We start from the raw sequence: 57,671 nt of genomic DNA, 5'->3' as shown, positions 1-57,671 counted from the left end.
GGTGACCGACGCCGTCCACGCCAAGGGCGCAAAGATCTTTGTGCAACTGTGGCATGTCGGCCGCGTGTCCCACGTTGATCTGCAAGAAAACGGCGCCGCCCCCGTGGCCCCTTCCGCGCTGCGTGCGGCCACCAAGGTGTTCGTCAACAACCGCTTTGAAGACGCCAGCGAGCCCCGCGCACTGGACATCAGCGAGCTGCCGGGGATCGTCGCCGATTTCCGCCAGGCCGCGGCAAACGCTATCGCTGCCGGGTTCGACGGTGTGGAAATTCACGGCGCGAACGGCTATTTGCTGGATCAGTTCCTCAAGGACAGCGCCAACGTGCGCACCGATGCTTACGGCGGCTCGATTGAAAATCGTGCGCGTCTGTTGCTCGAAGTCACCGCTGCCGTGGTCAATGAAATCGGCGCGGATCGCACCGGGGTGCGCTTGTCGCCGGTGTCGCCGGCCAACGGCGTCTCCAGCAGCAATCCGCAGGCGCAATTCAATTACGTCGTCGATCAACTCGACGCCCTCGGCGTCGTTTACCTGCACATGGTCGAAGGCGCGACCGGTGGCCCACGTGACGTGGCGCCATTGGATTTCACCGCCCTGCGCCAGCGCTTCAAAAACACCTACATCGCCAACAACGGCTATGACCTGGAGCTGGCAACCTCACGGCTCGCCGAAGACCAGGCCGATCTGATCGCGTTCGGTCGCCCGTTCATCGGCAACCCGGATCTGGTGGAGCGTCTCAAGACCGGCGCCGCCTTGTCCGCATTCAATCCCGCCACCCTCTACGGCGGCGGCGCGGCAGGCTACATCGACTACCCGACGCTGGTTGATTCGAGCGCCAGCGCAAGCTGAGCAAGCAGAAACCGAGCTGTCCGTTTTCACCCATTTTGAAAGAGAGATGACCCCATGAACACTCGCCCTACCGTTCTCATCACTGGCGCCTCCACTGGCATCGGAGCCATCTACGCCGAGCGCTTCGCGCAACGTGGCCATGATCTGGTCCTGGTTGCCCGCGACCGGGCACGCCTGGACGCACTTGCAGCCCGACTGCGCGGCGAACACGGGGTCGCCGTCGAGGTGATGAAAGCGGATTTGACCCAACTCAGCGATCTGACAACCGTTGAAAGCCGCCTGCGCGACGACGCCCGTATCGGCATCCTGGTCAATAACGCCGGCGCGGCGCTGTCCGGCAACTTCATCGAGCAAAGCACCGACAGCGTAGCGCAACTGGTTGCCCTCAACACCACGGCACTGGTGCGGCTGGCCAGTGCCATTGCCCCGCGCCTGGCCAAAGCCGGTGACGGCGCGATCATCAACATCGGTTCGGTGGTGGGCCTGGCGCCGGAGTTCGGCATGACGGTCTATGGTGCAACCAAGGCTTTCGTGCTGTTCCTGTCTCAGGGCCTGAGCCTGGAACTGTCGCCCCGGGGCGTGTACGTGCAGGCCGTGCTGCCGGCCGCCACCCGCACGGAAATCTGGGACCGCTCCGGCGTCGACATCAATACCCTGGACGAAATCATGGAAGTGGGCGATCTGGTGGATGCCGCACTGGTCGGTTTCGATCGGCGCGAACCGGTGACCATCCCGCCACTGCAACAGGCTGAACCCTGGGATGACCTGCAGAGCGCACGTCAGGGCCTGCTGGGGCACATCCGTCAATCCGAGGTTGCCCAGCGTTACCAGACCCAAGAGTGATCTTCAGGTAGCGAGCATTCGCGGCGGATTCGCGGCAGGCACTGCGACGAATCCGGTCCGCTGTTCGGAGTAGCAATGAATCCAACGCAGACAACCTTCCCCCCGGCTTTGCAGACGTCGTTCATCAACGCGGCGAACCAGTCGATCATGGTCAGGGGCATTCCCTTCGCCTATCGCGATACCGGTCCCGCGGGCGGCGTGCCCCTGGTGCTGTTTAACCACTGGGGCGCGGTGCTGGACAACTTCGACCCGGCAATCATCGATGGGCTGGCACAGACCCGGCGAGTCATCACCACCGACTATCGCGGCATCGGCGGCTCGGGTGGAACCGCCCCGCTGACGGTCGGCGAAATGGCAGAAGACGCCATTGGGCTGATACAGGCCCTGGGGTTCAAGAGCGTCGATGTGCTGGGCTTTTCACTCGGCGGCTTCGTCGCTCAGGACATCGCCCTGCAAGCCCCCCAATTGGTGCACCGCTTGATTCTCACCGGCACCGGACCGGCCGGCGGCATCGGTATCGACAAGGTCGGCTCGGTGACCTGGCCCTTGATGCTCAAAGGCTTGCTGACCTTGCGCGATCCCAAGTACTACCTGTTCTTTACCTCGACGCCCCATGGTCGTCGAGCCGCCTCGGAATATCTGCAACGCCTGAAAGCTCGCAGCAAGCATCGCGACAAGGGCCCAACGCCCGGCGCCCTCCTGCGCCAGCTGCAAGCCATCACCGCGTGGGGCAGACAGGCGCCGCAGGATCTCGGGCGCTTGCGCGCGCCGACGCTGATCGTCAATGGCGACAACGACATCATGGTTCCCAGCGCCAACTCCCATGCCCTGGCCAAGCGTGTCCCCAACGCACAGCTAGTGATGTATGAGGACGCCGGGCACGGCGGCATTTTCCAGTACCACGCGGACTTCGTGGCCAAGGTCCGGGCGTTCCTTGACGACAGAGCCCCATGACAGCAACCCCACCCAAGCACCGCCCACACCTATTCCAACCGACAAGAGCCGCACCACGATGAAAGCCTTTCTAATTGATCGCTATGGCAAGAACAGTGGGCGCATGGGCGAAGCGCCCACGCCCACGCTGGGTGCCCACGACGTGTTGATCGAGGTCCACGCCAGCAGCGTCAACGTGCTGGACTCGAAGATCCGCACAGGCGAATTCAAGCTGATCCTGCCCTATGCATTGCCGCTGGTACTGGGCAATGACCTGGCGGGCGTCGTGGTTGAAGTTGGCCCCCAAGTGCAACGCTTCAAACCGGGAGACGAAGTCTACGCGCGCCCGCCTGAAACACGGATCGGGACGTTCGCCCAGTGGATCGCCGTGAACGAAAACGCAATCGCCCTGAAACCTGCCAACACCAGCATGACCGAGGCCGCGTCGATCCCCTTGGTCGCACTCACCGCCTGGCAAGTGCTGGTGGAAACCGCCCGACTGAAAAAGGGCCAGAAAGTGCTGATCCACGCAGGCGCAGGCGGTGTCGGCACCCTTGCCATCCAGCTGGCCAAACACCTCGGCGCCTTCGTCGCGGCCACCACCAGCACGGCGAATGTCGAATGGGTCAAAGCCCTGGGCGCCGATCAGGTGATCGACTACAAGCAGCAGAACTTCGAAAGCCTCTTGCATGGCTACGACCTGGTGTTGAACAGCCTGGGCAGCGACGTACTGGAAAAGTCCCTCAAGGTCCTCAAGCCCGGCGGACAGCTGATTTCCATCTCCGGGCCACCCACGGTGCAATTCGCCCAGGAGCAAGGGCTGGCCTGGCCGTTGCAGCAGGTCATGCGCCTCTTGAGCTTCGGTATCCGGCGCAAGGCGCGCCAGCGGGACGTCCGCTACGCCTTTGTGTTCATGCGGGCCGATGGCGCCCAGCTGCAACAGATCACCGCGCTGATCGAGGCCGGAATCATCAAGCCTGTGGTTGACCGCAGCTTCAGTTTCGAATCGACGGCAGAGGCCTTGCAGTACGTCGAGCAGGGACGAACCAAGGGCAAGGTGGTGGTCAGGATCAAATGACCCCATCGCCTACCGATGACCCGACTGAATCGACGACAACCCCTGAACCCGACGAGGCAACGCCAGCGCAGGCGCCGGACAAACCTGCACCGCAAGTGCCGGCGGATGCTGTTGCGCCGCCACAGATCCTTTGGCACCGCTTGATGCTGGAGCCGTAGGTCCGTCGGCTTTTCTGGCGACAACCCAGGCCGGCTAAACCTCGGCCGACGCCCCCTCATCGGCTTCGCGCAGAATCCGTTCAAGCGCCGGCCGCGTCCACTTTTCCCAAGGCAACTCATCCTGCCCATCCCCCGGGTGACGATACTCTCCCGCATCAAACGCGAGGTAGATGGAATAGGCCGGCTCGGGCATGTCAGCGTTCAAGGACACATCAACAATGTCACTGAACAAGGTATTCATGACCGCATCACCGTAATGAAAGTCGCGCTGCCCCTCGATAAAGAGCCGGGCCACCGCCTTGGCGACTTGATTGAAAAGAGCACACCGGTCTATCTGCATCCCGTCATACAGACGATTCAGGTCATGGCAGGAGTCGCTTTGAATCGCTTCCAGCACCTTGTGAAGCTCGGCTTCACTCAACATCCTCTGCATCCACTGGCCCACCGTTTGTCCGGGAGGCGCAGATTAACATCCGCCAAACGCCCTGTTCATCGGATCAAGGCCACCGAGGAAAACCGGCAAGCCGTGGTTTCAACGGTTGTCGAGGCTGTTCGCGGTCGCACCCATTTGTGGCTGCGCTACGTGGAATGAGCCCCCCGGGTGTTGTCGACAACAGAGTGGTGCTGGAACACGGGGGGTACAAGGGCCTCTCTCAGCAGCGCCATTGCCCCAGCCTCACCTGGGTGCTGAAAGCCGCGGCAAAGACACCTACACCGCACGAACCACGGTGTAAGTGAGGGTGGCGGAAAACAGCGCCAGAACGACGGCGGTGCCCCGGGAAAACAGCGGTCCAGAAACCCGCCCCAGGTATTGGGCTCGAATGCCCGCCCCCAGCGAGACCCAGAGCAAGGCTATTGGCGCCAGTGCCAGGAAGAAAGCGCTCAATGACGGCAGGAAATCCCCCAGGCTGGCGAATGAGCTGGCCGGGAAGATCACACTGGCGAAGATCAGCCCCTTGGGGTTGAGCAAGGTCGCAATCAACAGGTGCCGTGGCCAGCTCTCAAAGCGCTCGGTGTGCTGGGCTCCGGTGGTAGAGGTCTTCCAGGTCTTCAAGGCCAGCGCCGCTATGTACAAGGCGCACAGCAGCTTGATCAGGTGGATCAGCCACGGGTAGTCGTGGGACAGCAGCACAAGCCCCCAGCCCCAGGTGCAGATCGAAACGGTGTAGCCGAGCATTTCGATCAACACCAGTGGCAGCGAGCGCAACACGCCGAACTTGAAGCCCGAGGCCAGCAGCAAGGTGTTTGAGGGCCCCGGCACTACCAGTATCAGGGACGAAAAAAGCGCGATCTTGTAGAGGTCATCCATTTGCATGGCTTCCTATTCCGTTAGGAAAGTGGGTCTGGGGGGAGTGCTGCCAGAGGCAGCGTTTCAGGGGCTCAGGTGGAATGCCCACCCATGGATTTGTAAATGCTGATCAGGTGAGTACGCAGTTGACTGTCGCTATTGACCAGGTCGCGCTGCGCCTCCAGCACGGTGCGCTGCGCTTCCAGTTCCTCCAGGTAGCTGGCCTCCCCGGCCGCGTACCGGACGCGGGTCCACTCATAGGTGCGGGCCTTGCTGTCATAGCTGTCCTTGAGGTGCGCGGCACGCTGGTATTCGTTGTGGTAGCGGCTCATCGCATCGTCCACTTCCTGCCAGGCTGCCAGTACGGTCTGGTGAAATGCCACGGCCGCCTCTTGCTGTTCGAGTGTGCGCAGGACCACGGTCTTGCTGCGCCGCCCACGGTCGAACAGCGGCAGGTCCAGGCGCGGCCCTACCGACCAGGTGCGGCTGCTCCAGTCGGCAAACTGGCCGCTCTTGTAGGATTCGAAGCCGAAGTCGGCCCCCAGCATCACGCTCGGGTACAGTTCGGCCTCGGCCACTCCGATGCCCGCCGTCGCCCGGTGCAAGCGGGCCTGGGCCGCGCGGATGTCCGGACGCTCCCGGGCCAGGTCGCCAGGCAGGCCCAACTGCAGGTTGGGCAGCGGGCGGCTCAAGGCATTATCAGGCCGCTCCGCGAGCAAGGTTTCCAGGGCTCCGGGATGCTCCCCCAGCAACAGCGCAATACGGTTGCCCGCCTGGGTGTGCAGCGCCTTCCAACCCGGTATCTGTGCATGCAGCGAGGCCAGCCGTGCCTCTTGGCGTTCCACCGCGAACCCATCTTCCTCGCCCTCCCGGGCCTGGACGGCAACCACTTGCAGGTGCGCGGCCAGGATCTGTGCCTCCTGCTCCAGAAGACGGGTCTGGCGCTGTGCGGTACGCACTTCGAAGTAGTTTCGCGCCAGCTCGCTGGAGACACTGAGCAACACGTCGTCCAGGGTCGCGGCCGCACCATCGACCTCGGCCTGGGCGGCTTCACCCAGGCGTGACACCCGCCCCCAGAGATCCAGCTCCCATGAAACGTCGAACCCGGCCTGGTACAGGCTATAAGGGTCGGTAAGCACCTTTTCCAGGGCATCACTGTCGCTGCCCAAGGCTTCAAGCATTCGATTGTTCGGCGCATACCGGCTTTGCCGGTTTCGCGAAGCCGCCGCGGAAAAGGACACTTCGGGCGTTTCCAGGGAAGCGACTATCTGGCGTTGCAACCGCACCTGGGCAAACCGCAGCAAGGCCGTGTGCAGGTCCGGGCTGCCTTCGCGCACCTGGGCCTGCAGCTGGTCCAGCACCGGGTCGCCAAACACCTGCCACCAGCTGTCGTCTGCGGTTTGCGAGGTGGTCGCCGGGGCTTTGCCCGGCACCGAAGACGCTGGCGGACCACTGTGCCAATCCGTCCAGCGTTCCGGGCTGGGAACTGCCGGGGCCTTAAAATCGGGCCCGACGGTGCAGGCGGTGATGGCCAGCAGCATGGCCAGCGTCAGCCCATTACGCAGGTATCCAGAGTGAGTAGTTTTCATGACGTTCCTTATCACACCAATCGATTGCGAAACAGCCACGCAGCCAGCGGCAGGGTCACCAGCGCAACGGCAAACATGGGCACCAGGTTCCAGGACACATCCGCCAGCGTTGCCCCCTCCAGGTAGATCCTCCTGACCAGGTCGATGGCAAAGCGCAGCGGATCGAGATAGGTCAGCAGTTGCAGGGCCTCGGGCATGCTGTGCACCGGGGTGATCAGGCCGGAGAGCAGGATCAGCGGCATCATCAGCACGAAGGTGTACACCATGGCCTGCTGCATGTTGGCCGACAGCGCCGAGATCGACAGCCCGATGCCCACGCAGGCGCTGGTGAAGACGAACAGCCCCAGGTACAGGTCCAGCACGGAGCCGATCATGGGGATCTTGAACCAGAACAGGCCGATGAGGAGGATCAGGCTGGACTGCAAAAGACCGATCAGTACCGACGGCAGGGCCTTGCCCAGCAGGATCACGAAAGGCGTCAGCGGAGTCACCAGCAGTTGGTCGAAGGTGCCCTGCTCGCGCTCCCTGGCTACCGACAACGCCGCCAGCATCAGGGTCTGGATCATGCTCAGCGCGGCGATCAGGCCCGGCACTATGTTCCAGCGGGTTTGCAGGTTGGGGTTGAACCAGGCACGGGTCTCCAGGCGTACCGGCGCGTTGTCCACCGCCAGGAACTGCTGGTTGAAGTCAGCCACCAGGTTGGCGATATGCCCGGCCGCCATTCCCGCGGTCGTCGAGTTGCGCCCATCCAGGATCAACTGCAAGCCGGCGTTTTCATGCCGGCTCAGGCGCTCGTCGAAGTCTGCGGCGATATGCAGCACCAGCAAGGCACTGCCCCGGTCGATTACCGGGGCGATCTCATCGACGCTGGTCAGGGTCGACACTCGGGCAAATACCCCGGAGGCATCGAAGCGTGCCAAAAGCTCTGTCGAAGCGCGCCCCTGGCTCTGATCCAGCACGGCATAAGGCACGTAGTTCAGGTCGTAGGTGGCGCCGTAGCCGAACAGCAATGACTGGACGATCGCAGGGGCAATCAGGATCACCCGGTTGGCCGGGTCCTTGACGATGGCCAGGAACTCCTTCTGAAACAGGAACAGCAACTCGCGTAGGAAATTCATCAGCTTGTCCATGGCTTCAATCCAGCTTCTTGCGGGTGCACAGGCGTGCAGCGTTCAACAGGAACACGGCGTAGGCCGCGAGGATTGCGAGGTTCTTGGCGATCAATGGCCAGTTGTTGCCAGCCAGGAACAGGGTCTTGACCAGTTCCATGAAGTAAGTCGCCGGCAGGATCGAGCCCACCACGCGGATGAACGTCGGCACATTGCGCAGATCGAAGAGGAACCCCGAGAGCATCAGCGCCGGCAGGAAGCTGAAGATGATCGCGATCTGGCTGGCCAGGAACTGGTTGCGTGTCTTCGCCGAAATCAGCAGGCCAATGCCCAGGGTGACCAGCAGGTAGAGCATGGAGCTCAACAGCAGGAGCACCAGCGAACCCTGGATCGGTACCTCGAACAGCAACCGCGCCGAAACCAGGCACATCACCAGGCCCAGCAGGCCCACCAGGAAATAGGGAATGATCTTGGCCAGGAGTATTTCGATCGACCTGACTGGGGTGACGAACAGTGATTCGAGCGTGCCCCGCTCCCACTCCCGGGCCAGTACCAGAGAGGTCAGGAAGGCACCCACCAGGGTCATGATCAGGGCGATGAGCCCGGGCACCAGGTACCAGGTACTGCTGTTGGCGGCGTTGAACCACATGCGTTCGACGACCAGCACCCGACCGGCCGACTGGGGCTGCCGGGAGCGGTCGAACTGCTGCTGTTGCCAGACATTCAGCGCGCCCCTGACATAGCGTCCAAGGGTCGCCGCGCTGTTGGCATCGGCGCCATGCAGGAGCAATTGCAAGCGCGCATCCTGCTGTTCGAGGCGCCTGGAAAAATCCGCCGGCACGCGCACGATGCCGTCGACCCGACGCTTGTCCATCAGCGCTCGGGCCTCGGCCATGCTGGTCACCTGGACCACCGAGAAGTAGTCCGAACTCGCAAGCTTCGCCACCACGCTGCGGGCGCTGGGGGAGCTGTCTTCCAGGACCACGGCCAGCGGCGTGTTGCGAATGTCCAGGGACAGGCCGTAGCCAAATATCAGGATCAGTACGATGGGCAGGACAATGCCTATCGCCAGGTTGCTCTTGTCACGCATCAATTGGCGCAACTCCTTTCGGGTGAGCGCAATGAGCCTGCGCCTGAACCCTGAGGCGGATCGATTGGAGTCAGTCATGGTCATTCCTCACTGCACCGGGGCGCTGGCCTGGGCCCGAGCACGCTCGACCACGGCAATGAAGGCGCTGTTCATGTCGGCAAGCGACTCGCTGCCCTGGTGGCGTACCTGTTCCGGAGTGCCCAGGGCCAGCAGCCGTCCGGCATCCTGGATGACGATACGGTCGCAGTACTCGGCCTCTTCCATGAAGTGGGTGGTGATCACGATCGTCGTGCCGTTTTGCGCCAGGGCGGTGATACGGCGCCAGAACGCCCGGCGGGCCAAGGGGTCGATACCGCTGGTGGGTTCGTCGAGAAACAGGATCTGCGGCTCGTGCAGCAGCGCGACCGCCATGGCCAGGCGCTGCTTGTAGCCACCGGGCAGCTCGCCGCTGCGCAGGTGCTTGTGTTCGCCGAGGTCGAACTGTTCGAGCATCAACGCCACCCGCGCTTTCAGCTTCGCGCCGTGCAGGCCATAGGCGCCGCCGAAGAAGCGCAGGTTCTCCAGGGCCGACAGGTTCGCGTACAGGGCGAACTTCTGCGAGACGTAGCCGATCTTGCGCCGCGCCGCCGCCCGTGCGGTGCGCAGGTTGACGCCAGCCACCTCAAGGTGCCCGCTGGAGGCGGGAAGCAAACCGCAAAGCATGCGAAACGTGGTGGTCTTGCCGGCTCCGTTGGGGCCCAGCAAGCCGAATATCTCGCCCTTCAACACCTCGAACGAGGTGCTGGCAACCGCGGTGAAGTCCCCGAACTTGCGCACCAGGTCGCGGACCTCGATGACCACCGCACGCCCAGAGGCAGCGTCGCCCTGGCCGTCGCTGGCGGGCGCCTGCGCCGGCTCGTCCAGGCTTGCAACGCTGCCAACCTGTTGCCGGAGCAACACCATGAAGCCATCTTCGAGGCGGGCCTCCAGCGCCTGGGGAGAGGCCTGGCCAGCCAGGGATGGAATGGCCTGCAGAGGCACCTGGGCGCTGCGGATAAAGCGAACCATGCCGCCTTCGGGCACGGCATCGATGATGTGTTCATTGTCGTCAAGCAAGCGCGCCTGCAACAGCCTGGCCGGGGTGCCGGCCTCGGGGCCGACGCCATAGCACAGGCCCTGCGCCAGATGGCACAACTGCGCCGGTGGCCCCTGGGCGATCAGCCGCCCCTGGTACAGCACAAAGACCTGGGCGCAACGCTGGGCCTCGTCCATGTAGGCAGTGCTGATCAGCACCGTGAGGTTTTCCTGCTCGATCAGTTGTTCGATGATGCTCCACAGTTCCCGCCGCGACAGCGGATCCACCCCCACGGTGGGCTCGTCCAGCAGCAACAGCTGCGGTGAGCGGACCAGGGTACAGGCCAGCCCCAGTTTCTGTTTCATGCCGCCGGAAAGCTGTCCGGCCAGCCGGTCGCGAAAACGCGTCAGGTCCATCATCTGCAGCAACCGGGAAAAGCGCTCCTCGCGCTGCTGGGCGCGCACGCCATGCAGGTCGGCGTAGAGTTCGAGGTTTTCCTGGATCGTCAGGTCTTCGTACAGGCCGAACTTCTGCGGCATGTAGCTGATGAGGTCCTGCACCTGCTGCGGATCTGCGGCGACGTCCAGCCCCAGCACCTTCAACAGCCCTTCGTCGGCCTTGAGCAAGCCGGCAATCATCCGCAACAGGGTGGTTTTTCCGGCCCCGTCCGGCCCCACCAGGGCACTCAACTTGCCACTGGGCACCTCCAGAGAAACCTGCTCCAGAGCCAACTGTTCTCGCGTTCCACTGCGAAAGCGCTTGACCAGTTCAACAGCCTGAACCGTTACCGCTGGCGCACTCATGGCGTGGCCCCGGCCACCGGTGCCTGGTCAAGGTAGACGGTCGCCGGCATACCGAGCCGCAGGCGATCGTCAGGGTCCTTGACCAGCACCCGGATCTCGTAGACCAGGCTGGTGCGCAGGTCTTCCGTTTCCACCGACTTGGGGGTGAATTCGGCAACCGAGGAGATGTAGCCGACTTTGCCGTCGATGGCCTGGTCAGGAAAGCTGTCGGTGTAGACCCGCGCCATCTGGTCCGCACGTATGTGGCCCAACTGGCGTTCGTTGACATAGGCCCGTACCCACTTGGGGTCGGTCAGGGCCAGGGCAAACACCGGGCGCTGGGGCGAGGCCATATCCCCCGGCTCCAGCAGGCGCGTGCGGATCCGGGCCTGGGTCGGCGCCTTGAGCTGAGCGCGCGCCAGGTAATGTTCCAGCAGGTCCAGGTCGGCCCTGGAGGCTTGCAGGTCGGCCGTGGCCTGGGCGATGTCTTCATTGCGTGGGCCGATCTTGGCCAGGGTCCAGGATTCGCGCTGCTCCTGCGACTGGGCCTTGGCCACTTGCAAGCGGGCGGCTGCCTGGTCCAGGCGTTGCTGGCTGACGCCCTTGCCCTGGGTGTCGTCGGCGATCCTGCGCAGGCGCTGCATGTGCAGTTGAGCCAGCTGCATTTGCGCCTGGGCGGCATCAAAACGTGCCTTGGACTGCTCGACCTCTTGAGGCCGTGTGCCATTTTTCAAGCGCAGCAGCGCCTGTTCCTGGGCGCCGATCCTGGCCTTGGAGCGATTTATTTCCAGGCGCAGTGTGCGTGTGTCGAGTTCCGCCAGGACCTGGCCTGGCTGCACCAGGTCGCCCTCTTCGGCATACAGCGCGGCGATTCGCTCACTGCCGTCGAACGCCAGGGACACCTGGCGAATGTCGACGTTGCCATGGAGCTTGAGGTGGTCGTTCTGCTTCTCGGGGCGAAGGAGAAACCAGGAAACACCCGCTGTGGCCACCAGCAGTACGGCAACCCCTACAATCAACTGCTTCTTCATCCATGAGTCCTTTGTTTGCCAAGGCCTAATTAAAATTCAATTTGAATTTAAATTAGAAAATAACAGATACTGGCCATGAAGCAACCCCCCGCTCAGACCACGAGGAACATCATGAACACGCGACGCAGAACCAGCAGAAGCGACGGCGAACACACTAAAATCCGCATTCTCGATGTGGCTGCCCGCCTGTTTGCCCAGCATGGCTATGCCAACACCGCGAGCAAGCTCATCTGTGAAGAAGCCGGCACCGACCTCGCCGCCATCAACTACCACTTCGGTAGCCGGGAAGCCCTGTACAAGGCGGTGCTGATCGAGGGACACAAGCAACTGGTGAGCTTCGAAGCCCTGTCGCAGTTGGCGCAAAGCGAAGAGCCGGCGCTGATCAAGCTCGATAGCTTCATCGATGCCATCGTCACCCGGGTGCTCGATGAGCAGAGCTGGCAAAGCAAAGTCTGTGCACGGGAAATACTGGCGCCCACTGTCCATTTCACCAGCCTTGTGCAAGAAGAAGTGATGCCCAAATTCCGTCTGCTGGAAGCGCTCATCAGCGAGATCACCGGATTTCCGATCGGTGACCCGGCGCTGGCGCGTTGCACCATCAGCATCATCGCGCCCTGCCTGATGCTGGCGGTGATAGATCGCCAGCAGCCCAGCCCGCTGCAAGCCGTCCTGCAACACGACGCCAACGCCCTGAAAGCCCACTTCAAGCTGTTCGCCAGGTCCGGCCTCGCGGCCATTGCCCAATAGTCGGCTCACACCGCCAGACTGCCAGGCTGATTGTGCAGGGCGCTGCCCAGCACTGTTTTGACCCGCGACATGACCTGGGCGTCGAGAAAGAAATGGCCACCGGCAAACACGAACTGCTCGAAGCCGCCCAGGGTGTAGCGCCGCCACTGCTGCATCTGCGCAGGCGGCGCAATCAGGTCCTGGGCGCCACTCAGGCAGATCATGCGGGTGTCCAGCGGCTGCGGCTGGGCACCGGCGTAGGAGTAGACCATCTGTATGTCGGCCTGAATGATGGGCAGGTACATCTGCATCAGGTCCTCCTCGGCCAGCACCACCGCCGGCACGCCCCCCATGGCCTGCAGCGCGGCGATGGCCTGCTCTGCCGGCAGCTGGTGCAGCGGTGCTACCCGTTGCCGCACATGGGGCGCAACCATGCCCGAGAGCATCAGCTGCTGCGGCATCGGCAACCGCCGCTCCTGCAGCACACCGGCGACCGCAAAGGCCAGCAAGGCGCCCATACTGTGGCCGAAGAAACAGCAGGGGATGTCATCGCCAAACTGCTCCAGGCAGTCGGCCACGTCATTGGCCGCCGCCTGCATGTCGCTGTAGCAGGCCTCCTGGCTGCGACCCTCGCGGCCCGGCAACTGCAAGGCATACAGGTCGACCTGGTCGTACAGGGGCAGGAACCAGCGATGAAAGACCGAGGCCCCGCTCCCGGCATAGGGAAAGGTGAACAGGCGCATCTTGCCCCGAGGCCGGCTGGCATAGGGAAACCAGGCGTCCTTGGCCACGCGTGATGGAGTTCCCATGGGTCAGCCCTCCACCTGCCTGGCCAGGGCGAAGCGATCGACCTTGCCATTGGCGTTGCGTGGCAGTGCGTCCAGGCACAGCACCTTGTCGATGATCATGTAGCGAGGCAGGCGCTGGGCGCAGTGGCGCTTGAGGTCGATCAGCGAAAGAGCGTCCCGGGTGTGAGCGACCAGCACGCCCCACAACTGCGCGTTCATCCCCTCCCCGACCACCAGCACGGCGGCCTCGCTGACCTGGGGATGGGCCAGCAGCGCGGCTTCGACTTCCCCGCGCTCGATCCGGTTGCCACGCACCTTGAGCATGTCGTCACGACGCCCCAGGTATTCGTAGTTGCCGTCAGGCCGCTGCCTGACCATATCGCCGGTCTTGTAGGGCCCCTCCTGAGCCGGCTTGGCGAAATAGCCCAGCATGACCGTAGGCCCCTGCACCACCAGCTCACCTTCTTCACCCACTGCGCAGCGGCTGCCATCAGGCTTTTGCGCCCACACCTGGTTGCCGGAGGCGGCCGTGCCGATGGGCACCGGGAGCACGCGCTCGGGATCGATGGCGCCGACCTCGAATGCGGTGCACACATTGGTTTCCGTGGGGCCGAAGAGATTGGCCAGACGCACATCGGCATAGGCCGCGCGCAGGTCACGCAGGTGCTTGATCGGAAAAGGCTCGCCGGCGAACAACAGTACCCGCAGGGTGTCCTGGATATCGCTGAGCAAGTCGCCGTCTTGCATCATCATCATGAGTACCGAGGGCACCGAGTACCAGATGCTGATTTCGTGCTGGCGGATGAAGTCGGTCAGCAGCCGCGGCGAGAACGCGATCGACTCGGGAACCAGGCACACCGTCGCGCCCACATTGAGCGCGCAGTAGATGTCCAGGACCGACAGGTCGAAATGCAGGGGGGCATGGTTGGCGAAACGCTCGCCAGGCTGGAAGCAATAGCGCTCGCACGCCCAGTCGACGAAGGCCAGGGCATTGCCGTGGCTGAGCGCAACCCCTTTGGGCACGCCGGTGGACCCGGAGGTGTAGAGGATGTAGGCCAGATCGTCCGGCTGGATGCGCAGCGTAGGCACTACGCTGGAGCCGGTATCGATGTTGCGCCAGTAGCCGGCGCTGGCCGGGTCGTCCAGGACCACGCTGCGCACCTGGGCAAGCGCGGAGCCGGCGAGTTCTTCCAGGCGTGCCGCGGTGCAGAGGACCAGCACGGCCTGGGAATCCCCGGCGATCTTTTCCAGGCGCGACACCGGGCTCAGTGGGTCCACCGGCACATACACCACCCCCAGCCGCAGGGCCGCCTGCATGACCGCCACCAGGTCCACCGACTTGTGCGCCCAGAGCAGGATCCGCTGCCCCTGGCCGACCCCCAGGGCACAGAGCATTGCCACGAATTCCCGGGTCCTGAGCTCCAGCGCCTCGTAGCTCAAGGCATCCTGCTCATCCACCACCGCCGTCTGCCGCGGGTAGCGGGCAAGGCTGTGCATCATCCGTTCATGGAGCAGCTTCATAGCTTCAGCTCCCGGGCAATGATCTCGTGCTGCATGTCGCTGGTGCCGGAAAAGATCGTAGTGCCGATGGAATCGCGCAGCATCGCCTCGATCCCGAAAGACTCCAGGCAGCCCCGGCCGCCGAAAATCCTCACCGCATCGATGCTAGATGCCAGCGCCCCTTCACTGATGGCCAGTTTCGACAGGGCAATGTTGAGCTGCCCCGGATCGCCCTGGTCCATGCCCCAGCACGCCCGGAACAGCAGCAACCGCGCCGACTCCAGGCGCAGCTTCATTTGCGCGATACGGTGCGAAACCGCCTGGTTGTCGCCAATCGGCTTGCCAAACTGGCGCCGGGTGCGCGCATGCTCGATGGTCTGTTCCAGTTGCCGCTCCATCATCCCCAGGAACGCTGCGAACAGGCAGGCACGCTCCCAGCCCATGGAGCTCTGGAACACCTGCCGGCCCTGCCCCTCCTCACCCAGGCGGTTGACCTCAGGAACCCTGCAATCGTCAAAGAACACTTCACCCGCGGGGCAGCTTCTCAGGCATACCTTGTCCAGGGGCTCACTGACCCTGAGCCCCGCACTGCTGCGGTGGACGATAAAACCGCTGACCCCCAGGGCACCGTACTCGGGCTGGGTGGTGGCATAAGTCACGAAGATGTCGGCAATCGGCGCATTGCCGGCAAAGCTCTTGTGGCCGTCAAGGCGATAACTGCCATCGGCCTGGGGCCAGGCACGGCTCTTCAAATTGCTGGAGTCGGAGCCGGCCTCGGGTTCGGTGATCGCGTTGGAGCCGATGAATTCACCGCTGGCGAGTTTGGGCAACACATCGCGTTTGGTTTCCGCTGTTGCGAACTCGACGATCGGCATCGCACAGGCAAACTGGTGGGCCGCCGCCGCGAACACCAGGCCCATGTCTGTGCAACCCAGGCCAAAGGCGTGCATGGCAATGGCCGTCGACAGTGCACCCAGGCCCTGGCCACCGTATTCCCGGGGAATCGACAGCCCCAGCAATCCGGCCTCGCCGCAGATCGCCCATTGCCGGGCGGTGAAATACCGCGAGTGTTCATTGCCACAGGCCGCCAGTTGCTCGGCACACACCTGGGCGATCATGGCCGCATGTTTTTTCTGGGTATCGTCGTAGTTGAAGTCCATTTCAACTCTCCTTGCGCAGGGAAGGTTTTCTGAAGGATCGATAGAAAATCAGCCGTCCGACCTCTGAGGGCACTTGCATCAGGCCCCACCAGAGCGCCTTGAGCTTTCTCAAGGTGGTCAGTTGATAGACACGAGCGTGAGGATTAGCAAAATCAAAAATAGGCGGAACAAAACTGGCGTTGGCAAGCTCCGCAAAGATGCTGCTCGCCGCGTGCGCAGCAGAGACCTTGGCGCTTTTGACGTCATCACAAAGGCCCAGCGTAGTGTTGAGAATATCCTTGTACCCCTGATACAGAGGCATCCAGAAACCGTCCTCTGCGAGCTGGTCGATTTCATCGAACACCCGCGGGTCCAGGTCCTTGGCAAAGGCATCGTTGATCTTGCGCGCGGTGATGGTGGCGGCAATCGACTGCAGCAGCCAGACACGGGCGAAGGCATTCCACAACTCGGGGTCGCGAAACGACACATAGGCCGCCGAGGCGATCCGGTCACTCAAGCTGATGATGCTGTCCTGGGTCAGGACAAAATCATTCAGGGCCGGGCTGCGGTAGTCACCGCTGTGCGCCGCCTTGATCAGCCGGTGCGCCAGGGCCAGAACCAGTTCCGCAGCATTGGACAGCTTGCGCGAGAACAACAGATCGTTGCTCGCGGCGCCCTCGTCGAACATCAGGCAGCGGCGTTCGAGCGCCGTGCGATAGACCTGCCGGGGCGGCTGGCGCAGCGCCCACTCGCGAACCCGCCGGGCGCCGGACAGGTGCCGCCCCAGGCCGGGGTACAGCTCGATCAGGCCGGCCAGGACCTGGTCGCCGTCCATGCTCGGGCAGAGGTCCTCACGCAGTGAAACCAGCACGCTGACCAAAGGGTTGCGCGAGTGCTGATGGTTGTTGAACGGGATGACCCCCACCCAGCCCCCATCGAACACATGATGCAGAGTGCCGCCATGCCACTGGCCGGGAAAATCGCCCTGCACGCACTCATCGAACGGCACCACCCCGAGCATATGAGTGGAGAATTCCAGGGTCCGGGTCTTCTGCGTCGAAGCCTGGCTGACCAGGCCCGCCTGCCGCGCCAGCACCTGGCCGCCCTGGCTGCCATCAACCATGAAATCGGCAGTGACCCAGCGCCCCAGTGCCGTAGCTACCTTGACCCCGCTGTCCTCGACCAGCACCTCTGGGCTGTTGTCGATCTCCACCAGCTGCGCGCCATAACCGATGGCCGCCGCCAGCAGATAGGCATCGATATCGGGCCTGAACAGATGGTTCTCGCCATGCTCGGAGGGCACGTTGAATTGCAGCGCCTGGCCCAGGTCCACCGCCCGGCTGCGCTGGTGATAGATGAACCCGAGGTTCTTCTTGACCCCGGAAGACGGCATCACCTTCTGCTGGATATCCCGGGTGCGGGCGATATTCTTTATTTCCGGCACGCCATAGCGGTCGGCAATCAGCTCGAAAATCATCGAGGTATAGGGAATCGTCGCCTCACCGGTAAGGTCGGGGGGCATCTGCCGGTTGCGCAACAAACCGACCCGGACCTTGTTCCGGGCCAGGCAGGCGGCGAGCATGATCACGCTGATGCTGTTGCCCGCCAAGAGAATGTCGTAATGCTCTGGCGCCTTGCCAGACTGCACATCGTTCATAACCACCTCAATCACAGATCATGGGTCTGGGTTGCACTGCCCGCGGCCCGTCAGGCCTCGGCCACGCAGCCCTGTTCCTTTATCGAACGGGCCAGGAAGTCCGGCCACATCAGGCCCGGACACTCAAGAAACTCGCGGGCCTTGATCTCCAGCTTCAGATCGCGCCGGCAGCGGGCGACCATGTCCATCACCAGCAGCGAGTCCAGGCCGTAGTCCATCAGGCTGCCGCCATCCTCGAGCTTGGCCCGCACCTGTTCGGTCTTGACCCCGAGCAACTGCGCGTACTGCTCCCACACGTAGTCATCCAGCAATGCCAGGGCAGCAGCTTCGTCGGCGCCCGCCAGTTGCTGCAGGATCTCCACGTTGCTGCTGTCGCCGGCCCTGGCGGTCGGAGCCTGGCTGCGGATGTACTGCAGCAGCGGTTGCGGGCCGCGGGATTCGAGCAGTGGCTTGAAGCGATTCCAGTCCACCCCTGACACCACCATCTGGGGCAGCTCGCTGGCCAGAATCCGCGACAGCAGGCCGACGTTCTGTACCGGGGCGATCTGTTTCAAGCCAACGCTGGTGAGGAAATTCAGCACCTGCTCGTCGAACAGGTGACTGCCGCCGGCCCACAGCCCCCAGTCGATCACCAGGGCACTCAGGCCCATGGCCCGACGCTGCCACGCCAGGCTGTCGAGGAACTGATTGGCGGCTGCGTAGCTGGCGACATGCTGCGAACCCCAGACACTGGCGATGCTCGAACACAGGACAAAGAAGTCCAGGTCCAGCCCCAGGGACAGTTCGTGCAACAACCAGGTGCCCTCGACCTTGGGCCGCATCACCTGGTCGAAACTGTCACGGTCGACGTCCTTGAGATCCTGCGGAATTGAAATTCCGGCGGCATGGAAGATGCCCTTCAGGCTCGCGCCCGACGCCTCCAGACCGCAGAACAGCCGCTGCATGTCCTGGGGCGAGGTGATGTCGGCCTGGACGTAACTCACCCGCGATGCCGCAGCGCCGAAGCGCTCCAGGCCCGTGGCGACATCCTCCAGTGGCCGCCGGCCGGTGATCAGCACAGCGCCAGCGCCTTTATCCAGAAGCCACTGGGCCATGGCCAGGCCAATTCCACCCATGCCGCCGGTAATCAGGTAACTGCCCTGCGGGCAAGGTGCATAGGCCTGTGCTGGCAACTGCGCAGTGCTGAAATGGTTCAGGCGCTGGACATAACGCTTGCCCGGGCGCAGGCAGATCTTGTCCTCGCCATCGGGGTCACTGACTTCTTCGGCCAGCGCCCTTGCCCAGTGAGGATCGTCGGGGGCCAGGTCGATCAGCCCGCGCCAGTGTTCGGGGTGCTCCAGGGCGAGCGTCTTGCCCAGCCCCCACAACGGCCCGGTCGCCACTTGCAGGGGCTGGTCGCGATCCAGGCCAACGGCGTTTGCCCCTTGGGTCACCAGCCACAACCGGCCACCGCGCGGGCCCAGTTCGATGAGCGCCTGGACCATCTCCAGCAACGGGTGGAACAGCGTCGCCTGCAGGCTCGACAGGCTCTGCAGCGTGGTCGAGCCGGCATCCTCGATGTCTTTGCCATCGAGCACGATGATATCGGCGGCCAAGGCCTCGCCTTCATCGGTCAATGCCTGGCTCGGGTCCTGGGCCAGCACCCTCCGCGCGCTATCGAGCAACTGCTGCGGGCACAGGACCCGGGCACGATGCCCGCCACGCTGCAGGTGTTCGACCAGGGGAGCGGCGGTCTCCGGCGAGCGGCTGACCAGGGTGAACAAGCGGCCCTGCTGCGGCACTTCGGCGCGCTGGCGAGGGCGTTCGAGCCAATCCAGGCTGTAGAGCACGTCGGGCTGGTAAAGCATGCCACGCAGCGCCTCCTCACTCGGGGCGGCAGCCAGGGTCAGCCCTTCCAGGCTGCCTACACACTGGCCGTGCGCATCGTACAAGGCGCAGTCGAATTGCTGCGGATGTGCCTGGCTCGTGGCAATCACCAGGCTTTGTGCCCGGGGCGAAGCGGACCGGCTGGCGACCCAGCGGCGGATGCCGCTTATCGAGCCCGGCGCATCGCCCGGCACCGCCTGCCCCAGGTACTCGAGGACCTGCCCAAGGTGATTGCCGTGCGGATCGGGTTCTGCCGGCAACTGCATGTGGTAGACAAAGCCTGCGTCCTGGGTGGCGGCATGGCCCGGGTCCGGCAGGCCGCCCCGGACAGCCGCCGGCAGGCCTTCCAGGGTCAGCGACAGGACCGGCTGCCAATCGGCACCGGCAACCTTGGCCGCTGCGCTCAGGGCCGAACAGTTGACCTCCCAGGCCGCCCCGGACAGCGGCTTGAGTTCGGTGAACAGATGCAACTGGTCATCGACATGGAACGCCAGGGCCGGGGTGATGCTGGCGAGGCTCACCCCATAGGTGTCCAGCTGCAAGTGGCCGGCCAGCTCATCGCTCAGGGCTGCCAGCAACCGGTCAGGACGCAGCAGCGCCAGGTCATCGCGGATCTCGCCGCCCACGGCCTGCAGGAGCCCGCTATCGAGCGTCGACTCGAATGCCGGAGTGGGTGCATTGACCGAATGCCCCAGCAGCCGGCCGACCGCTCCCGCAGTGACCTGTTGCAGGGGCGAGCCGCTGGCGTTGTCGAACCAGTAGCGCTGGCGCTGAAACGCATACCCGGGCAAGGCCTGGCGCAAGGCCCCGTCATGCTCGTGCAGCCGGGCCCAGTCGAGGTTATGGCCGCCCACGTAGAGCTGCGCGGCGGCCAGGCGCAGGTCCCTGGACGGATCGCCGGCCCGGCGCAGGCTGGCCAGGACCAGGCTGTCGTCCGCCAGGGGGTGACGGCCGATCAGCGGCGTCAACACAGCATCGGAGGCCACTTCAAGGAAGGTTTTCACCCCCAGCTCTGCGATCAGGGTGTTGACCCCTTCGCTGAACCTCACGGCCTGGCGGGTGTGCGTACACCAGTAATCGGGCGAGCTCAGGCTGGAGAGCGTATGCACCCGGCCAGTGACACTGCTGATGACCGGCAAGCGCGGCTCGCTGAAGGTGATCTGCGCCACCGTCTGGCGGAACGCTTCAAGCATCGGCTCGGTGGCTGCGGTATGGAAGGCATGGGAAACCGCAAGCTTCTTGACCTTGCAACCGCTGGCGAGCGCCGCTTCGGCCAGCGCCTGGACCTCGGCTTGCGGCCCGGCCACCACCACGTCCTGCGGGCTGTTGACTGCCGCCAGTTCGATCGCGCTGCCGGGCCGGTCCTTGAGCAGCTCCAGCAGTTGCGCCTCGCTCATGCCCAGTGCGTACATCGCGCCGCCGGCCGTCATCAGTTGCTGGGCCAGGCGCCCACGCGCCTCCACCATCCGCAGCGCGTCAGCCAGGGATACCGCCCCGGCCACACAGATTGCACCGATCTCGCCGAAACTGTGTCCGAACAGCGCATCGGCAGCGACCCCCCAATGCATCCACAACCGCGCCAGGGCATATTCGACCGCGAATATCGCCGGCTGGGCATAGCGGGTCTGTTGCAGGTAGCTGTCACTGGCCGCACCCGCGTCCAGCACCAGGGTCAGCAGGTCCACGTCCATCAGCGGCTGCAACAGGGCGCGGCATTCATCGATCTGCGCCTTGAAGAATGGTTCGCTGTCATACAGTGCCTGGGCCATTGCCCGGTACTGGCAGCCCTGCCCCGGAAAGAGCATCACCAGCGGCGCCGCCGCTCCCTGGCAGCGCCCTTCGAATACATGGCCCACCACCTTGCGTGACGCATAGGCTGCCAGTTGCTCGCGCAGCCCCTCACGGCTATCGGCCACGGCCGCGAAACGATGGCCAAAGTGTGCCCGCCCGACGTTCGCCGTGTAGCACAGGTCCTTGAGTTCGAGCTGGCTGTTGTCGGCGATAAAACGTTCATAGCGTCCGGCAATCTGGCGCCGGGGCGTCTCGCCCTTGGCCGACAGAGTGATCAGCTGCCAGGGGTTGTCGCGTCCCTGGGCACGTTCGCGCAGCGGCGCGTCGCCCACTAGCACATGGGCGTTGGTGCCGGTGACACCAAACGAACTGACACCGGCGTGCCGCGCCTTGCCCTGGCGTGGCCAGGGCGTGGATTCGGTGACCACCTTCAGGGCCAGGCGATCCCATTCGATCCGCGGGTTGGGCGTGTTGAAGTGCACCTGGGGCACCAGGGCCTCTTGTTGCAGGCACAGCAGGACCTTGGCCAGCCCGGTCACCCCGGCGACCGGTTCGAGATGCCCCATGTTGGCCTTGATCGAGCCCACCAGCAGCGGTGCATCCACGGGCCGCTGCTTGCCCAGTACCGCATGCAGGGCGTGCAGTTCGATCGGGTCGCCCAGCGCGGTGCCGGTGCCATGGGCCTCGACATAGTCGACCTCGCTGCCCTGGAGCCCGGCCTGGCCGAGCGCCAGCCTGATCACCTCTTCCTGGGCGTGGATGTTGGGCACGGTGATGCCGCTGCTGGCGCCGTCGTTGTTGACCGCACTACCCTCGATCACGGCCAGCACCGGGTCCTGGTCGCGTACCGCATCGCTCAGCCGCTTGAGCGCAAGGATCACGCAGCCTTCGGCGCGCCCGTAGCCATCGGCCGCCGCGTCGAAGGTCTTGCAGCGGCCATCGGGGGCCACGGCCCGCAGCTTGCTGACCAGGATGAAACCGTAGGGCGACAGGATCAGGTTGACCCCACCGGCCAGCGCCAGCTCGCTCTCGCGGCTGCGCAGGCTGTTGCAGGCCTGGTGCAGGGCCACCAGGGATGAGGAGCAGGAGGTGTCGAGCACCACCGCCGGGCCCCTGGAGCCCAGGGTGTAGGCAATGCGCCCGGCCACGAAGCTGGTTTCGCCATAGAACTGGTAGGCGTTGACGTCCTCGACCGCGCCCAACTGCTGGCGCAGGCGCACGTAATCATTGGTACTGACCCCCATGAACACGCCGAGCTTCTTGCCATGCAGGCTGTCGGGGGCGATCGCGGCGTTCTCCAGGGCCTCCCAGGCAACCTCCAGGGCCAGGCGCTGCTGGGGGTCCATGCCTTCGGCTTCCTTGGGCGAAATGCCGAAGAAGCCCGGGTCGAACTGATCCACCCCCTCGATGAAGCCACCGCGCATGACGTAGGCCTTGCCGGGTGCCTGGGGATCAGGATGGTAATAGTCGGTGCCGTACAGACGGTCGCTGGGCATGTCGCCCACCGCATCGGTGGCGTTTTTCAGCAGGCTCCACAGCCGCTTCGGTGTGTCGGCACTGCCCGGTAGCCGGCACCCCAGGCCCACTATGGCGATCGGTTCGACAGGCGCCGAGCTCTTGCCGGCCACCTTTTCCTTGAGCGCACGGATGGTGGTGATTGCCTGAGCAAGACTCTCTTGCAGCTGTTCCTTGCTTACATCGCGGACATCGTTATCCATAAAGGCCTCGATCAGTGATTCTCTGGCAGTTGTCATCCAGCCCCAGGGCTAGTAATTGGCGATATCGCGCAGCTCGTCTTCGAGAGCACCAATCAGCTCGGCCCGTGACAGTTCATGCAGGTCCTGATGCCGCGACGCTGGCGACACAGGTTCGGGCGCCGCCACCGGCTCCCGGGTTTCAGGCGCCAGGAGCTGGCCCATGAGGTAGTCCGTGACCTGTTCGATGGAGGTGTATTCGAAGCCGAAGGTCGAAGGCAGGTCGATGCTCAACGCCCGGCCCAGCCGTGAGCGCAGGTCCAGCGACATGACCGAGGACATGCCCATGTCGAAGAAGCCCTTCCTGACATCGAGCTCCAGGCCATCGGCAACGCCGAACACCTGCCCCACTACCTCGCAGACCAGCGCCTGCATGGCCCGGCGCTGCTGCAGCGGTGGCAGGCCAATCAGCTCGGCCAGACGCTGATCCGCTGCGCTATCCGCTGCACCCAGGTGTTCGAGCAAGGGCCAGGGCAGCACGCTCAGGTACAGCCCTTTGAGTTGTTGCCAGTCGACATTGAGCAGCCCGCACTGGCCCTGGCCACCCAGCACGCGGGCTATGGCCTGCACTATCTGCGAGCGCTGCAAAGGCTGCAGGCCGCTGCCTTGCATGGCCGTGCGGGCTGCGGCGTCCTGCTCAAGCTCCTGTTCGCTCTGCGTCAGGTGCAGCAGCTGGCAGTTCAACCCCTGGCGCCGGCGCTGTGCATGCACCCACAAGGCATATGCATCGGCAATCGCCGAGCGGGCGAAGCCGGCCCCGCCAAGCAGGGAAGACACGCTGCCCAGGATCAGGAAGAACGCTTCAGGGTCATCGATCAGCTGGTGAACCTGCTGCAAGACCTCAAGCGGCCGAACGCCTTCCTGCATTCGCACGACAAACTCTGGCTCCTTGAGCGCAACCGTGCGCCAGTCAAGATCGAGGTGGATAAAGCCGGCGATGCGGTCTTGCGCTCGCAGCGTCGCGAAGGTGTCAGCCAGGTTTTCCCGGCTCAGGTCCGAGAGGCTGCTGATCGCCATCGCTTCGGGCATCCGCTCAGGCATGTGCAGTTGCCCGGGGGCCTCGCAGAGCAGCAGCACACGCTGCACACCCCGCTGCCCGAGCGCCGTCAGCACAGTCTCCAGGTCAGATCCCGGGACGGCATGCAGCACAACGGTTCCGTTCAGCGCCGGCGGCTCCAGGCGCTGTAGCGGGTCGGCTTGATCCTCCACCAGGTATTGCACCTCGACCCGGGCGCCGCTGATCGCAAAGTGATCATGGCCAGGTTGGCCGTGCAACAGCCGGCAGAGGCTGGCGTAGCTTCTTCTGTCGCTGCCCTGCAAAGTCACCAGACCGCCCCACCAGGCAGGCTGCTCCAGGGCGAAGATATGTGCGGCGCCCTGCCAGGTGGCCTGGACAGCGGCCATGGCCGGCGACGCAGCATCACTGGCATGAAGGGCGAACCAGACCGGCTTTGCCGGTGTTCCGACGCTGGCAATCGCACCGGCGAAGGCCTGTACCAGCGCCGCAGAGGCCACCAGGGATATACCGAGGCCGTCGGCCTCCTGAGCCTCAACGCCGGCAACGATCACCCCCAGGCAGGACGGATCGGCCACTGCCCCGCGCAACGCCGAGGACAGCTTGCGGGCCAGAGGTTGTTGCCCGGCGTGCAGCTCGATGACTTCGACCGGACGCTGTTCAGCCGCAAACGCCGCAGCCAGTGGCTGGACCTCGGCAGTGCTCCAGGCCAGCACCATCCAGTAGCCCTCGCGTTGCCGAGCGCCCTCGCCCGGCATCGGATAGTCCTGCCATTGGCGAGCGATCATCGGCAGGTCGAGGGGTGCAGTCTGGAGGTCGGGCAAGTACCACGAACCAGGATGGCCAAACTGCGGACCTTCGAACAGCGCCAGCTGGCAACCCCGGGCATCCACTACCTGCAGGCTGTCGGGTTTGTCGGCGTCATGGCCGGCCAGCACAATCCATACCTGCGCCGGCAGGTCTGCCCATACCTGGAGCCCGGAGAACCCGACCAGCGCGGCGGCGTGGGCGCCTTCAAACAGCTCGACCACACTGGCCAGCAACTGGGTCTGGCGCTCGGCCGCCGTCAGGGAGTGGGCAAAGCGGTACAAGGCCCGCTGCCCGCCCGTGGCCGCACACCCGGACCATGGGCACAGGCCAACGTCCGGCGCCGGCGGTGAAGGCTCATCGAGCATCGACACCCCGCACAGGGTTTCCTCCTGCAACTGCGCTGCACAGTCAACCAGGGTTCCGCTCATGCAGACCTGGCGGCGCTCGTCGCCGGCCCCTTGCAAGGCCAGTTCGAAGCAGGCGTCAGGCGCCTGGGTGAGGTGGATGCTCAGGTGCGAAGTGAGGTGCTGTTCGCCGCGCAGACGCAGCTGGGCAATCTGCAAGTCGCGGATCTGCTGCACGCCCCGTGGTGTTTCCCGCACCGCCTGGAGCACGGCATCCAGCAACAGGTGAGTCTTGACCCTGTACCCCTGTTCGCCCAGCGGGTCGTAATGCCCGGCCTGGGGAGCGAGAGCCCCCGACCAGTACCAGAGCTGCGCGGCCGGCCGTACCAGCCCCTGCAGGCAAGGATGGCCCGAGGCTGCCCGGGCGGGCTGCACCGCCGTAGCCGGCTGGCCAGCATCGATCCAGTAGTCGTTGAGCTGCCAGGGATAGGTGGGCAACCCGATGGCCTGACAGCCGTCCGGCAAGCGCTCGGGGCCCGGCGGCTGGGCGCAGCGGCCAAAGGCCTCGGCCAGGGTCGCCCAGGGTTCGCCGGCCGCGGGTTTGCGGTCATTGGCGATGGGGCTGCCGGCCAGCCAGGCCTGTAGTGCCTGAGCCAGCTCGCGGCAATCCTGGCCGTGGACGACCAGGCGTTCCTTGAACGCCGTGCGCCGCACCAGCGCGTTGTAGCAGATGGTCTGTGGGCAGTGCTCGGTAGCGCCCAGGAAGGACACATAGCGCTGGGCCAGCTCCGCCAATGCCGCCGGGGTGGCCGCGGACAGGCACAAGGCCACTGGTGCTGTGGCGGGTGGCAAAGGCGCTGTCGCGGGCGCCGTATAGCCCTTGAGCAGCACATGCACGTTGGTCCCGGTGAAACCAAAGGCACTGACCCCGGCCACCCGCGACTCCGGCCGGCCCGGCCAGTCCATGGCCTGATGCGCCAGCTTGAGGTTCATGGCCGCCCAGTCGACACGGGTGTTGGCCCGCTGCAGATGGGCTTGCGGGGCAATCCGGCCGTGCTCCACCACCAGGCAGGCCTTGATCAGCGAAGCGATGCCCGCTGCCGCCTCGAGGTGCCCGATATTGGCCTTGACCGAGGCCACCGTCAGCGGCGGACTGTCGGGGCTGGCCTGGCGATAGGCGTTGTGCAGGGCGTTGAGCTCGATGGGGTCACCCAGCACCGTGCCGGTGCCATGGGCCTCGACGTAGCTGACTTGCCCCGGATGCACGCCGGCGTTGGCCAGTGCTTCGCTGATCAGCGCCTCTTGCGCCGGACCATTGGGCACTGTCAGCCCGGCACAGGCACCGTCGTGATTGACCGCCGAACCGAGAATCGTCGCGACAATCGGGTCACGCTCCCGCTCGGCCTGGGCCTGGCGCTTGAGAATGACCACGCCGCAGCCCTCCCCTCGACCGTAACCGTCGGCACTGTCGTCGAAGGCCTTGCTGATGCCGTCCGGGGCCAATGCGCCGGCCTGCCCCATGGATTGAAAGATCGACGCCGAGGCGATGACATTCACCCCACCCACAATCGCGATGTCGCACTCCGCGGCACGCAAGCTGTTGCACGCCAGATGGATGGCCGTGAGCGATGACGAGCATGCGGTGTCCACCGTCAGGCTCGGCCCACGCACGCCGAGAAAATGCGAGAGGCGCCCGCAGATCGCCGAAAACGAACTGCCAGTGCCGTAGTGGGCATCCACGCCTTGCGCGCTACCCAGGACCCGGGTTTCGTAGTCGTGGGAGTTGGCCCCGACAAACACCCCGACCCTCTGTTCCAGCAGCTTCTCCTGAGGGATACCGGCCCGTTCCAGAGCCTCCCAGGCCACCATCAGCAACAGCCGTTGCTGGGGGTCCATGCTCCGGGCTTCCTTGGGGGAAATGCGGAAGAACGCTTCGTCGAACCCTTCGGGGCGCTGGATAAGGCTGGCAAACCGCGGGAAGGTTTCCTCCGGCTTGGCGCCGGCGAGCCGGGACGGCGGTACCGGCCCCACGGTGTCCGTCTGTTCCAGCATCAGCTTCCAGAGTGCCTCGGGGCTGTCGGCCTGGGGAAACCGGCACGCCATGGCCACCACGGCGACGCTCCCTGCGGCGTCGGGCGCCCCGGCATCGACCGTTACCGGGGTGCTGGCCGGCTCCCGGGACAGCAGCCCTTCCAGGTACTGGCCCAGCCGGTTGATGGTGGGATAGTCGAAGCCCACGGTCGCCGACAGCTTGAGGGCGAACTGGCGCTCCAGCATGCGCTTGAACTCAACCAGGGAAATCGAGCTCAGGCCCAGTTCGAAGAAGCCTCGATCCGGGTCCGGGTCGGCACAGGCCACGCCGATGATCTGCGTCAGCAGTGCACCAATCTGCGCCCGCACATCCCCCACCGGCTGCGCCGCTGCGGGCACCTTGGCCGGTGCCGGCACAGCGGCCTGTGCCAGCTGCGGCACGCTCAGCGCCACATCGTTGGCCTGGGCGCAGAGATTGCCCTGGGCGTCATACACCAGTACCTGCGCCCGCAGCTGGGACACGAGCCCTGCCGGCTGCGGCCGCGGCGCCGGGGCAAACCAGAAACGCTCCTGCTGCCAGGGATAGGCCGGCAGCTCCAGCGCCGCCTCCCTGGGTTGGAAGGCTTGCCAGTCGGGACCTGCGCCCCACTCATACAGGCGGGCAACAATACTGGCCAGCTCCAGGGCGGCGTCGCCCTGCTTGTGCAAGGCGCCGCACACTAGTCCCTGGGTTCCCTTGTCGGCCAGGGCCTGGTTGATCGACGCCGCCAGCACGGTGTGCGGGCCGATCTCGACGAACAGCCGGTGCCCCTGCTCGATCAACTGTTCGATGGCGCGATCGAAGCGCACGATGCCACGGGCATTCCTCGCCCAGTAGTCGGCATCTGCCAGGATCGGCTCCTCGGGCATCGCGCTGGTGGAAATCCAGGGCGTGTGCGCGGCAAACACCGGCAAATCCTCCAGCCCCGCGCGGATCTGCGTCAGGCACTCATCCATCTGGCGGGAGTGGAAGGCATATTCCGCCGACATCAGGTAAGTGAAGATGCCTTCGTCACGCAGTTGCTGATCCAGAGCCTGTACAGCCTGCGGGCTGCCGGACACCACACAGCTGTTTCGACTGTTGACCACCGACAGTTCCAGTTGCGGGTTGTTCGCCAGACGCGACTGGAGCGTCGGCGCGGGCAAGCCCACCACCAGCATCCGCCCCTGCCCCAGGGTGTCCTTCATGGCCTGGGCCCGATGGTGGATGACCCGCACCGCCGACTCCAGGTCCAGTGCTCCGGCGCAATAGGCCGCGGCCACTTCCCCCATGGAGTGGCCGACCACCGCCGCCGGGATCACACCCCACTGGCGCAGGCATTCACTGATCGCCACCTGGATGGCAAAGATGCAGGGCTGGGCAAATTCGGTCAGGTGCAGGCGGGACCCACTGGCGTCGCTGCGCAGCTCGGCCTCCACCGACCAGCTTGCCCACTGGGCCAGCGCCTGGTCGCAACGCCGGATCATCGCCAGGAAGGCCGGCTCCCGTTCAAGCAGGTCGCGACCCATTCCCACCCACTGGGCGCCCTGCCCGGTAAACACCAGCACGGGCCCGCGCCGATCCTCTTCGTCCGTCGTGCAGGCCAAGGTCGGGGCCGGCAACTGCTCCAGCTGGCTCTTCAATTGCGCGGCGTTCGCACCCACCACGGCCGACCGGTAGGGAAAGTGATCACGACGATGAATGGCGCTGGCGACAAAGGCTTGCAATTGCCCATCGTCCTGCTGCGGCAGATGAACGGCATAGGCCCTGGCCTGCTCCACCACGGCCTGCGCGGACCTGGCCGATACCGGCAGGACCCAGGGCCGGCCCTGTGCCGATCGTTCCTGCTGCGGCTGTGCCTGCCGATAGGCGCTGGCATCTTCGAGAATCATGTGGACGTTGGTGCCACTGAGCCCGAAACCACTGATTCCAGCCAGGCGCGGCCGGTCGGGCAACGACTCGATCGCCGTGGGCACCGCCAGCCGGGAACGCTTCCAGTCCACCAGTGGGTTCAACTGTGCGAGATGCAGTTGCGCAGGCACCTCAGCGTGCTTGAGAACCATCATGGTCTTGATCACGCTGGCCATTCCGGCGGCCGCATCCAGATGGCCCATGTTGGCCTTGACCGAGCCCACCCACAGCGGCCGCTCACGCCCCTGGAAGGCACTGTCCAGCGAAGAGAGTTCGATCGGATCGCCCAGGGGCGTACCGGTGCCGTGGGCCTCGACATAGTCGATGTCGTCCACGCTCAAGCCGGCCACTTTCAGGGCCTGGCTGATCACCGCAGCCTGGGCATTGGCGTTGGGCACGGTCTGGCCGGCACTGGCGCCATCCTGGTTGATCGCCGAGCCCCTGATCACCGCCTGGATCGGATCGCCATCGCGCAGGGCATCTGCCAGGCGCTTGAGCACCGTGACCCCGCAGCCTTCGCCCCGGACGATCCCGTCGGCCGCCGCATCGAATACCCGACAGCGGCCACTGGGGGAAATCGCCCTGATCTGGCTCATGTAGATCGTCAGGTCCGGCGCCAGCATCAGGTTCACCCCTCCGGCCAGGGCCATGTCCGCCTCCCCTGCCTGCAAGGCGCGACAGGCCAGGTGCATGGCCACCAGGGAAGAAGAGCATGCAGTGGTCACGGTCATTGCCGGCCCATGAACACCCAGGTGGTAGGCAATACGCCCGGCGGCGAAGCTGAATTCCTTGCCGGCGGCATAGTAGGGATTGATCTGTTCGATCCCGGCCTCGCGGGAATGCAGTGCCAGGTAATCCATGCCCAGCATGCCGACATAGACCGCGGTCCTGCTGCCTTTGAGCTGCTCGCGGGTCAGGCCGGCACGGGCCACGCTTTCACAGGCGACCTCCAGCAGCAGGCGCTGCTGGGGGTCCATTTCCTTGGCTTCAGAGGCCGAGATGCCAAAGTAATGCGCATCGAAGCGGTCGATGTGCTCGAGGAACGCCCCCACCTTGCTGTAGGTCGTACCGGTTTCAGCAGCGCTCTCATCGTAGATCGCCGCTGTGTCCCAGCGCTCTGCGGGAACCGGTCCGACAAAATCGGTCCCAGCACGAAGGAGCTCCCAGAATGCCTCGGGGGTCGATGCACCTTTGGCAAAGCGGCATCCACTCCCGATGATTGCAATGGGTTCAAAATCCATGGGCGCACGAGCATCCATTCAGTCATCTCCTTCGACTGGGTGTTTAGTGTTTAGAACGCGGGTTTGGCGGTAGGAACCTGCATGTCGCCCAGGTACTTGTGCCAGAGGTGTTCCGGGTCGCTTTCAACCGCAGCGATGATTTCGCGCATCTTGTCCAGCACTTCCAGGCGCTTGCCGCTGTAGACGTCCCCTTGCAGCAATTGCAGGATGTCCAGGCGGTAGCGTGGGTCTTGAACGAACGCGGTGAAGAGGATGTTCAGGCGGTAATAGAGCGTGATGAACTCATACCAGTTCTTGATGCCATTCCTGATCATGCCTTCGTAGTGAGTGAAACTGGACTTGCTAAAGTCGTTGTTCTTCACCGCCTCGATGATGTCGCCGCTGGCGATGCGCGCACTGTTGAGTGCAACGCTGACGCCGCTGGAGAAGATCGGGTCGACGAACCGTGCGGCATCGCCGATCAGCACGAAGCTGTCGCCACAGACTTCTTTCATGCCGTAGCTGTAGTCCGCCTCTTTCTTGAACGGGCGGACCTGCTCCGATGCCTTCAGCGCGTCATGCAGGTTTTCCCGGGTCTTCACCGCTTCCCAGAAGAACTCTTCATAGGTGAGGTCGGAGTTGGTGTAGTTCTGCTTCTGCGTAACCACGCCCACGCTGGTAATGGTTTCGGTGATCGGGATCTGCCAGACCCAGGTATTGGTCATCGGCAGGAAGTGAATGAAGATGTAGTCGACCTTGTCCGGGCTTTGCGTCGCCGACTTGCGGTCGAAGTTGTCGAACCAGGAGTGAATCGCGAACTGGTTGAAGACCGGGTCCTTTTCTCGCAAGCCCAGCCGGCGGCCCAGCAGCACGTTGCGACCGCTGGCATCCACCACCATCTTCGCCTTGATCTCCACGCTGCGCTTGCCCAGCTTGGCATTGACAATGACATTGCCCGGGCTGAGAAACTCGACGTCAGCGATCTCCACGCCCTGGAAGACCTTGGCCCCCAGCGAACCTGCGTGCTCCAGAAGAATGCGGTCGAACTTGCCGCGGTCGACGTGGAACGTGAAGTCGCGATCGACCCCTTCCTGCTTGCGCTCGTTGAAGAGGATTTCCGCCGAACGGAAATCGTGGTCCAGCCCCTGGAAGCCCATCTTGTCTTCGGGGCCGGAATCTGCCGAGGTCCAGGCAGCGCCGAACTTCTTCGGGAAGTTGGCTTTCTCGATCTTTTCCATCACCCCGATTTCCAGCAGCACCGGAGTGGTGGCCGGTACCAGCGACTCGCCAACATGCTCGCGCTCGAACAGTTCTTTTTCGAACACCGCGCATTTGACACCGGCTTTTGCCAGGTAGGAGGCCATGGTCGAACCCGCCGGCCCGCCACCGATAATCACTACATCATAATCATGATCGCTCATTGCCCACTCCCTGTTAGGCGCACTCGGCCTTTAGTTGCTCGACAGTCCTGGATATTGCATTCAGGTCTTTAAAATATTTGCCGGTGATATGGGTACTTGGAATCGAGACACCCATTTCATCCCTGATGTAGACCATGAGCTTGACGATATTCATCGAGTTGAGAATGCCCCACTCCAGTAGTGGAGTCTGGTCATCAAGCTCATCTTCCTTTGCACTTGGCCCGATCAAATCTTCCATGATGTAGCGACGAATCTTTTCTTTAACTTCCTCTCCGTCCATAGACGTACGCTCCTGCATTCGACAATCGTGGGTTGGGAAAACCCGTCTACAATCCTCAATAAGAATGCACTTGTGAATAGCCGTTTTTGCAAAAGGCCTTTGCATATCCGCAAAGGCAAAACAGCCCCGACAACATCGAAGCCAACACAACTTAACGATGTTCCACAGGCCTATATGACAGCCTTCAGAAAGTCATCTTCGAGCGCCCAAGCATAGTTTTGGCGCTCTGCGCAATTAGCCACTAGAACTATTTTTGTATCCAGATAGTGCAAACCAAGCCTTGCACTTGGACGGTGTTCCGCTCTGCGCCGGGTAGAGCTGTGGCGCCTGAAATGTTATGAATCAATTTTCCCAAAGCCAACTAATCATGGCCCCAGCACTGCTTGACAAACAAAAAGCCTAGCCGTACTAAGGAGGCTGTCATGATCTATTTGTAATTTGCCTTTACAAAAATAAGACACTAAAAATTCTAAAAGGATTTAGGAATGAAGGCGCTAGGCGTTGTCAATGACATAGACCTTTATATATCCGTAACTAAAACGGGTAGTTTCTCCGAAACAGGAAGACTACTTGGCATCCCACCTTCTTCGGTGATGCGCAGAATCAATAGCCTCGAAAAAGAACTTGAAACCTGTCTATTCAATCGATCGACAAAATGCTTGATACTTACCGAAACAGGCCTGCTCTTTCTCGAACATGCAAAGAACATCTCGAGATGCATTGGGCATGCTAGATCAGAAGTAAAAGAACACACTGCATCGACCCTAGGCGTTCTCAAGGTTTCAGCACCCGTGGCCTTTGGACGGCGCCATGTAGCGCCTTTATTGAGCAGAATACTGAACCATCATCCCGGTTTGAAAATTGAATTCTCGCTTAACGACAAAGCTCTCGACCCCAGCATCGATAACGTCGATATCTGTATCAAGCTGGGCATATTGCCGGACAGTAATCTGATTCCAACGAAACTTGCGGATATGCGGCGCGTGCTCTGCGCAAGCCCGGAATACATCCGGCAACATGGCTGTCCGCAAACTCTTGAAGACCTGTACCAACATGCCTGCCTGATCCACAGCACCTGCAGCAACTTCTCACTGACCTGGCAATTCAAGGTCGATGGCCTGCTCAAGAAGCTCATGCCCAGCAGCCGGCTATCGGTCAACAGTTCCGAGTTGCTGGTGGACGGCGCCCTTCAGGGCATAGGAATCATCCACGCGCCCACCTGGCTGGTGCATGAACAGATCGCCAGCGGTCAACTGGTGTCGCTGCTCGACGAATATTGCGAGGCCGATCCGCAACAGGGAGCGATCTACGCACTGAGGGCACGCAGCAGCGTTGTCCCGGCCAAGACCCGCCTGTTCATCAATGAGTTGAAACGCTCGATCGGCAGCACGCCTTACTGGGACTTGCCGTTTGAAAAGGAAATACCGCAGACCCTGGCCACCCTGCATTTCGATACCGCAATGCATTCAGCGCTTTCCAGAGCGACCACCTTGCAAGACAAGAGCCAGACATCATGAATCAGTACGACGTCATTATCATCGGTAGTGGTATCGCCGGCGCGCTGACCGGCGCCGTCCTCGCGAAGTCCGGGCTGAACGTTCTGATCCTCGACTCGGCCCAGCACCCACGATTCTCCGTCGGCGAAGCGGCGACACCGGAAAGCGGTTTTCTGCTGCGTTTGCTCTCAAAGCGCTTCGACATCCCTGAAATCGCCTACCTCTCGCACCCCGACAAGATCATCCAGCACGTCGGTTCGAGCGCCTGCGGGATCAAGCTGGGCTTCAGTTTTGCCTGGCATCAAGAGAACGCGCCGTCGTCCCCCGACCACCTTGTGGCCCCGCCGCTAAAGGTGCCGGAAGCCCATCTTTTCCGGCAGGACATCGACTATTTCGCCCTGATGATTGCCCTGAAACACGGCGCCGAATCCAGACAGAACATCAAGATCGAGTCGATCAGCCTCAACGACGACGGGGTCGAGGTGGCATTGTCCAACGCCGCCCCCGTCAAGGCCGCGTTCATCATTGACGCTGCTGCCCAGGGCTCTCCGCTTTCCCGCCAACTGGGCTTGCGCACCACCGAAGGGCTGGCGACCGACACCTGCTCATTCTTCACCCACATGCTCAATGTGAAGAGCTACGAAGATGCCCTGGCTCCGTTGTCCCGCACTCGTTCCCCCATCGAACTGTTCAAGAGCACCTTGCACCACATCTTCGAAGAGGGCTGGCTGTGGGTCATCCCCTTCAACAACCACCCGCAGGGCACCAATCAGTTGTGCAGCATCGGCTTCCAGTTCAACAACGCCAAGTACCGTCCCACCGAGGCGCCGGAGATCGAGTTTCGCAAACTGCTGAAAAAGTACCCGGCCATCGGCGAACACTTCAAGGATGCGGTCAATGCCCGGGAGTGGATCTACGCGCCGCGCATCAACTACCGCAGCGTGCAAAATGTCGGGGATCGCTTCTGTCTCCTGCCGCAAGCCACAGGGTTTATCGACCCGCTGTTCTCCAGGGGGTTGATCACCACCTTCGAGTCCATCCTCAGGCTGGCCCCCAAGGTGCTGGACGCCGCCCGCAGCAACCGCTGGCAACGGGAACAGTTCATCGAAGTCGAGCGCCATTGCCTGAACGCGGTGGCGACCAATGACCAGTTGGTCTCCTGCTCCTATGAAGCCTTCAGCGACTTTCACCTGTGGAACGTGTGGCATCGGGTCTGGCTCAGCGGCTCCAACCTGGGCAGTGCCTTTCTGCAAAAGCTGCTGCACGACCTGGAACACAGTGGCGACGCCCGCCAGTTCGATGCAGCGCTTGAGGCGGTGCGCTTCCCTGGCTGCCTGTCCCTGGACTCGCCCGCCTACGAAAGCCTGTTCAGGCAGTCGTGCCAGGTCATGCAACAGGCCAGGGAGCAAGCCAGGCCGGTGGCCGAAACCGCCAACGCGCTGCATGAGCTGATCAAGGAGCACGAAGCCGAGTTGTTGCCCCTGGGCTATTCACGGATATCCAATCGTTTCATCCTCAAAGTCTGAATGCCTGAGTGATGCCCGGGGCCGGGTGCCGGTGTCTGTGACCGGCAGCCAGCCCTGGCGATCCACCCGTCCGCCGAAAACCACAACACTTCCCGCGCAAAAACCCGGATAATGCCCGCCATTTTTTGCTTTGTGATGCCGGTGCCCCCCATGGAAATCAAGGTCAACTTTCTCGACAACCTTCGACTTGAAGCCAAGTTCGACGACTTCACGGTGGTGGCCGACCAACCTATCCGCTACAAGGGCGATGGTTCGGCGCCGGGTCCGTTCGATTATTTCCTGGCTTCTTCGGCGCTGTGCGCGGCGTACTTCGTCAAGCTGTACTGCCAGACCCGCAATATCCCCACCGACAATATCCGCCTGTCGCAGAACAACATTGTCGATCCGGAAAACCGCTACAACCAGATCTTCAAGATCCAGGTCGAGCTGCCGGCGGACATCAGCGACAAGGACCGCCAGGGCATCCTGCGTTCCATCGACCGTTGCACGGTGAAGAAGGTGGTGCAGACCGGCCCCGAATTCATCATCGAGGAAGTGGAAAACCTCGACGCCGATGCCCAGGCGCTGTTGATGCCGCAATCGGGCTCCAGCGAAGGCACCTACATTGCCGGCAAGGACCTGCCCCTGGAGCAGACCATCGCCAACATGTCCGGGATCCTCGCGGGCCTGGGGATGAAGATCGAAATCGCTTCGTGGCGCAATATCGTGCCCAACGTCTGGTCGCTGCATATCCGTGATGCGCAGTCGCCGATGTGCTTCACCAACGGCAAGGGCGCCACCAAGGAAAGCGCCCTGGCCTCGGCCCTGGGCGAGTTCATCGAGCGCCTGAACTGCAACTTCTTCTACAACGATCAGTTCTGGGGCGAAGAGATCGCCAACGCCGAGTTCGTGCATTACCCGGACGAGCGCTGGTTCCAGCCGGGGCGCAAGGACGAGCTGCCCAAGGAGATCCTCGACGAGCACTGCCTGGCCATCTACAACCCCGATGGCGAGCTGCGCGGCTCGCATCTGTACGACACCAACTCGGGCAATATCGAGCGCGGTATCTGCTGCCTGCCCTATGTGCGCCAGTCCGACGGCGAGGTGGTGTATTTCCCCTCCAACCTGATCGAGAACCTGTACCTGAGCAACGGCATGAGCGCCGGCAACACCCTGGCCGAAGCCCAGGTGCAGTGCCTGTCGGAGATCTTCGAGCGGGCGGTCAAGCGCCAGATTCTCGAAGGCGAGATGGCCCTGCCGGATGTGCCTCAGGAAGTGCTGGCCAAGTACCCGAGCATTCTGGCCGGCATCCAGGGCCTGGAAGAACAAGGCTTTCCGGTGCTGGTCAAGGATGCGTCCCTGGGCGGTGAGTTCCCGGTGATGTGCGTGACCCTGATGAACCCGCGCACCGGCGGCGTGTTCGCCTCGTTCGGCGCCCACCCGAGCTTGGAGGTGGCGCTGGAGCGCAGCCTCACCGAACTGCTCCAGGGCCGCAGTTTCGAAGGCTTGAACGACCTGCCGCAGCCGACCTTCGAAAGCCAGGCGCTGATGGAGCCGAACAACTTCGTCGAGCACTTCATCGACTCCAGCGGCGTGGTGTCGTGGCGTTTCTTCAGTGCCAAGGCGGATTTCGAATTCGTCGAGTGGGACTTCACCAGCCAGGGCAGCAGCGGTGAAAGAGCGGCGGCCAACGCCGAGGAGGCCGCGACCCTGTTCGGCATCCTCGAGGGCCTGGGCAAGGAAGTCTACATGGCGGTGTACGAACACCTGGGGGCCACGGCCTGCCGCATCCTGGTGCCGGACTACTCGGAAATCTACCCGGTGGACGACCTGATCTGGGACAACACCAACAAGGCGCTGTTCTTCCGTGAAGACATCCTCAACCTGCACAGCCTGGACGAAGACGGCCTGCGCTCGCTGGTGGAGCGCCTGGAAGAAAGCGAACTGGACGACTACACCGACATCACCACCCTGATCGGCATCGAGTTCGACGACAACACCGCCTGGGGCCAGTTGACCATCCTGGAGCTGAAGCTACTGATCCACGTGGCCCTGGGGCAGTTCGACCCGGCCAAGGAGCTGGTGGAGATGTTCCTGCAATACAACGACAACACCGTCGAGCGCGGGCTGTTCTACCAGGCCCTGAACGCGGTGCTGGAAGTGGAGCTGGACGACGAACTGGAGCTGGGCGACTACGAGGCCAACTTGCGGCGCATGTTCGGCAACGAACGGATGGACGCGGTGATCGGCTCGGTGCAAGGCAGCGTGCGCTTCTACGGCCTGACCCCGACCAACCTGCAGCTCGAAGGCCTGGACCGCCACCTGCGGCTGATCGACAGCTACAAGAAGCTGCACGCAGCGCGAGCCAAGTGGAGCGCAGCAAACCGCTGATCAACAGCCCCTTGTAGGAGCGAGCTTGCTCGCGAAGCACTCAAGCACGCCGCGCTCCCCCAGTGAACGCGGCGTTTTTCGTTAACAACCATCGCGAGCAAGCTCGCTCCTACAATTGGCCAGCCAGTATCCGGGCAAGCTGCTGGCGCAATGGGCCGTGCTCGGCCTCGACATAAGGCGGCGCGGTCTTCCAGTCGTAGAACCACACCGGCATCCGGCGCTTGCCTTCCGGCTCCGAGGCGTAGCGGGGAAAGATATGGCAATGCAACTCAGGCTCCGAGTTGCCGAGGATTTCATAGTTGATGCGCAGCGCTCCGGTGGCCTCGAGCAGCGCATCGCCGATGCGGGCCATGTCCAGCAGGTAGGTGGCCCGGGCCTGGGCATCCAGGTCGTTCAAGCTGGCCACCACCGGGTCCGGCAACAACAGGCAATAGCCCTCAAGAAACTGCACATCGCCCATCACCGCCCAGCCCGAAGCCATGCGGCAAATCACCTTGTCGTTGGCACCCTGGCGGGCCAGTTCTACACGTTGCGAAATCAGCGACATTCATAATCCTTGATGAGGGGGTTCGTCGTTTCGAAGCCATAGTGCCCGAGGCTTGTATCCAGCCGTCGAAAAACCTAGGCCACGCCGGCTGGCCAGGGCTTGCTGTCGTCCCGGTCGGGAGGGCCGTACAGCTCCTGTTCCCAGTCCTCGAACGCCGGCCGTGCCTGGTAGCCCGGATCGCAATACTGTCGGATGTACTGCGCCGCCCGGTGCTCGGCGTACTTGGCATTCACCGGTACGCCCTGCTCGTCCAGCTCCAGCACATTGGCAAAAATGGCATAGGCCATCTCCAGCATGCTCGGCTCGTCCCCGAGGCAACTGCGGTAGTCGACGCCTTCCAGCAACGGATAGCCCAAGGTGCCGTTGGCGACCCAGAAACTGAAGGTTCTCAGTGCCCCGGAAAACTCCGGACTTAGCTTCTTCGGGTAAGACATGCTGATCACTTTCCTTAGGTAGCGGACCGGGGCGGATTCTCGGGTAGCCACACAGGCAAGGCAAGGCTTCGTGCAACTTGCATCCGTCGGTTTCCATGGGCACGGCAAACCCGTCACAATGTGCCCTCTCTCTACCCCTGTGCTGTGCGCCTTGTGCAACGCACTTGCCCCGCAAGGATCGCCCGATGAATTTCCTGGAAAAACTGCTCAGTGTCTTCAAAAAGCCGGCGCCACAAAAGGCCGAGCCCACCCTGCCCGCCGGCGAACCGGCCGCCGCAGAGGAGCCCTTTGCCCAGTACCAGCCAACCCAAGCAGAGCTGGCCGGCATTGCCCTGATGGAGGCCGGTGCCGCCTGCCTCGATCGCCACTGGCAAGCGGTCGGCCACTGTGAGCAAGACGTCCTGGGCTTCGCCATCAGCCCCAGTTTCATGGGCGGCTCGCACTGGCCCTCCACGCGCCAGGCCTATCGCATCGTGCGTCGCAACAACGGCATCATTCTCGCCACCGAGGGCCTGTCCGATCCGTTCGATGGGGTCACAGGTGATGATCTGGGCAATGGTTTCGAGATGGAACTGTTCGTCGAAACCCCGGACATCCCACCCCATGCCCAGGGTGCGGTGGGTGATGTCTATCCGTTCGCCGATAGCTGGGCTTTTGAACTGCTGCGCTGCGTGGCCAACACCACGGCCGATGCCGGTGGCCTCACTGCACGCCTGCAGCGCTACGGGGTGCTGTCCCTGGAACTGCCCGGCGTCAGCCAGTCCCGCGCCATGAGTGAGCAACTGCCAGCGCATTTCATCAGCGCCGACGACTGCGCCGGGGTACTGGTGGGCGGCCCGGCCCCGGACTTCCCGACACGCCTGGAAGACATGCCGCTGTCCCCCGTGACCCTGGTGCCGGTGGTGCTGATCACCGCCGCGGAACTGGAGTACGTGCGCAGCGGCGGGGCCCAGGCCCGGGAAGACCTGGCCGTGCGCTTGAGCGCCGCCGGCCATGGTCATGTCAGCCATTTGCAGCGCGCCAGCCTGATCTGAACCAAGGAGCCTAGCCGTCCATGTCAGAAGCCGATGCCTACTTTCCTTTCTACCTGTTCGCTGCCCGGTTCCCGGACCAGGCAGAGGCCGAACGGTTTGCCTTCGAACAGTGGGAGCCCGAACCCGCGGCTGATGTCAGCGACGCCGAGTTCAGCGCCTGGGAAGCACGCAACCCCAGCTGGGGCCTCAAACAGGAGCTGGGGTACTACATGGACTCCGATTTCGTCGAGCTGATCGGCAGTGAAGACGGCCCGCAATACCTGGAATCGCTGATCCGCAGCGACGCCGAAAAAAAGCAGCTGCGCACGCGCGTCGACTCCGGCTACAGCCATTTCATCATCGTTGGCTGCGAGTCGATTTACGGTGACCACAAATCGATCTCCGGCGGCGCCAATCAACGCCTGCCCGCAAGCACGGCAACCCTGGACTACCTTGGCGAGTTCAACGTGGAGCCCGCATGAGCGGGCCCTTGCAATCAGCGATTGCATTCAGCAGCCCGTAAGGAAGGTGGCTAGATGGACCTCGATTTTGACGATGAAGAAGCGCAGTTCAACGAGTACTACGCTGACTGCACCCCTGCCCTGTATGCCTGGCTCTATATCGCCATCGACATCCGCGACATGGGCCTGACAAAGATCGGGCTGACCACCAAGCGAACTCCGCAGCAACGGATTGCCGAAGGCAAGACCTACAATCCTTTCCTTACCCTGTTCACGGTCTATGAACTGTCCAAGTGCTCCAACGGGACTTCGCGCCGGGAGCTGTCCGACATCGAGCGTTACATCCATTCAAGATCGGTCTTTGGAGAGCCGATCAAGCACTTGGACACCGGCCGTGACTCCGAATGGTTCCCCATACATCCCGAGGAGGCAGAGGCTCAAGTCGACTGGATTCTGGCTCGCCGCGGGTTCTCGGTCGGTGGAAAGAATCTCTACAGCCACTATGAGCGAGATCAAAAATTCAACGGCATCGATGTGCAGCGAATGCGCCAGATCAAGAAAATCTTTCGTCCCAATCCACGGGATCTCCACGATCGGGCTGACAAGGCCGGCATGGACTTCCATGACTATCGTGACTACCACGCTTTCCTGCAGCAGTTTCACGCAAGGGACGCCGAGGGAAAGATCTACCTCTAGCCCGCAGGCCCTGGCGCAGCTGGCCTGAAGCAATAATCCATCAAGCCGATTCCTCTGCCCCGCACTAGATGCTAAAAAGGCCCCCAGCGTTCCCATGCCACCCTTGTCGTGCCAGCCGTACCACGAGAACCACCATGCACAGCCAATACCCCAACACACGCGCTCCGTTGCGCCCTCTGCACCTCATCACCCACCAGCCAACGGCGGTAGCAGCATGATCGAAGTCACCGAAGTCTCCATTGCCCACCTGCGCGCTGCCCTGGAATCCGGGCAGACCACCTCGGTGGAACTGGTCCAGGCCTATCTGGCGCGGATCGAGGCCTATGACGGCCCGAACACCGCCACCGCCCTCAACGCCGTGGTGGTGCGCAACCCCGAGGCGCTGAACGAGGCGCGGGCCGCCGATGAGCGCCGCGCCAAGGGCCAGACCCTGGGCCCGCTGGACGGCATTCCCTACACCGCCAAGGACAGCTACCTGGTCAAGGGCCTGACGGCTGCTTCCGGCAGCCCGGCCTTCGCCGAGCTGGTGGCCTACCGCGACGCCTTCACCATCGAGCGCCTGCGGGCTGCCGGGGCCATCTGCCTGGGCAAGACCAACATGCCACCCATGGCCAACGGCGGCATGCAGCGTGGCGTGTATGGCCGCGCCGAAAGCCCCTATAACGCCGCTTACCTGACCGCGCCCTTCGCCTCGGGCTCGTCCAATGGCGCCGGCACCGCCACCGCCGCCAGCTTCGCCGCCTTCGGCCTGGCCGAGGAAACCTGGTCCAGCGGCCGTGGCCCGGCCTCCAACAACGGGCTGTGCGCCTACACCCCGTCGCGCGGGGTGATCTCGGTGCGCGGCAACTGGCCGCTGACCCCGACCATGGACGTGGTGGTGCCTTTTGCCCGGACCATGGCCGACCTCCTGGAAGTGCTGGACGTGGTGGTGGCCGAAGACCCGGACACCCGCGGCGACCTGTGGCGCCTGCAGCCCTGGGTGCCGATCCCCAGCGTCGCTTCGGTGCGCCCGGCCTCCTACCCGCAACTGGCGGCCGGCGCCGCGGCGCTCAAGGGCAAGCGCCTTGGCGTGCCGCGCATGTACATCAATGCCGACCCTGAGGCCGGCACCAGCGAGAAACCGGGCATCGGCGGCCCCACCGGCCAGCGCATCCATACCCGGCCCTCGGTGATCAGCCTCTGGGAACAGGCGCGCCAGGCCCTGGAGGCCGCCGGCGCGCAAGTGCTGGAAGTGGACTTCCCCCTGGTGTCCAACTGCGAGGGCGACCGCCCCGGCGCGCCGACCGTGTACAACCGCGGCCTGGTCAGCAAGGAGTTCCTCCACGACGAGCTGTGGGAGCTCTCGGGCTGGGCCTTCGACGACTTCCTGCGGGCCAACGACGACCCCAAGCTCAACCGCCTGGCGGATGTCGACGGGCCGCAGATCTTCCCCCACGACCCCGGTACCCTGCCCAACCGCGAAGACGACCTGGCCGCCGGCATGGACGAATACGTGAACATGGCCAAGCGCGGGCTCAAGACCTGGGACCAGATCGCCACCCTGGCCGACGGCCTGCGCGGCCTGGAACAGACCCGGCGCATCGACCTGGAAGACTGGATGGACCGCCTGGGGCTGGACGCCGTGCTGTTCCCCACCGTGGCCGACGTTGGCCCGGCCGATGCCGATATCAATCCCGAGTCGGCAGACATCGCCTGGAGCAATGGCGTGTGGGTGGCCAACGGCAACCTCGCCATCCGCCACCTGGGGGTGCCCACCGTTACCGTGCCCATGGGGGTGATGGCGGACATCGGCATGCCGGTGGGGCTGACCTTCGCCGGGCGCGCCTATGACGACTCGAGCCTGCTGCGCCTGGCTTCGGCCTTTGAGGCCACCGGCAGCAAGCGCCTGATACCACCGCGCACGCCGGCCTTGCATAGCGGCCAGTGACAAACCGGGACCGGGGCCGCAACGGCCCCGATTCACGCCGCGGGTAATCCACTTGCCATTTGACTTGCCTGCACCTGGCTCAGACAACCACCTGGCTCTCAACGGCCACCTGGAGCCTATGGAACAGCTCTTCCAGCGCTGCATCGGCCAGCCGATTCAAGCCTGATCCGGGCGTTTCCCCCCTCATGCCGGCTCCGGCCCTGGGTCTTCAAGCCCTGGACTTAACCTCACTCCCTCACTGCTCATCCTCTGACCGCAATGGCGAGTGCTGCCAATCGAAGTGGGTGAGCAACTGCCGGCACAGGTCGTCCAGCTGCGGGTGGTAGTGGTGGGTATGGGGCACGGGCAACTGCGGCTCGCCATGGCCGAAGCCCAGCGCGCGCAGGGCCGTGGCGTAGTCTTCCAGCGGCCCGTAGCCATAGATCAGGTTGTGCCGGTCCCAGACCACGGTGGCCTGTTGCTCGGGCGAGTGGACCCACAGGTCGAAACGGCTGTCGCCACAGAGCAGTGGCTTGAAGTCGTAGATGAAATCCTGAACGTCCTCACGCGACAGCTGCGGGCTCCAGTAGCGTCCGGCTTGCGATTCGTCCCGGGGCGTGTGCAGCACGAACAGCAGCACCAGCGGTTCGGCCAGGCAGCCCAGCAGGCTGAGCAGGACCTGCGGGTCCGAGCCTGGAACGCCCGCCACCACGCGCTGCCCCTCGCCAATGGGGGCCACCACGAATACCGGCGGATAACTGTGCTCGACCCACTGGTTGTCTATCATGTGCCCAAGTCTGTACATAGCCAGCCTGATCCTCCTGATCAATTCCTAGGTTTAGCCAAAACGGCCGCGCATTATGCCGTACCCTGCAGGGCCGCTCACGGCCTGATTGACCCAACAGCGCGCGGCAACACAGCCCATCAAGGACATCCCCTCCGTGCTTCATGCCCTGATCCACAACGGCCAACCACTGGCCCCACAGCAACCCCAGCCACTGGTGCCCTGGTGGAGCTTCACCAAGACTGTGCTTAGCGCAGCGGCCCTGACCCTGGTGCGCGACGGCCTGCTGGGGCTGGATGAGCCGCTGCCCCAGGGCCCCTTCACCCTGCGCCAGTTGCTGCGGCATCAGGCCGGGCTGGCGGACTACAGCGAGCTGAGCGACTACCACGACGCGGTTTTGCGCAACGAGGATGCATGGCCCGGCGCACAGATGCTGCAGCGCCTGGATGCCAGCCGCCTGCGCTACGCCCCCGGCAGCCAGTGGCGCTACTCCAATGTGGGCTACCTGTTCGTGGCGCAGCTGATCCAGCAGGCAACGGACCTGCCCCTGCACCTTGCCCTGCAACAACGGGTACTGGCGCCCCTGGGCCTGTCCCGCACACGCCTCGCCGTGACCCGCGAAGACCTGCGGGATGTGGACCTGGGCCAGTTGGGCGACTACCACCCCGGCTGGGTCTACCACGGCCTGCTGGTGGGGCCCCTGGCGGAGGCGGCGCTGCTGCTGGATCGGCTGTTGAGCGGCGCGCTATTGCCCCCGGCACTGCTGGCAGGCATGCAGCAGGCCCAGGTTCTGGGCGGGCCGATGGCCGGCCGGCCCTGGGTCGCTCCCGGCTATGCCATGGGCCTGATGGTGGGCACTGTCGAGTCTGGCCTGACGCTCTACGGCCACACCGGCAGCGGCCCCGGCAGCACGCTGGCGGTCTATCGCGCCAACGTCGCCGGCACCAGCGCCTGCTGCGCGGTCTTCAGTCCGGGGAGCGACCAGGGCCAGGTCGAAACCCGGGCCCTGGCGCATCTGCGCCACGCACTGGCGAACTAGCCACAGGGCACGGCCACAGTCACAGGACAGCTCGCATGCTGGCATGACTGACCGGGCGCCACGGGCCCTGCCGCTTCGCACAGCGGCTGACGTACAATCCCCAGCCTTCAGGGACAGCCATCACCAGGACGACAATGACCACACACCGCATTAGCCTTGCCAACGGCTGGACCGCCGAATTCACCGAGCAGGGCGAGTTCCGCATGGGCGCCGTCGGCTGGAACCTGCAGTTGCGCGGCCCCGAGCAACAGGCCATCCGCTATTTCGAAAGCCAGATCGTGCTGGTCAACGATGAGGATGGGGTACAGGCACGAAAAGCCATCAGCCTCTCCGAGGATGGGGTCTACGGCTACCTGGGCAGCGACATGAGCCATGGCTGGGTGATCGACTTCTCCCGCTGCATGATCGCGCCCCATCGGGTGACGATTTCCCACTACCACTACGCCTATGACGAATACATCTCGCTGCTGGAACAGCCGGCGTACAAGCGGGTGCGGGAGTACATCAGTGTCAGCGGTCGGACTTACTACCTGACCTTCCCCCTGACCCGGGACGAGGATTTCCCCAAGGTCTGGGAGGAGTACCTGGTGATACGCCGGCGGCAGCTGGACGAGCTGTATTTTCGCAACTGAGCCTGGGCCGGGCGGCACAGTGATGCGCATGGGCCATTAGCACATTCGGGCTAATAGTGCCGGGGGCAGCACGGGCCTATAGTCCGCAGCAGCCCCCCCTTCAGGACGGCGCCTACAAGAACGTGCGGATTCATAACAAGGAGTTTTCCCATGTCGCTCAAGAAAATCGTCTATGCCTCGGCCATCGCCCTGGCCCTCACCGCCTCCAACGCCCACGCCTTTGCCAGCGACTGCGGCGACTCGCTGTGGAAGTTCAGCGCCATCGAAGCGCTGACCTGCGTGTTCTCGGGCCAGTGGTAAATCACTGCCGCCCGGGCTGACACCGCCCGGCATGAACCAGGTGCCCGCTGCTGCGGGCACTTTCATTGGCGGGTGTCGGCTCGCTCGCGGCCCTGCTTTCAGCGCAGGCTCCAGGACACCCCCAGGTACACCCCCAGCCCCTCCCCCGGCGTTGAACGCGCCGCGTCCAGCCCCTTGTCGTCATAGCCCGGGGTCACGGTAGCGGCGTAGCGCTTGTCGGTCAGGTTGCGCACATCGACCCAGGTCTGCCAGTCGTTCTTCGGCGCGTTGTAGCCCAGGGTGGCGCCGAACAGCGCATAGGGATCGGCGTAGTAGCTGTTGGCGTAATCCACCGCCACCTTGGACACCAGCTGGGTATTGACCGCGGCGAAGAAGCCCAGGGGCCAGTCGTAGCGCAGCTCGCCCTGGTAGTAGTGCATGGGCAGGCCCGGCAGGCGGTTGTCGGCGAAACGCTGATCGTCGCGGTAGTGGAAATCACTGAAGGTATAGGCCTGGCGCAAGCTCAGGCGGCCGACGCCCGGGCGCGACCACAGCTCGCTCTGCAGGCTGGCTTCCACGCCCTGGTGCACGGTGGGGCTGGCGTTGAGTTCGTAAGGCGTGGTGGCGTTGGCATCCGGCAGCACCGAAAGCAGTTCGTGGCGCACCTGGGCGTAGTACCAGGCCAGGCTCCACTGGCCCAGGCTGCTGTCGCCGCGCCCGCCCAGTTCCAGGGTGGTAGCGGTCTGATTGCGCAGCTTGACCGGATTGCTTTGAGCACCGTAAGCGACGCCGCTGGTTTTCGGAAAACGCAGGTTCGAGCTATAGATCAGCGACCAGGGGTGTGGCGCTTCCACCGAGCGGCTGAGGTTGGCGAACAGTTGCAGATCCGGGTTCAACTGGTAGCGCAGGCCCAGGCGCGGCGCGTAGTCCCAGTCGCCAAGGCTGGTCTTGCCGCCGCCCTCGGGGTAGGTCACCGCGCTTTCGCGGCGGGTGTAGATGGCCGCCAGCCCGGTGGTCAGCCACAGGTCGTCGGCGATCTCCAGGTCATTGCCAACGTGCAGGACGGTGTCCGAGCCCTGGTAAGTGAAGTTGCGGATCCGCGTGCCCGGCGCGTAGTTCGCGGTATTGCCGGTGGGAATCCGCACGAACTCGCTGGCACCGTCATTGGGCAGGTGCTTGGTCACCCGCAGGCCCAGGGTGCTGCGGCTTTCCAGGCCCCAGAGGCTGTCGCGGCGCTTGTAGTCCAGGGTGCCGCTGACGTCGCTGTAGGCCACCTTCAGGCGGTTGGGGCCTTCGCGCAGGTCCATGGGGTAGTCGTGGTACACCAGCCCGGCCTGGATACTCGAATCGTCGTCCAGGTAATAGGTGGTCTTGTTGCCGACAAAGGTACTGCCCGGCTGCTTGCGCCGGTCGTCGCGGCTGACGTAGGCCGGGTTGGCCGCCCGCGGGTCGTGTTCGATGGAGCGCTTGGTCACGCGCCCGGCCAGATCGTTGTCGGTCTCGCGGTAGCGCAGGTAGAAGCGGGTTTCCAGGTTCGGGTTGAAGCGGTAGCCGAAGTTGCCGATCAGCCCCTTGCTCTGGCTGCGGGTGTGATCCTGGTAGCCGTCGGCATTGGAGTCGGTCAGTGACACGTAATAGTCGAAATCCCCCAGCACTTGCCCGGAACTGACCTGACGCTGCTGATAACCGTGGCTACCGGTGGCGTAGCGTACCTGCAACAGCGGTGCGTCATAGCCGGTGTGGCTGACGTAATCGATGGCGCCACCCAGGGCCAGGGCGCCACGGTCGAACCCGTTGGCGCCGCGCAGCACTTCCACGTGGTCGACCCACAAGGGCTCCAGCAATTCATAGGGCGTGCCACCGGGGCCGGTCAGGGGCAAGCCGTCGAGCATCGTATACAGCCCCGAGGCATGGGCACCCGGCGCGCGGTTGATGCCCGAGCCGCGGATCGAGATCTTCACCCCTTCGTTGCCCGCCGACTGGGCATAGACCCCGGGCTGGTAGGCCAGCACATCCTGGTTGCTGGCCACCCGGCCCTGCAGCGGGCGGCGCATGTCCACCACATTGGTGCCGCCGGGCACCTGGGCCAGCCGCGCCGAGGCCTCCTGCGCCGGCTGCCCCTCACCGCCCTGTTCCTGCCCCAGGACCTGCGCCGGAGCCAGCTCCACGGCACGGGTTTCGGCAAATGCCGGGCAGGCCAGGGCCAGGCCCAACAGGGCCGTGGGCAAGGATTTTGGCGAAGACATCGAGAAAACTCCGACAGGCAGAAAGAGGGCAATGCAAGGTGCGACGTAGGAAAGAACGAAGAGAACACAGGGGAATTTGGCTTTTTTCGCCAGGAAAGCGGATGTCGGCAGTCAGGCTTTCACTGGCGAAGAATGGCGCACCGGGGGACTAGCGGCCCTTGCTGGCCGCCAGGAAGTGCGCCACCAGGGCATTGGCGTGGCCATGGCCCATGCCGTGTTCGGTCTTGAGCCAGGCCACCAGTTCCATATGCTTTTTGCCGTCGACCGTTGCCAGCAGCTCCAGCCAGTACCCGATGGGCTGGCCGTAGTGCCTTTCAATGGAGGGGAAGTACGACGCCGGCCCTTTGCTCTGTTCACTCATGGCTGATTCTCCGTCTTCTGGCTGCCCTTGATGTTGTCGATCAGGTCCACCACGTAGTTCTGGTTGAACCCCGCGACAAAGGACCAGAACAATAGCTTGGCGTAGGCGGCATAGCCACCGGCGTGCTGGCAGAAGATCACATAGAAGCTGTTCTCGCTGTAGCGACAGGTTTCATCGGCGACGATCTTTGGAAACAGCTCCCCTTGCACCACCCCGGAAATGAACAGGATATACAGCAGCCCCGCGAGGATGCCGCCGATGAATGACGGCAGCACCAGGCTGAACCAGGAACTGCACAGGCCGATGATTTCCTCCTCGCTGAGGCTGGAAAGCTGGCGGTGAAAACCGACATAGCCGCCGATGTTGCCGGCAATGAACACCACCGAGGGAATGGTGTAGCCATCGGCCATGGCCACCGACACCAGGGATGCCGCCAATAGCAGCACAAAGATGAGGAACAGTCGCTTCCACAGGATGTTCAGCGCTTCCTGGCGGTTCATGCTCGTCTCGCAGGCGTGGGGGTCGAAGGGGCCCTGCCCCTTGATCACGATAGATCAGCCCTGGCGCCTGGAAGAACTTTTTACCCCGCAGAGGTTCGCCCCCCCCTGCCGGCCGCTGGCCGGCGCTTTCGCTAAGCCGGGTAACCGGTAATCTCGCGAATGCTCTGGTACAGCGGCTTGAGCTGGCGGTACATGCGCAGGTAGACCTCGCTGTACAGCCGCTGGTACATCTGCTGCGCCTGGGGCTGGGGCTCGAACACTGCGCCAACCCGGGTCATGGCACTGATGGCCGTGGCGAAGTCCGGGTACAGCCCCAGGCCCACTGCGCAGGCGATCACCGCACCCAGCCCCGAGGCTTCATAGACATGGGGCCGCTCCACCGACAGGCCGAAGATGTCCGCCGTCAGTTGCATGGCCGCGTCGCTCTGGGAGCCACCGCCGGCCACCCGCAGGCGGCTGATCTTCAGCCTGGAGCGCTTTTCGATGCGCTCCATGCCCTGGCGCAGGGCATAGGCCAGGCCTTCGAGAATGGCCCGGTAGATGTGCGCCCGGGTGTGCACGTCGCCAAAGCCGATCATCGCCCCCTTGGCTTCCATGCCCGGCTCGCGGATGCCCGGCGACCAGTAGGGTTGCAGGGTCAGGCCCATGGACCCGGGCGGCACCGCCTGGACCAGGGCGTCGAACAGCTGCTCCGGCTCCAGCCCCTGCTCCGCCGCCTGCTGCACTTCGCGCAGGCCGAACTGCTGCTTGAACCAGCTGACCATCCAGTAGCCGCGAAAGATCATCACCTCGCAGTTGTAGTGGTCCGGCACCGCCGCCGGGTACGGCGGTATCAAAGGCACTACCTCCAGGTAGCGCGAACGGGTGGTGGTGATGGTGGCCGTGGTGCCGTAGGACAGGCAGGCGGTGGTCGAGTCCTGGACGCCCGAGCCCAGCACTTCGCAGGCCTTGTCGGCACCCGCGGCAATCAGCGGCAAGCCTTCGGGTATGCCGGTATGGCGGCTGGCCTCGGCGGTGATCCGGCCCAGGGTTTCCCCGGGCTTGAGCAGGGTCGGCAACTGCTCCTGGCGCACCGCCAGGGCCTGCCACTTCCAGTCACTGGGGGCGGCCCAGCGCAGGCGTTTGTAGTCGAACGGCAGGTAGGCCACGCAGCAGCCCACCGAGTCGACGAAATTGCCGGTCAGGCGATGGGTGAGAAAGCCCGAGAGCAACAGGAACTTGTCGGTGGCGGCCCACACCTCGGGCTGTTCCTGAGCCACCCAGTTGGCCTCGGCCTGGGCGCGAAAATAATCCACCGTGGCCTCGGCGCCGATCAACTTGAACAACCAGCCCCAGGGCCCCTTGATCTTGCCTTCGACCTCGGCCTGGCGCTGGTCGAGCCAGAGGATCGCCGGGCGCAGCGCGCGGCCCTGGGCATCGACGTTGATCAGGGTGCCGCGCTGGGTGGTCAGGGACACGCCGCGGATCTGCGAACGGTCGATGCCGGTCTGCTGCCAGAGCAGTTGGCAGGCTTCGCCGAGCTTGGCCCAGTAGTAGTCCGGGTGCTGTTCGGCCCAGCCGGGCCGGCTGGAAAAATAGGCTTCAAGCTCCACCTTGCCCTTGCCCAGCAGGTTGCCTTTGAGGTCGAACAGCAGCGCACGAACGCTCTGGGTGCCGTTATCGATGGCCAGCAGGTAGTCCTGCTTATTGTTGTTGTGGTTATCCATGGGGCTCTCTTGGTTGAGCATCGTTAGGCGAGTGGCGGCAGGCTGTGATGGCGTTGCCACAGGGCCCGGTAGCGCTGTTCCTCGGCCTGCCAGCGCTCGTCGTCCCAGCCCAGCTGCGGCTGGCACAGGCGGCGGATGGCCGGCAGGTACTGGGCGGCGCCCTCGGCCAGCAGCAGGCCGATGCGGGTACGGCGCAGCAGCAGGTCGTCCAGGTGCAGGACCATTTCCGCCTCGGCGGCAAACGCCAGCTCGGCCCACAGGGTGTCGCTGGCGCCGACGCAATCGCCGCCCAGGGTCGCCACCCACTGCGCCAGCCGCGGCAGATGGCGGCCGTGGCGGCCAGCCAGGCGCCGCACCTGGGCGCCGCTCAGGCCGGGGATCTCCAGGGGCGCCACAGGCGTGAAGACCGGGGCGCCGTCGTCCACCACTTCACGCCCGAGCATCGCTCCGCAGGCCTGCAGCACTTCGATGGCCTGGGGCCGGAAGGTGGTGAGCTTGCCGCCGGCCAGGGTCACGCAGCCGGGTTCCTGCCACAGCACATGCTCGCGGGTTTCATTGGAAGGCTTGCCCTGCTGGCCGTCGCTGCTGGCCACCACCGGGCGCACCCCGGCCCAGGTCGACAGCACGTCGCCGGCAGTGATCAGGGCCTGGGGAAACTGCTGGGCGCAGGCGGCCAGCAGGTACTCAAGCTCTTCCTGGCTGATGCTGGCGCTCTGGTCCAGGTCATCGCGGTGATCCAGGTCGGTGGTGCCGACCACGGTGGCGCCCTCCCAGGGGAAGACGAACACCGGCCGGCCATCCTCGGCATGCATGAAGCTGAAGGCCTGGGCCACCGGCAAGCGCCAGCCCGGCAGCAGCAGATGGCTGCCGCGCAAGGGCCGCAGCTGGCGCACGCGGTCAGCCGGGCGCAAGCGCTCGGCCCAGGCGCCGGTAGCGACCGCCACGGCCGCGCAGCGCACCTGCTGCGGCTGCCCGCCTTCACTGTCCTCGATCTGCACCCCGCAGACCCGCCCGTTCTCGCGCAAAAGGCGGGTGACCCGAACGCCGTTGAACACTTGGGCGCCATCGGCCCGGGCCTCGGCCAGCACCCGCATCACCAGCCGCGCATCGTCGGTCAGGGCGTCGAGAAAACTGGTACCCCCCAACAGCCCCGGCTCCTTGACCCCGGGGGCCAGGAAAGCCAGCTGCCGGGCATCGTGGAAGCGATGGTTGCGCCGCCCGGCCAGGGCGTCATACACACCCAGCAGGCTGCCGAACACCCTGGGCCCGGGAAACTTGCCGCGGTAATGGGGCATCAGGAAGCTCATGGGCTCCACCAGCCCCGGGGCCTCCTGCAACAGGCGCTGGCGCTCGCGCACCGAATCCCGGGTCAGGCGCCACTGGCCCTTGGCGATATAGCGCAAGCCGCCATGGACCATCTTCGAGGAGCGGCTGGAGGTGCCCCAGGCAAAGTCTCGCTGTTCCAGCAGCAGGCAGCGCCAGCCGCGCCGCGCCGCTTCGCGCAGGATGCCGGCGCCGCTGATGCCGCCGCCGATCACGATCAGGTCCCAGGCTTGCGCCGCCAGCCCGGGCAGCGCCTGTTGGCGCCACTGGGCATTCCAGTCCTGGCTCATGGTTCACGGGGCTCCAAAAGGGTGCCGGGGTTGAGGCGCCCGGCCGGGTCGAAGTGGCGGCTCAGGGCCTGCAGCGCATCGATGGCCAGCGGGCCCTTCTCCCGCAGCAAGTACGGCGCATGGTCCTTGCCCACGCCGTGCTGGTGGCTAATGGTGCCGCGGTGGTTGACGATGGTCTGGCTGGCAGCGTGCTTGAGCGCCTGCCAGCGGGCCAGGGTCGCCGGGTACTGGGCATCCGGGCGGAACACGTAGGTGGTGTAGATGCTCGACCCTTCGCCATAGACATGGGACAGGTGGGTGAACACATGCACCTGCTCGCCCTCGGCGGCCAGGCCGTCACGCAGGCTCTGCTCGATGCGTTGCAGCAGGCGGTCGACATTGCTCCAGTCAGTGGCGGTCTCCAGGGTGTCCACCAGGTAGCCGGCGTTCCACAGGCTTTCGCGCAGGTAGGGAAAGCGAAAGCGGTTCTGCGCCCATTTCTTGCCCAGCAGGGTGCCGGTGAACACCCCGCCGAAAGCCTTCAGGTGCTGGCGCGCCTGGCGCAGGGACAGGGCATTCTGCCGGCGGTTGCCGGTCACGCCGAAGGTCAACAGGCACTTGCCCGCCCCGGCGCCGCGCAAGGCCAGGTACTTTTCCAGCCAGGCGATCTGCGTCGGGTGGCCGGCCAGGGCCAGCTGGGTTTCGGTCTCCAGGGCATTGGACAGGCGCAGCATCGACAGCGGCACCCGGGCCTGGGCCAGGGCGCGCACCGCCTGCAGGGCCTGCTGCCAGTCGGGCAGGAACACCCCGTAGAAACGTTCGTCATCGGGCAGGCGGCTGACCCGCACCTTGACCTCGGAAATGATCCCGAAGCGCCCTTCGCTGCCCAGCACCACCTCGCGCAGGTCCGGCCCGGCGGCGGACGCCGGAAAGGTAGCGATGGGCATTGGCCCGGCAAAGGTTTCCAAGGTGCCGCCGGCGAACAGCTGCTCGATGCGCCCGTAGCGCAACGACTGCTGGCCGCTGGAACGGCTGGCGACCCAGCCGCCCAGGGTCGACAGTTCCCAGGACTGGGGAAAGTGCCCCAGGGTGTAGCCCCGGGCCCGCAGCTGGCTTTCCACCTGAGGGCCACTGGCCCCGGGACCGAAGGTCGCCAGCAGGCTGTCTTCGTCCAGGTCCAGCAGGCGGCTCATGCGCGCCAGGGACACCGTCAGCACCGGCCGCTCGGACCAGCCGGGGTTGATGTGCCCGGCCACCGAAGTGCCCCCGCCGTAGGGAATCAGGCACAGGTCGCGGTCCTCGGCCAGGGCCAGCAGCTGGCGGATCTGTTCGGCGGTTTCCGGGAACGCCACGGCGTCCGGGTAGGCCCCCAGCTCGCCCTCGCGCAGCGCCAGCCAGTCCGCCAGGCTCTGGCCGCGGGCGTGCAGCAGCCGGTCCTCGGCGCTGATGCTGTACAAGTCATGGGCTTGCAGGCGCGATGCCGGCACCCGGGCCAGGGCCTGCTCCAGGGTCGCCTCCGGCAACCTGCGTCCCGGCCCCAGGCGCTCGGCGAGAAACCCCGCGCCCTGGGCCGGCAATTCGACCACCGTGGATGCATCCCCCCAGCCGTTCCAGCGTCGCATGCGTGTGTGTCCTTCTGCTGTTCTTATAGGTCTTGCCCAAGGCTCCCTATACTAGTGCGCGGCAGCGGGCTGTCACGGTCACATTGAGCCAGCGGATGTAGCCGATTGAGTCAGACAGAGGTGACATCCGGCGCCAGTTACCGAAGAATCCTCCCCCTCCCCATCACAGGCTCGCGTCCATGCCGGCAACCCTGAGAACCTGCACCCCCCTGTTCTGGTCCACCGACCTTGGCATCGACTACGGCGCGCCGACCTTGCAGCTGCGCGACCTGCTGCCAGTGGTGGGCGAGCAAAGCTCGGCCTTCTTCCAACGCCAGGACGGCATCGTGCTCGGTGAAACCCTGCAACTGATCTGGTGCCCGCCGCTGGCGGACCTCAATGGCTGGAACGAGCAACCCTCGGAAATCGCCCTGAGCCACCTGCTGCACGTGCGGATCACCGGCCCGGCCGCCGAGCCGCCCGCGCCACGGCATGCCAACCACCACGGCAGGCTCAGGTACCGCTTCCAGGTGCTGTCCTGCCAGCCGCTACCGGAGGCCCTGCGCGCCCAACCGCTCGCACCGAACGCCTGGCACCTGCCGCTGATCAGTGGCGAACAGGGCAGTTGCCTGACCTGGGATGACATCCACGAGTGCGAGCGCGCCGAGGTCCAGGGGCTGATCTACCTGTGCGCCTACGGCCGTTACGAAAGCTATATGGAAATGTTCATCGAAGCAGTGGGCGAGCAGCTGTTCGGGCTGCTTTCGGTGCACCTGGGCCCGGGGGGCGACGACTATCAATTTGGCCGGCGCGCCCTTGAAGGGGCGGAGTTGCGGGCCATCCGCCGCGCACTGGACATGGCCCGGCCGCTGAAGGATTCACAGCCCGGCTACCTGGTCCCTTGAACCCCGGGACGGATAAAATCGCCCTGAAAAAGACTAAGCAGCTGTTTTCAAACTCATTTTTTTCACCAGGGGGCTTCCCAGCCCGCCGATAAGTTGATAAATTTGCGCCCGTTCTTGCAGCGGCCCTCCCCGGGCCGGCAGTTCAGGCAAGTAACGTCGAAACAGCTACAGGGGCGTCGCCAAGCGGTAAGGCAGCAGGTTTTGATCCTGCCATGCGTTGGTTCGAATCCAGCCGCCCCTGCCATTTTTTCTCATCCTTATCCCCGCAGATTCCGTTCCAGCATCTCCAGCAATGCACTGACCTTGGGCAACCCCTGCCGGCTTTTCAGCCACAGCAGATGGATCGCCTGCCCTTCGCTGGCCCATTGCGGCAGCACCTCCACCAGGCTTCCGTCCTCCAACTGGCGCTTGACCAGCCAGGAAGGCAATTGCGCAATGCCGTAGCCTTGCTGCACCGCCATCAACAGCCCCTCGCCATCGCCCACCACGCAACTGGCGGACATCACCCGGCGCTCACTCTCGCCCGGGCGGCCGCTGGCGAAGTTCCAGGGGCTGACCCGGCCATCCACCCAGCCATAGGCAATGCACTGATGGCGCTCAAGGTCCTGGTCGGTCAGCGGCACGCCATGGCTGCGCAGGTAGTCGGGCGAGGCGCAGAACAGGTGCCATTCGCGGCCCAGGCAGCGGTGCCCCAGCGCCGCCGGCCACTGTCCCGAGCCGCCAAGGCGCACGGCGATGTCCGCACCGGCTTCAAGCGGCTCGACACCGGGAGCGGAAAAGGTGATGTGCGGCTGCAAGCCCGGATGCTCCCGGGCAAAGCGCAGGACGGCGCCCAGCACCTGGGAGCGGCCGAAGGTCCCGGGCAGGTCGATGCGCACCCGCCCCCGCAGCTCGGAGTTTTCCGCGTTCAGCGCCAGCTCGGCCTCTTCCAGGTCTGCCAGCACCCCGCTGCAGGTGCGGTAGAAGGCCGTGCCCGCGTCGGTCAGCGCCAGGCTGCGGGTGGTGCGCTGGAACAGCCGCGCCTGCAGGCGCCCTTCCAGCCGGGCGATGGCCTTGCTGACGGCGGAAGCCGTAAGGTTGAGCCGTTCGGCGGCGGCCTTGAAGCTGCCGCAGTCGGCCACGCAGACAAACACATCGATCCCCTTCAAGCGTTCGGAAGAAAACATCGGCGCCTCTTATTCATGAATCTGATTCCATTCACTGGGTAAAAAACATCATAAAACAGAACCAGATTCCCCAGTAAGCTGGCTGCCATTCTCAAAAACGCCGTTACAGACCGATGAGGCACAGCTACCCGAAAGCAATCAACCTGCTGCTGGCCGGCACCCTGGTGCTGACCCTGGCCCGGGCAATCACCCTGCCCTACCTGGTGATCTACCTGAGCAGTGCTTTCGGCCTGCAAGTGAGCGACATCGGCCTGGTGATCGGCAGCAGCATGATCCTCGGCTCGCTGCTGAGCCTCTACGGTGGTTTCCTGGTGGACCGCACGCCCAGCTACCGGCTGATCCTGGCCTGCTGCGCGCTGTTCACCCTGGGCTTCATCGGCGCCTTCGGTGCACACCAGCTGTGGCTGTTCTACCTGTGCCTGGTGATGGTCAACCTGGCCTATGCGGTGATCGACATCGCGATCAAGGCCGGCTTTGCCCAGCGCCTGTCGGTGGAACAGCGCAGCGAAGCCTTCTCGATCAAATACACCCTGACCAATATCGGCTACGCCGTGGGCCCGTTCCTCGGCGCCGGGCTGGCGCGCCTGGACATCAGCCTGCCGTTCCTGATCTCCGCCGCCCTGGGCGCCGGGTTCCTGGCGATCCATATGCGCTGGGGCGACAGACAGCTGAACGCCGCCGGCCCGACGCCAGCGCCGCTATCCTTCGCGGCCCTGGGCAAACAGCTGCTAAGGGATTACCGCCTGGTGTGCTTCACCCTGGGCGGCCTGCTCAGCGCCGTGGTCTTTGGCCAGTTCTCGGCGTACCTGTCGCAGTACCTGGTGGTCACCACCTCGGCCCAGGACACCTATCGCATCATCAGCACCCTGGTGGCGACCAATGCGCTGCTGGTGATCGCCCTGCAATACGCCATCGGCCGCAGGATTACCCAGCGCCACCTGAGCCGCTGGCTGGCGCTGGGGCTGGGCCTGTTCCTGCTGGGGGTCAGCGGCTTCGGCCTGGCCACCAGCCTGGCGCTGTGGGTGCTGTCGATGGTGGTGTTCACCCTGGGGGAAATCATCGTATTTCCCGCCGAGTACATGTTCATCGACCTGATCGCCCCCGAACACCTGCGAGGCCTGTATTACGGCGCGCAGAACCTCTCCAACCTCGGCGGCGCCCTGGGCCCGATACTCTGCGGCATGCTCCTGGCCAGCCACCCGGCGCACTGGATCTTCTACATGCTGGCGGCGTTCATCATCGCCGGCGGGCTGTTCTACTGGCTGGGCGCGGCCAACCTGGAGTCCATGAGGAACACCGCCAGGAGCGGCACGTGATCATCGCCCAAGGGGCAGGCCCAGGCGCGCGGCGATCCGCGCCAGGGCTGCCGAGATCGCCAGTGACGGTTCAAGACACAACCGTGACCAACGGGCCTCAGCAACGCTTGCGGCTCACCCAGGCGCCCCAGAACAGGCTGCTGAAGAAACGTGTTCCCTCGCTGAAACCGCCCTCTTCGAGCAACCGTTGCACCGCCGCCTCGGAATGGGGCGGGTCGGCGCCCTGAAGGATTTTCCCCAGCTTGGCGTGTACCTCATCCGCCGTCGCGCCCTGCTGGCGCCAGCGTTGCCCCCAGGCCGCCAGCAGCAGGGGCTGGCTGGCGTAGGCGTAATGATTGCCGGCGACGATCAGCGGCGCGCCGGGCTTGAGGCGCCGGGCGATGGCCCGCAGCAATTGCCGCTTGGCTTCATCACCGGGCAGATGGTGCAGCACGCCGATCAGCGTGGCCCCGTCGAAGGGTTCGTCCGCCGCCAGTTCGTCCACCGTGGCCAGACGCACTTCGGTCCTCTCCAGCAAACCCTGCGCCTGCAACTGCTGGCGCGCTGTCTCCAGCATCGGTGCCGAGGGGTCTACAGCGGTAAAGCGCCAGCCCGGTTCCAGGGAAGCCATGGCGATAATCTCCTGGGCCGTGCCACCAGCCCCCACGGCCAGGATGTGGGCCGCACGCCCCTCGCCCAGGCTGGCCGCCAACATGCAGGCGGCAAGGTCATGGCAGGCGTCGTAGCCCGCCAGGGCGATACGGCTCTGGCGGGCGTATTCGTCGGCTCGCGAGCGGTCGAATTTTTCAGCCGGGTTTACCGAGGATGAGGTCATGGCAGGGCTCCATTCAAAGGATCGGGACAGGCTAGGCCCTGCGGTTTGATAATTAAAATTCATTGTTTTTATTCATTGCATTCCTACCTGGAATAGCACCTCCCCTGCTCCAAAAAAAAGGGGCGATCGACGATCGCCCCCCAAGCCTTGCTACCACGAGAGAACCTACAGCGTCAGTTGCCCGCGCTCCTCGTCGGTCAAACGCGC

General features: G+C 64.2%; 44 protein-coding genes and 1 tRNA gene (2 of these 45 only partly in view). 18 read left to right on the top strand and 27 right to left on the bottom strand.

The annotated features are described in order from the left end of the window. The 4 genes from PFLCHA0_RS14320 to PFLCHA0_RS14305 all read left to right on the top strand — a co-directional run. A protein-coding gene (locus PFLCHA0_RS14320; RefSeq protein ID WP_015635470.1) for an alkene reductase crosses the window boundary here: on the top strand, positions 1-847 show its 3' portion. 254 nt of this gene lie to the left of the window's left edge; only the last 847 of its 1,101 coding nucleotides appear in the window; the start codon falls outside the window, past its left edge; its stop codon occupies positions 845-847. A 54-nt stretch (positions 848-901) separates the two neighbouring features. Further along, positions 902-1,690, top strand: coding sequence for an SDR family NAD(P)-dependent oxidoreductase (locus PFLCHA0_RS14315; RefSeq protein ID WP_015635469.1), 789 nt, complete (start codon positions 902-904; stop codon positions 1,688-1,690). Between the two features lie 75 nt (positions 1,691-1,765). Then, the gene (locus PFLCHA0_RS14310; RefSeq protein WP_015635468.1) at positions 1,766-2,644 is read left to right on the top strand and encodes an alpha/beta fold hydrolase; all 879 of its coding nucleotides are present in this window, start codon (positions 1,766-1,768) and stop codon (positions 2,642-2,644) included. A gap of 58 nt (positions 2,645-2,702) precedes the next feature. Further along, on the top strand, positions 2,703-3,701 hold the full coding sequence (locus PFLCHA0_RS14305; protein WP_015635467.1) for an NADP-dependent oxidoreductase: 999 nt from the start codon (positions 2,703-2,705) through the stop codon (positions 3,699-3,701). 192 nt (positions 3,702-3,893) lie between these two features. Here PFLCHA0_RS14305 and PFLCHA0_RS14300 read toward each other — a convergent pair whose 3' ends face one another. The 7 genes from PFLCHA0_RS14300 to PFLCHA0_RS14270 all read right to left on the bottom strand — a co-directional run bounded on the left by PFLCHA0_RS14300 (position 3,894) and on the right by PFLCHA0_RS14270 (position 11,802). Next, positions 3,894-4,283, bottom strand: coding sequence for a hypothetical protein (locus PFLCHA0_RS14300; protein WP_227454069.1), 390 nt, complete (start codon positions 4,281-4,283; stop codon positions 3,894-3,896). 285 nt (positions 4,284-4,568) lie between these two features. After that, positions 4,569-5,168, bottom strand: coding sequence for a LysE family translocator (locus PFLCHA0_RS14295; RefSeq protein ID WP_169891728.1), 600 nt, complete (start codon positions 5,166-5,168; stop codon positions 4,569-4,571). Between the two features lie 71 nt (positions 5,169-5,239). Further along, positions 5,240-6,736 carry an efflux transporter outer membrane subunit gene (locus PFLCHA0_RS14290; RefSeq protein WP_015635465.1) on the bottom strand — a complete coding sequence of 499 codons (1,497 nt, stop codon included), beginning with the start codon at positions 6,734-6,736 and terminating at the stop codon, positions 5,240-5,242. Between the two features lie 11 nt (positions 6,737-6,747). Next, the gene (locus PFLCHA0_RS14285) at positions 6,748-7,866 is read right to left on the bottom strand and encodes an ABC transporter permease (protein ID WP_015635464.1); all 1,119 of its coding nucleotides are present in this window, start codon (positions 7,864-7,866) and stop codon (positions 6,748-6,750) included. Between the two features lie 4 nt (positions 7,867-7,870). Next, positions 7,871-9,019: an ABC transporter permease gene (locus tag PFLCHA0_RS14280; protein WP_011061089.1), complete on the bottom strand. Its 1,149-nt coding sequence runs from the start codon at positions 9,017-9,019 to the stop codon at positions 7,871-7,873. Between the two features lie 3 nt (positions 9,020-9,022). Beyond that, positions 9,023-10,792: an ATP-binding cassette domain-containing protein gene (locus tag PFLCHA0_RS14275; RefSeq protein WP_015635462.1), complete on the bottom strand. Its 1,770-nt coding sequence runs from the start codon at positions 10,790-10,792 to the stop codon at positions 9,023-9,025. Continuing rightward, complete coding sequence (locus PFLCHA0_RS14270; protein ID WP_011061087.1) at positions 10,789-11,802, bottom strand: HlyD family efflux transporter periplasmic adaptor subunit; 1,014 nt, start codon at positions 11,800-11,802, stop codon at positions 10,789-10,791. The genes PFLCHA0_RS14275 and PFLCHA0_RS14270 overlap by 4 nt, the downstream gene beginning before the upstream one ends. A gap of 111 nt (positions 11,803-11,913) precedes the next feature. Between PFLCHA0_RS14270 and PFLCHA0_RS14265 the strand changes: the two genes are divergently transcribed. After that, positions 11,914-12,549: a TetR/AcrR family transcriptional regulator gene (locus tag PFLCHA0_RS14265; RefSeq protein WP_015635461.1), complete on the top strand. Its 636-nt coding sequence runs from the start codon at positions 11,914-11,916 to the stop codon at positions 12,547-12,549. Positions 12,550-12,554: 5 nt separating this feature from the next. On the opposite strand, the gene PFLCHA0_RS14260 is transcribed toward PFLCHA0_RS14265, so the two are convergent. Genes PFLCHA0_RS14260 through PFLCHA0_RS14225 form a run of 8 tightly spaced genes read right to left on the bottom strand, consistent with a single transcriptional unit; the run spans position 12,555 to position 32,074 of the window. Next, positions 12,555-13,337 (bottom strand): thioesterase II family protein, encoded by a 783-nt coding sequence (locus PFLCHA0_RS14260; protein WP_011061085.1) that lies wholly within the window; start codon positions 13,335-13,337, stop codon positions 12,555-12,557. Between the two features lie 3 nt (positions 13,338-13,340). Beyond that, complete coding sequence (pltF, locus tag PFLCHA0_RS14255) at positions 13,341-14,837, bottom strand: L-proline--[L-prolyl-carrier protein] ligase (RefSeq protein WP_015635460.1); 1,497 nt, start codon at positions 14,835-14,837, stop codon at positions 13,341-13,343. Continuing rightward, on the bottom strand, positions 14,834-15,976 hold the full coding sequence (gene pltE / locus PFLCHA0_RS14250) for an L-prolyl-[peptidyl-carrier protein] dehydrogenase (RefSeq protein WP_011061083.1): 1,143 nt from the start codon (positions 15,974-15,976) through the stop codon (positions 14,834-14,836). The genes pltF and pltE overlap by 4 nt, the downstream gene beginning before the upstream one ends. 1 nt (position 15,977) lies before the next feature. Continuing rightward, a complete protein-coding gene (locus PFLCHA0_RS14245; RefSeq protein ID WP_015635459.1) occupies positions 15,978-17,612 on the bottom strand; it encodes an NAD(P)/FAD-dependent oxidoreductase in 1,635 nt (544 codons plus the stop codon). Between the two features lie 50 nt (positions 17,613-17,662). Then, positions 17,663-22,987: a type I polyketide synthase gene (locus tag PFLCHA0_RS14240; protein ID WP_041752219.1), complete on the bottom strand. Its 5,325-nt coding sequence runs from the start codon at positions 22,985-22,987 to the stop codon at positions 17,663-17,665. A 48-nt stretch (positions 22,988-23,035) separates the two neighbouring features. Then, on the bottom strand, positions 23,036-30,412 hold the full coding sequence (locus PFLCHA0_RS14235; protein ID WP_015635457.1) for a type I polyketide synthase: 7,377 nt from the start codon (positions 30,410-30,412) through the stop codon (positions 23,036-23,038). A gap of 32 nt (positions 30,413-30,444) precedes the next feature. Continuing rightward, positions 30,445-31,794: an NAD(P)/FAD-dependent oxidoreductase gene (locus tag PFLCHA0_RS14230; RefSeq protein ID WP_011061079.1), complete on the bottom strand. Its 1,350-nt coding sequence runs from the start codon at positions 31,792-31,794 to the stop codon at positions 30,445-30,447. Positions 31,795-31,807: 13 nt separating this feature from the next. Further along, entirely contained in the window at positions 31,808-32,074 is a 267-nt protein-coding gene (locus tag PFLCHA0_RS14225; RefSeq protein WP_011061078.1) for a phosphopantetheine-binding protein, read from the bottom strand. A gap of 485 nt (positions 32,075-32,559) precedes the next feature. Here PFLCHA0_RS14225 and PFLCHA0_RS14220 point away from each other — a divergent pair, with 485 nt between their 5' ends. The 3 genes from PFLCHA0_RS14220 to PFLCHA0_RS14210 all read left to right on the top strand — a co-directional run bounded on the left by PFLCHA0_RS14220 (position 32,560) and on the right by PFLCHA0_RS14210 (position 37,466). After that, the gene (locus PFLCHA0_RS14220) at positions 32,560-33,591 is read left to right on the top strand and encodes a LysR family transcriptional regulator (protein WP_011061077.1); all 1,032 of its coding nucleotides are present in this window, start codon (positions 32,560-32,562) and stop codon (positions 33,589-33,591) included. Beyond that, complete coding sequence (locus PFLCHA0_RS14215; protein WP_011061076.1) at positions 33,588-35,096, top strand: NAD(P)/FAD-dependent oxidoreductase; 1,509 nt, start codon at positions 33,588-33,590, stop codon at positions 35,094-35,096. The genes PFLCHA0_RS14220 and PFLCHA0_RS14215 overlap by 4 nt, the downstream gene beginning before the upstream one ends. 150 nt (positions 35,097-35,246) lie before the next feature. Continuing rightward, positions 35,247-37,466 carry an OsmC domain/YcaO domain-containing protein gene (locus PFLCHA0_RS14210; protein WP_015635456.1) on the top strand — a complete coding sequence of 740 codons (2,220 nt, stop codon included), beginning with the start codon at positions 35,247-35,249 and terminating at the stop codon, positions 37,464-37,466. 109 nt (positions 37,467-37,575) lie between these two features. On the opposite strand, the gene PFLCHA0_RS14205 is transcribed toward PFLCHA0_RS14210, so the two are convergent. Then, on the bottom strand, positions 37,576-38,013 hold the full coding sequence (locus tag PFLCHA0_RS14205) for an HIT family protein (RefSeq protein ID WP_011061074.1): 438 nt from the start codon (positions 38,011-38,013) through the stop codon (positions 37,576-37,578). Between the two features lie 74 nt (positions 38,014-38,087). Beyond that, on the bottom strand, positions 38,088-38,447 hold the full coding sequence (locus tag PFLCHA0_RS14200) for a DUF7677 family protein (protein WP_015635455.1): 360 nt from the start codon (positions 38,445-38,447) through the stop codon (positions 38,088-38,090). Between the two features lie 185 nt (positions 38,448-38,632). Here PFLCHA0_RS14200 and PFLCHA0_RS14195 point away from each other — a divergent pair, with 185 nt between their 5' ends. The 4 genes from PFLCHA0_RS14195 (at position 38,633) to PFLCHA0_RS14180 (ending at position 42,544) form a co-directional block, all read left to right on the top strand. Beyond that, positions 38,633-39,481: a suppressor of fused domain protein gene (locus PFLCHA0_RS14195; RefSeq protein WP_015635454.1), complete on the top strand. Its 849-nt coding sequence runs from the start codon at positions 38,633-38,635 to the stop codon at positions 39,479-39,481. Positions 39,482-39,501: 20 nt separating this feature from the next. Then, positions 39,502-39,942 (top strand): hypothetical protein, encoded by a 441-nt coding sequence (locus PFLCHA0_RS14190; RefSeq protein WP_015635453.1) that lies wholly within the window; start codon positions 39,502-39,504, stop codon positions 39,940-39,942. 54 nt (positions 39,943-39,996) lie between these two features. After that, positions 39,997-40,617 carry a GIY-YIG nuclease family protein gene (locus PFLCHA0_RS14185; protein WP_015635452.1) on the top strand — a complete coding sequence of 207 codons (621 nt, stop codon included), beginning with the start codon at positions 39,997-39,999 and terminating at the stop codon, positions 40,615-40,617. Between the two features lie 214 nt (positions 40,618-40,831). Then, positions 40,832-42,544 (top strand): amidase, encoded by a 1,713-nt coding sequence (locus tag PFLCHA0_RS14180; protein ID WP_041752218.1) that lies wholly within the window; start codon positions 40,832-40,834, stop codon positions 42,542-42,544. Positions 42,545-42,779: 235 nt separating this feature from the next. On the opposite strand, the gene PFLCHA0_RS14175 is transcribed toward PFLCHA0_RS14180, so the two are convergent. After that, complete coding sequence (locus PFLCHA0_RS14175; protein WP_041752216.1) at positions 42,780-43,310, bottom strand: hypothetical protein; 531 nt, start codon at positions 43,308-43,310, stop codon at positions 42,780-42,782. Positions 43,311-43,446: 136 nt separating this feature from the next. Here PFLCHA0_RS14175 and PFLCHA0_RS14170 point away from each other — a divergent pair, with 136 nt between their 5' ends. The 3 genes from PFLCHA0_RS14170 to PFLCHA0_RS31830 all read left to right on the top strand — a co-directional run bounded on the left by PFLCHA0_RS14170 (position 43,447) and on the right by PFLCHA0_RS31830 (position 45,278). Next, positions 43,447-44,346, top strand: coding sequence for a serine hydrolase domain-containing protein (locus PFLCHA0_RS14170; RefSeq protein ID WP_225368798.1), 900 nt, complete (start codon positions 43,447-43,449; stop codon positions 44,344-44,346). A 134-nt stretch (positions 44,347-44,480) separates the two neighbouring features. Further along, positions 44,481-44,978, top strand: a complete 498-nt coding sequence (locus tag PFLCHA0_RS14165) for a hypothetical protein (protein ID WP_015635449.1) — start codon at positions 44,481-44,483, stop codon at positions 44,976-44,978. A 150-nt stretch (positions 44,979-45,128) separates the two neighbouring features. Continuing rightward, entirely contained in the window at positions 45,129-45,278 is a 150-nt protein-coding gene (locus PFLCHA0_RS31830) for a hypothetical protein (protein ID WP_015635448.1), read from the top strand. A 98-nt stretch (positions 45,279-45,376) separates the two neighbouring features. On the opposite strand, the gene PFLCHA0_RS14160 is transcribed toward PFLCHA0_RS31830, so the two are convergent. From PFLCHA0_RS14160 to PFLCHA0_RS14135, 6 genes are all read right to left on the bottom strand, one after another. Then, the gene (locus PFLCHA0_RS14160) at positions 45,377-47,503 is read right to left on the bottom strand and encodes a TonB-dependent receptor family protein (RefSeq protein WP_015635447.1); all 2,127 of its coding nucleotides are present in this window, start codon (positions 47,501-47,503) and stop codon (positions 45,377-45,379) included. 148 nt (positions 47,504-47,651) lie between these two features. Further along, on the bottom strand, positions 47,652-47,864 hold the full coding sequence (locus PFLCHA0_RS14155) for a DUF4287 domain-containing protein (protein ID WP_015635446.1): 213 nt from the start codon (positions 47,862-47,864) through the stop codon (positions 47,652-47,654). Then, positions 47,861-48,364 (bottom strand): hypothetical protein, encoded by a 504-nt coding sequence (locus PFLCHA0_RS14150; RefSeq protein WP_011061062.1) that lies wholly within the window; start codon positions 48,362-48,364, stop codon positions 47,861-47,863. The genes PFLCHA0_RS14155 and PFLCHA0_RS14150 overlap by 4 nt, the downstream gene beginning before the upstream one ends. A gap of 131 nt (positions 48,365-48,495) precedes the next feature. Beyond that, positions 48,496-50,070 carry an FGGY-family carbohydrate kinase gene (locus PFLCHA0_RS14145; protein ID WP_041752215.1) on the bottom strand — a complete coding sequence of 525 codons (1,575 nt, stop codon included), beginning with the start codon at positions 50,068-50,070 and terminating at the stop codon, positions 48,496-48,498. Between the two features lie 23 nt (positions 50,071-50,093). Then, the gene (locus tag PFLCHA0_RS14140; protein ID WP_015635443.1) at positions 50,094-51,683 is read right to left on the bottom strand and encodes a glycerol-3-phosphate dehydrogenase/oxidase; all 1,590 of its coding nucleotides are present in this window, start codon (positions 51,681-51,683) and stop codon (positions 50,094-50,096) included. Further along, complete coding sequence (locus PFLCHA0_RS14135) at positions 51,680-53,284, bottom strand: FAD-binding oxidoreductase (protein WP_011061059.1); 1,605 nt, start codon at positions 53,282-53,284, stop codon at positions 51,680-51,682. Before PFLCHA0_RS14135 ends, PFLCHA0_RS14140 begins: the two co-directional genes overlap by 4 nt. Before the next feature lie 179 nt (positions 53,285-53,463). Here PFLCHA0_RS14135 and PFLCHA0_RS14130 point away from each other — a divergent pair, with 179 nt between their 5' ends. Both PFLCHA0_RS14130 and PFLCHA0_RS14125 read left to right on the top strand, forming a co-directional pair. Further along, on the top strand, positions 53,464-54,168 hold the full coding sequence (locus PFLCHA0_RS14130; RefSeq protein WP_011061058.1) for a hypothetical protein: 705 nt from the start codon (positions 53,464-53,466) through the stop codon (positions 54,166-54,168). A 169-nt stretch (positions 54,169-54,337) separates the two neighbouring features. Next, positions 54,338-54,412, top strand: a tRNA-Gln gene (locus PFLCHA0_RS14125). A gap of 13 nt (positions 54,413-54,425) precedes the next feature. Here the strand turns inward: PFLCHA0_RS14125 and PFLCHA0_RS14120 are convergent. After that, entirely contained in the window at positions 54,426-55,334 is a 909-nt protein-coding gene (locus tag PFLCHA0_RS14120; RefSeq protein WP_015635442.1) for a LysR family transcriptional regulator, read from the bottom strand. A gap of 113 nt (positions 55,335-55,447) precedes the next feature. Here PFLCHA0_RS14120 and PFLCHA0_RS14115 point away from each other — a divergent pair, with 113 nt between their 5' ends. After that, the gene (locus tag PFLCHA0_RS14115; protein WP_015635441.1) at positions 55,448-56,650 is read left to right on the top strand and encodes an MFS transporter; all 1,203 of its coding nucleotides are present in this window, start codon (positions 55,448-55,450) and stop codon (positions 56,648-56,650) included. A gap of 97 nt (positions 56,651-56,747) precedes the next feature. Here PFLCHA0_RS14115 and PFLCHA0_RS14110 read toward each other — a convergent pair whose 3' ends face one another. Continuing rightward, complete coding sequence (locus PFLCHA0_RS14110) at positions 56,748-57,464, bottom strand: SAM-dependent methyltransferase (protein ID WP_015635440.1); 717 nt, start codon at positions 57,462-57,464, stop codon at positions 56,748-56,750. Between the two features lie 165 nt (positions 57,465-57,629). Next, positions 57,630-57,671: the end of a filamentous haemagglutinin family protein gene (locus tag PFLCHA0_RS14105; RefSeq protein WP_015635439.1), read on the bottom strand. The gene runs 12,522 nt beyond the window's last position; 42 of the gene's 12,564 nt are visible here — the last part of the coding sequence; its start codon lies off the right edge, out of view; the stop codon is at positions 57,630-57,632.

The organism is Pseudomonas protegens CHA0, from assembly GCF_000397205.1.
GTDB classification, from domain to species: Bacteria; Pseudomonadota; Gammaproteobacteria; order Pseudomonadales; family Pseudomonadaceae; genus Aquipseudomonas; species Aquipseudomonas protegens.
The sequence above is the reverse complement of the archived record's forward strand: the minus strand, read 5'-3'. Positions and strand labels throughout refer to the sequence as shown.

Bases quoted from the DNA above. Each gene is read 5' to 3' on its own strand.
- PFLCHA0_RS14130 (WP_011061058.1), top strand. From the start codon at position 53,464: ATGCCGGCAACCCTGAGAACCTGCACCCCCCTGTTCTGGTCCACCGAC.
- PFLCHA0_RS14260 (WP_011061085.1), bottom strand. From the start codon at position 13,337: ATGGGAACTCCATCACGCGTGGCCAAGGACGCCTGGTTTCCCTATGCC.
- PFLCHA0_RS14280 (WP_011061089.1), bottom strand. From the start codon at position 9,019: ATGACCATGACTGACTCCAATCGATCCGCCTCAGGGTTCAGGCGCAGG.
- PFLCHA0_RS14200 (WP_015635455.1), bottom strand. From the start codon at position 38,447: ATGTCTTACCCGAAGAAGCTAAGTCCGGAGTTTTCCGGGGCACTGAGA.
- PFLCHA0_RS14195 (WP_015635454.1), top strand. From the start codon at position 38,633: ATGAATTTCCTGGAAAAACTGCTCAGTGTCTTCAAAAAGCCGGCGCCA.
- PFLCHA0_RS14310 (WP_015635468.1), top strand. From the start codon at position 1,766: ATGAATCCAACGCAGACAACCTTCCCCCCGGCTTTGCAGACGTCGTTC.
- PFLCHA0_RS14275 (WP_015635462.1), bottom strand. From the start codon at position 10,792: ATGAGTGCGCCAGCGGTAACGGTTCAGGCTGTTGAACTGGTCAAGCGC.
- PFLCHA0_RS14115 (WP_015635441.1), top strand. From the start codon at position 55,448: ATGAGGCACAGCTACCCGAAAGCAATCAACCTGCTGCTGGCCGGCACC.
- PFLCHA0_RS14245 (WP_015635459.1), bottom strand. From the start codon at position 17,612: ATGAACGATGTGCAGTCTGGCAAGGCGCCAGAGCATTACGACATTCTC.
- pltE (WP_011061083.1), bottom strand. From the start codon at position 15,976: ATGGACTTCAACTACGACGATACCCAGAAAAAACATGCGGCCATGATC.
- PFLCHA0_RS14165 (WP_015635449.1), top strand. From the start codon at position 44,481: ATGACCACACACCGCATTAGCCTTGCCAACGGCTGGACCGCCGAATTC.
- PFLCHA0_RS14225 (WP_011061078.1), bottom strand. From the start codon at position 32,074: ATGGACGGAGAGGAAGTTAAAGAAAAGATTCGTCGCTACATCATGGAA.
- PFLCHA0_RS14295 (WP_169891728.1), bottom strand. From the start codon at position 5,168: ATGGATGACCTCTACAAGATCGCGCTTTTTTCGTCCCTGATACTGGTA.
- PFLCHA0_RS14270 (WP_011061087.1), bottom strand. From the start codon at position 11,802: ATGAAGAAGCAGTTGATTGTAGGGGTTGCCGTACTGCTGGTGGCCACA.
- PFLCHA0_RS14140 (WP_015635443.1), bottom strand. From the start codon at position 51,683: ATGAGCCAGGACTGGAATGCCCAGTGGCGCCAACAGGCGCTGCCCGGG.
- PFLCHA0_RS14305 (WP_015635467.1), top strand. From the start codon at position 2,703: ATGAAAGCCTTTCTAATTGATCGCTATGGCAAGAACAGTGGGCGCATG.
- PFLCHA0_RS14180 (WP_041752218.1), top strand. From the start codon at position 40,832: ATGATCGAAGTCACCGAAGTCTCCATTGCCCACCTGCGCGCTGCCCTG.
- PFLCHA0_RS14235 (WP_015635457.1), bottom strand. From the start codon at position 30,412: ATGGATGCTCGTGCGCCCATGGATTTTGAACCCATTGCAATCATCGGG.
- PFLCHA0_RS14315 (WP_015635469.1), top strand. From the start codon at position 902: ATGAACACTCGCCCTACCGTTCTCATCACTGGCGCCTCCACTGGCATC.
- PFLCHA0_RS14205 (WP_011061074.1), bottom strand. From the start codon at position 38,013: ATGTCGCTGATTTCGCAACGTGTAGAACTGGCCCGCCAGGGTGCCAAC.
- PFLCHA0_RS14185 (WP_015635452.1), top strand. From the start codon at position 39,997: ATGGACCTCGATTTTGACGATGAAGAAGCGCAGTTCAACGAGTACTAC.
- PFLCHA0_RS14175 (WP_041752216.1), bottom strand. From the start codon at position 43,310: ATGATAGACAACCAGTGGGTCGAGCACAGTTATCCGCCGGTATTCGTG.
- PFLCHA0_RS14220 (WP_011061077.1), top strand. From the start codon at position 32,560: ATGAAGGCGCTAGGCGTTGTCAATGACATAGACCTTTATATATCCGTA.
- PFLCHA0_RS14290 (WP_015635465.1), bottom strand. From the start codon at position 6,736: ATGAAAACTACTCACTCTGGATACCTGCGTAATGGGCTGACGCTGGCC.
- PFLCHA0_RS14285 (WP_015635464.1), bottom strand. From the start codon at position 7,866: ATGGACAAGCTGATGAATTTCCTACGCGAGTTGCTGTTCCTGTTTCAG.
- PFLCHA0_RS14160 (WP_015635447.1), bottom strand. From the start codon at position 47,503: ATGTCTTCGCCAAAATCCTTGCCCACGGCCCTGTTGGGCCTGGCCCTG.
- PFLCHA0_RS14215 (WP_011061076.1), top strand. From the start codon at position 33,588: ATGAATCAGTACGACGTCATTATCATCGGTAGTGGTATCGCCGGCGCG.
- PFLCHA0_RS14155 (WP_015635446.1), bottom strand. From the start codon at position 47,864: ATGAGTGAACAGAGCAAAGGGCCGGCGTCGTACTTCCCCTCCATTGAA.
- PFLCHA0_RS14145 (WP_041752215.1), bottom strand. From the start codon at position 50,070: ATGGATAACCACAACAACAATAAGCAGGACTACCTGCTGGCCATCGAT.
- PFLCHA0_RS14265 (WP_015635461.1), top strand. From the start codon at position 11,914: ATGAACACGCGACGCAGAACCAGCAGAAGCGACGGCGAACACACTAAA.
- PFLCHA0_RS14135 (WP_011061059.1), bottom strand. From the start codon at position 53,284: ATGCGACGCTGGAACGGCTGGGGGGATGCATCCACGGTGGTCGAATTG.
- PFLCHA0_RS14240 (WP_041752219.1), bottom strand. From the start codon at position 22,987: ATGGATAACGATGTCCGCGATGTAAGCAAGGAACAGCTGCAAGAGAGT.
- PFLCHA0_RS14150 (WP_011061062.1), bottom strand. From the start codon at position 48,364: ATGAACCGCCAGGAAGCGCTGAACATCCTGTGGAAGCGACTGTTCCTC.
- PFLCHA0_RS31830 (WP_015635448.1), top strand. From the start codon at position 45,129: ATGTCGCTCAAGAAAATCGTCTATGCCTCGGCCATCGCCCTGGCCCTC.
- PFLCHA0_RS14210 (WP_015635456.1), top strand. From the start codon at position 35,247: ATGGAAATCAAGGTCAACTTTCTCGACAACCTTCGACTTGAAGCCAAG.
- PFLCHA0_RS14110 (WP_015635440.1), bottom strand. From the start codon at position 57,464: ATGACCTCATCCTCGGTAAACCCGGCTGAAAAATTCGACCGCTCGCGA.
- PFLCHA0_RS14120 (WP_015635442.1), bottom strand. From the start codon at position 55,334: ATGTTTTCTTCCGAACGCTTGAAGGGGATCGATGTGTTTGTCTGCGTG.
- PFLCHA0_RS14300 (WP_227454069.1), bottom strand. From the start codon at position 4,283: ATGTTGAGTGAAGCCGAGCTTCACAAGGTGCTGGAAGCGATTCAAAGC.
- PFLCHA0_RS14230 (WP_011061079.1), bottom strand. From the start codon at position 31,794: ATGAGCGATCATGATTATGATGTAGTGATTATCGGTGGCGGGCCGGCG.
- pltF (WP_015635460.1), bottom strand. From the start codon at position 14,837: ATGAAGCTGCTCCATGAACGGATGATGCACAGCCTTGCCCGCTACCCG.
- PFLCHA0_RS14190 (WP_015635453.1), top strand. From the start codon at position 39,502: ATGTCAGAAGCCGATGCCTACTTTCCTTTCTACCTGTTCGCTGCCCGG.